Source organism: Novosphingobium sp. HR1a, assembly GCF_015594425.1.
In the GTDB taxonomy this organism is placed as follows: domain Bacteria; phylum Pseudomonadota; class Alphaproteobacteria; order Sphingomonadales; family Sphingomonadaceae; genus Novosphingobium; species Novosphingobium resinovorum_A.
This window is the reverse complement of record NZ_JABXWS010000038.1, coordinates 1-55657: the sequence shown is the minus strand read 5'-3', so window position 1 is coordinate 55657 and position 55657 is coordinate 1. Positions and strand designations below refer to the sequence as shown.

Here is a 55657-nt window from a genome sequence, read left to right as displayed (position 1 = left end):
GGTTTGCTGGAAAATGCGCTGCATTTTCCGGGCGGCTGGTGCCGCGAAATGCGCATATCGCGCATTTCCAGACGGTAACGTGAGGGCGGCTTTGCAACAAAAGTTGCAAAGTGGAACGATTGATGGGAATTTCCGGCGATGCTGGGTAATATCATCCGCTATCTGGACTCGGTTGTCGCACGCGATCCTGCGCCGCGTTCGCGTTGGGAAGTGCTGCTTTATCCGGGTGTATGGGCTCTGTTCTGGCACCGCATCGCGCATGCCCTGTTCCAGGCGGACCTGTTCTTCCTCGCCCGCGTGGTGAACCACCTTGCGCGCTTCCTGACCGCGATCGACATCCATCCCGGCGCGCAGATCGGCCGCAATTTCTTCATCGACCACGGCTTCACCGTGATCGGCGAGACAGCGGTGATCGGCGACAACGTGACGATCTACCAGTGCGTGACGCTGGGCGGTTCCAACCCTACCAACGGTGTCGGCGGCAAGCGTCACCCGACCCTGCTCGACAACGTGATCGTGGGTTCGGGCGCGCAGATCATCGGCCCTGTCACCATTGGCCGCCGCGCGCGCATCGGCGCCAGCGCGGTCGTGACCGAAGACGTGCCCGAGGGCGCGACCATGATCGGCCTCAAGGCCCGCTCCACGCTGGTCAAGGCGGAGACCTGGGCCAAGGAATTCATGCCCTACGGCACCCCCTGCAAGGAACCGTGCGAGCCCACCGGTGGCGCCCAGCGCGTCGAGGATCTGGAACAGCAGGTGGCCGTGCTGCGCGCTCAGGTGGAGGAACTTATCTCCGAGCGTCAGCACGCCGCGCGCGAAAACGAGCGCTGGTGAGCCGCTGAATGGTGGCAGGCGGAATTACCTCAGGTAGCGTCGTCCCGTTTCCCGGCGTCCAGCCGTCGCAGGTCGGGTTCGACCGGCTGGAACTCCAGCGAATTCTCGATCTCTACGGCCGGATGGTCGCGGCCGGGCTCTGGCGCGACTACGCGATGGATTTCGCGCGCGAGGCCGCCAGTTTCAGCGCTTTTCGCCGCGCCGCCGAACGCCCGCAGGCGCGGATCGAGAAGCGCCCCTCGCTGCGCGGCAAACAAGGCATGTGGACCCTGTTCGGCGAAGCGGGGCAAGTGCTCAAGCGCGGGCACGAACTCTCGAATGTGCTGAGTTCGCTGGAACGCAAATTGCTCAAGGTGGTCGAGGACTGAGCGTTCTCGGCTGAAAGCCCGTCATCCCAGCGCAGGCTGGGACCGCTTTCGTCATATCGCGAGGTCTCGGCAAGGCTGCGGCGAAACTACACTCCCCCGTCGATAGGGCGCTTCATGGCCATAGCGGTCCCAGCCTTCGCTGGGATGACGGCACATGTATCCTCCCCGTTGCGAAGCAATGGGGAGGGGGGCCGCCGACGCAGTCGGTGGTGAAGGGGAAAAGCCCCCTCCGTCAGTCGCTCCACGACTGCCACCTCCCCATCGCTTTGCGACAGGGAGGATGCTTAAGCCGAAGCGGGTAGCCGTTCGCGCCAGCTTTCCGGCGCCAGCGTCAGCAGGGCGCGGCGCAGCGGGGTCCAGAACACCGACAACGCGAGCAGCGCCGCACCGACGAACAGCGTGGAGATCGCCAGGTTCATCTCGATCGTACCGGCATTGCGCAGGAGGCCGTTCAATGCCGCCAGCACGTAGATCAGCGCCGACACCAGCAGAGCCCGCCGGTCCACCAGCAGGGCGACGAGCGCAAATGCCACATAGGTGACGAGCACCCCTGCGGCATGGCCCGGAGTCACGTCGTCGCCGTTCAGCACGCCCAGCCAGTAGAACAGCGAATGCGCGATCAGCGGCGCGGCGAGCAGGTGGAGCCAGAACGCGATGTCAGCGCGCTGGGTCCGCCGAGCCCGGTCGGACAAGTCCCAGCGCATGGCGAAGGCGAAGACCGCCAGCCCGCACAGGAAGGCGGCGGGCGCGAGGACCGGGTTGGCCGCCAATGCCTGCCCGGTGGCCCAGGCGATCGCCGAAAGCAGGAGCAGCACGACGGCGCCGGTTCCGGCCGCAATCGTGATCGCCACGTGGAAACGCAGCCAGTGGAGCAGCGCCCCGACTCCGGCCGCTATGGCGGCGCTCAGCATGATGGCTGCGTCCTGCCAGGGATAGCGCTCCATCCGGTGCCAGACGTGCCGCTCGCCGTTGAACTCGTAATAGACCGGCATGCGATGCTCGGGCAGGGCCTCAGCGATGAGGGCTCCTGCAAAAAGCCCGAGGCCGACGACGAACGAGGCGAGCACGATGATCGAGGGCAGGGCCATGCGGCGCTTGCGCGTAAAGATCTCGGCCATCAGCCAGCTGGCGATGGCGACGAGCAGGCCGGCCATCCACCAGCGCTGGTCATTGGCGCCCGCTGCGTAGACGCCGGAGAAGATCACCAGCAGGCAGGCGATGCCCACGAAGATGTCGTTGAAACTGGTGACGAGGCGAATGTTTTCCTCGTCCGCCATCGGCACCACGCGTGTCGTAGCCACATGGGCGCGCAAGGCGTCCGCCGCCTCGGCGCTGATGGCTCCGGCACTGACGGCGGATTGCAGATCGTCTTCGGAATACAAGGCGTTCCCCTTAAGCGGCTGCGAAGCTGCCCGCGTGGGCAGGCACCGTCAATCGCAATTGCCTCCGCTTGTTAAGGCGCCCGCATCAGCATCGACAGCGCGTGATGTGCCTGGTCCATGCCGGTCTCGAACGGATGGTCGCCCGACCGGTCGGCGATGCGCGGCCATGCGGCGGCGACGTCCTCGGCGCTGCGGGCGGCTTCGGGGAGCAGGACGCCATCGTTCATGGTGATCCACGTGCCCTGGAACACGCCGCCGCCCGCCGCGAGGATGGCGTCGGTCGGCGCCTCGCGGGATACGAGGAAAACGGCAGCAGGAACCACGTTTGCAGGCTCGAATGCCTTATAGGCTTCCTCGGGGAAGATGTCGGCGGTCATGCGGGTGCCTGCGGTCGGTACGATGGTATTGACGCGGATGCCGTATTTCGCGCCTTCCAGCCGCAGCGTCCGGGCGAGGCCGAGCACGCCCGCCTTGGCCGCGCCGTAATTCGCCTGTCCGAAATTGCCGCCAAGCCCGGTCGAGGACGTGGTCATCAAGACGCGGCCGTAGGTCTGCTCGCGCATCGTCTCCCATACAGCCTTCGTCGCGAAGGCGCTGCCGAGGAGGTGGACACGCACGACCAACTCGAAATCGGCGGGGTCCATCTTGGCGAACGTGCGGTCACGCAGGATGCCGGCGTTGTTGATTAGGACATGGATGCCGCCCCAGGCTTCCTTCGCGCGGGCGGCCATCGCTTCCATCTGCGTGTAGTCGGAGACGTCGCCGCCATCGGCCATGGCCTCGCCGCCGATCTCGCGGATTTCCTCGACGACCTGCAGCGCCGCGTCGGACTGGCCCGATCCGTCCCGCGCCGCGCCAAGGTCGTTGACCATGACTTTGGCCCCGCGCCGTGCCAGTTCGAGCGCATAGGCGCGGCCGAGCCCGGTGCCTGCTCCGGTAACTATGGCGACCTGATCGGTGAAGGAAATGGATGCTGCGCTGCTCATCGCCGAGTGATGGCAGGTCGTAGCGGCCCATTCAACGGCGCGTTCAACCTTGCCCCGGCGGCTGCGAAGGGTCATAGGCGCATCCAACGAATCTGCCCGCTATCCTGCGAAAGGCCCGCCAGATGAAAGTCCGCGTCCACGTCAGCCTCAAGCCCGGTGTCCTCGATCCTCAGGGTCGCGCGATTCACCACTCGCTGGAGGGCCTCGGCTTTTCCGGCGTCAACGACGTGCGCGCCGGCCGCCTGTTCGAGTTGGACGTTGCTGAAAGCGTCAGCGACGAGGCGATCGACGACATGTGCCGCAAGCTCCTCGCCAACATGGTGATCGAGAACTACCGCATCGAGAAGGTGGCCGCCTGATGGCCTTCACCTCTGCCGTCATCACCTTCCCGGGCTCAAATTGCGACCGCGACATGGCGACGGCGCTGGAGAAGGTTTCGGGCACCGCGCCCCACCGCGTCTGGCACGGCGACAGCGAATTGCCCGAGGGTCTGGACTTCATCGCCGTTCCGGGCGGCTTCTCCTACGGCGACTATCTGCGCTGCGGCGCGATCGCCTCGCGTTCGCCGATCATGCAGGCGGTGATCGCGGCGGCGGACAAGGGCGTGCCGGTGCTCGGCGTGTGCAACGGCTTCCAGGTACTGACCGAAAGCGGGCTGCTGCCGGGCGCTCTGCTGCGCAATGCCGGGCTGAACTTCGTGTGCCGTGAAGTCGGGCTCGAGGTCGTGAACGCGCAGTCGCTGTTCACCAATGCCTATGAAGCGGGGCAGGTCGTGCGCATTCCGGTGGCGCATCATGACGGCAACTACTTCGCCGACGATGAGACGCTGAACCGCCTCGAGGGCGAGGGCCGCGTTGCCTTCCGCTATGCCGAGGAGGTTAACGGATCGGCGCGTTCGATCGCGGGCGTGCTCAATGATGCGGGCAATGTGCTGGGCATGATGCCCCACCCCGAGCGCGCGATCGAGACCACGCATGGCGGTACGGACGGGCGCGGCCTGTTCGAAAGCGCGATTCGCGGGCTGGTCGGGGCCTGAACCTGCCTTAGGGTAGCGTTAGGTGCCGTTGAGTGCCGTGAGGTGCACTCATGCGGCGACCTCTCGGGTTTCGCCGCCAAGCCATTGACGCACAACGAGATACCGCCCGTGCAGGGCGCCTCGATCGTGCACGCCGAAGCCGAGGAGGGTGCCTTCGTGCCCCTCTGCGGCCGGAAGCCATTTCACCTGCTCCAGCCCGAGCCGAACGCCCTCGCGGGTAAAATCGCTCGCCCGCGCCAGCCCTTCGGCGACGAGGCGGCCGATGTCGTGGCCCTTGGCGACGGCGAGCGCCTGACGGCAAGGCGCGTCGATCCGGTCCATCACCGCCCGCAGCGTGGTGTTCGCGTCGGAGTGCATGTCGATATAGAGCCAGCCGTTGCAGGCATGGGCGAAATCGCCATGATACCCGCGCAATCCTGCGGTGTTCATGATGCGCGGCCCGTCCCATCCGGCGCGGTCGAGGGCTTTCGAGACGGGCGGCGCCGAGAGCCCCAGACCAAGGTAGACGACGCCGTCGGGCGCGGCTTCCAGTAATCTTGCCACGGCATCGTCGACATCGTCGGCTAGCGGCGAGATGCCCTCCTTCGCCGCGATTTCGATGCCGAGGACGCGCGCCTCGCCGCCGAGATGCTTGAGATGGCGCGTCCCGATCGGCGAGAGATCGTAGATCACCGCGAGGCGCGTGCGCCCGAGGCTTGCCATCTGGCGCGCGATGACGAGCGATTCGTCCTCGTGGCTGCCCACCTGGTGCTGGAACATCCACCGGCCACGTGCGCGCTCGGCCCCGGCCCAGTTGATCGTGGGGATGCGCAACTGTTCGGCAAGCGGGGTGGCGACAAGCGCATTGTCGCCGATCGCCGGGCCGACGATCAGGCTGACGCCGGCCTCGGCGAGTTGCCGGTAGGCATGCTCGAGCGCCTCGGCCGTCCCTGAGGGCAGACCGAGGGCATAAGCGTGGACGAATTCGACTTCGGCGTCGAGGCGGCCAGCCTCGCGCAGGGCGTCGATCTCGCGCTCGATCCAGCCGGTGATATCGCCGGGGACGGGCACGCCGTCTTCCGGCCCGGATGGGTCGTCCCCGGTGAAATCAGCCATGTCATTGAGAATGCCGACTTTCACGCTCGCAGCCATCGATTCCTCCGGCGGGGCGGAGCACCCCTGTCGGCCCTGAAAATGAGCCAGCCGGGAAAAGGCTGCACAGCACCTCGCGGGAATCGTGCGTCAGGTGCGAGCGCCCCGCCGGAACAGGGGCTGGAGACATTCGGCATAACTGGGGTCGCGCTCCGCAAGGCCCAGCAGGCCACCGCCGTCGAACGGCCGTCGCAGCTTGAAGTCGTAAGTGACGACGCGTTTTGAGAAGCGCCATCGCCCGTCGGCACAGCGCCGGTAGTTGTCGATGTAGCGCACGGCCATGAAATCCTCCTCGCGCCCGCCTTCGCGGGTCGGGATAAGGTGGTAGGCCAGCGCGTAGACCTCGCCGCTTGCCGCGTCGCCGTCTACCGCGATCAGGTGGTTGCATACGTGATGGCCCGAATAGGGCATGTGCGGGAAGGCACGGGCGATGAAGGCGCAGTAATCCTCTGCCGAGCCGTTGAAGCTGTCGCCGTGGGTGTCGGTGGCGTCGCCGGTGTAGAGGTCGCGCAGGAGGTCCATGTCCTGCCGGTCGATCGCGCGGCAGTAGAGCAGCACCAGGTCGCGGATCGCGTCCTTGTCGAGAAGGGTCTGCAGGGCGGTCTCATCGATCATCGTGTCTCTCCGCGTCAGAGCAGGGCGCCGCCGTCCACGGGGTAGACCTGCCCGGTAATGAAGCTGGCCCGCGCCGAGGCCAGAAAAGTCACCATCGCCGCCATTTCCTCAGGCGTCGCAAAGGGACGGCCGACGAACGTGCGGCGTTGGCGCAGCGCGCGGTCATCTTCGCTGACGCTGGCGGTGCCTTTCGAGAACAGGCCGGTTTCGGGGTTGAAGCGGCTGCCGCTGCTGAGGCTGGCCGGGTCGGTCGGGATCGTGGCGTAAGGCGCGACGGCATTGACGCGAATCCCGTGGGCGCCGACTTCCTTGGCGAGCACCACGGTGAAGCTGTGCACCGCCCCCTTGGCGGCCGAATAGACCGGCAGCATGTAGTCGCCCACCAGTGCGGCGGTTGAACCGACGTTGACGATCGCCCCGGCCTTGCGGGCGATCATGCCGGGCAGCACGGCATGGGTCATGCGCAGCACGGTGCCGAAGTTGAGGTCGATGTCCGCCATCCATTTCGCCGGATCGGAATCGACGAAGAGGCCCTGGTCGACGTTGCCGCCGACGTTGTTCACCAGCACCGCTACGGGGCCGAGCGCTTCGGCGGCCTTCAGCACTATCGCGAGAGAGACAGGGTCCAGCATGTCGGCGGCGACGAACACCGCCTCGGGTGCGCCGCGCGCCTTGCAGTCGGTGACCAGCCTTGCGCCTGCCTCGTGGTCTCTGCCGACGAGGACGGGCAGGGCGCCCTCGGCTGCGAGGTCCAGCGCAACGGCGCGGCCGATGTTCGCGGTCGCGCCGGTGACGATCGCGACCTTGCCTTGCAGTTGAAGTTCCATCGCCCGCTCCCGGAGTTTTTCCGAGAGCTAGGGCCGCCCTACCTCAAGGGCAAACCGCGCCGGCGATGATGATCCGCGATCAGCGGCGCGAACTGCGAACGCAGCGCATTTCGCCGTCGCTGCCGTTGTCCTCGACCTTGCGCAAGTACGTGTCCTTGAGCCGGTGCAGCTTGAGGCCCTTGAGCTTGCCGCCGGTCATCGTCACGTAGTCGCCTGTCAGCAGGTAGCTGCCGCGGATGCCGCCCGCCTTGTAAGCCGAGGCATTGACCACGCGGAACTCGTAGTCGGGCAAAGGCTTGCCGACGAGGCCGCCCGCGTCGCCCGCCATCTCGCAGCTGTAAGTGCCGATGGGCAGGGTGGAGATCAGCCCGCCGCTCACCGGAGGCGGGGCAGGCTCTGCGGAGGCGCAGCCGGCGACGAGGGCCAACAGCACAACGGGAAGGGAGGCACGCTTCATGGCATTCAGCTAGCATCGGCGCGAAGCAATTGCCATGCCTCGCGACCTCGTCTAAGGGCGCATCCTTTCGAGGGTCGCGCCTGCTGTGGCCCCGCGATTCAGCTCTTTCCCATCCTGAAGGCCAGAACCATGAAGATCAGTGGCGTCGATATCCGTCCCGGTAACATCCTTGAATACGAAAAGGGCATCTGGAAGGTCGCGAAGACGCAGCACACGCAGCCCGGCAAGGGCGGTGCCTTCATGCAGGTCGAGATGAAGAACCTGATCGACGGCCGCAAGACCAACGTGCGCTTCCGCAGCGCCGACACTGTCGAGCGCGTCCGCCTGGACACCAAGGACTTCCAGTTCCTCTACGCCGAGGGCGACGACTTGGTGTTCATGGATACCGAGAACTACGACCAGATCTCGCTTCCCGCCGATCTGCTGGGCGATGCTGCCGCGTTCCTTCAGGACGGCATGCAGGTGAGCCTGGAAATGTGGGAAGAGCGCCCGATTTCGGTCCAGCTCCCCGAGCAGGTCGAAGCCACCATCGTCGAAGCCGACGCCGTGGTGAAGGGCCAGACCGCCTCGTCCAGCTACAAGCCCGCCGTGCTCGACAACGGCGTGCGCGTGATGGTGCCGCCGCACATCGAAAGCGGTACGCGCATCATCGTGGACGTCTATGAAAAGACTTACGTGAAGAAGGCAGACTGAATGAACAAGCTCGTCCTGACCGTCGCGACCGCCGCCCTGGCGATCGCGGGAACTTCCTCCGTTGCTTACGCTGCTGCCCCCAAGGCTGCTGCAAAGAGCGCCGCCAAGCCTGCCGCTGCGGCACCAGCAGGCGGCGACTCGCAGGCGCAGCACGCGATGCTCTACCTCAAGGTGCTCATCAGCGGGTTGCAGTCGGACAAGATCGAGGAACCGGTCAAGGGCGCGCTAGTCGGCTGCATCTACGACAATTCGCTCGGCAAGATCACCGAATCGATGGACAAGGTGATCGCCGAGAATTCGGGCAAGATCAGCCGTGACAATCCCAGCGAGCTGCTGAGCGTCATGGCACAGATCTGCGGCTACAAGCCGACTGCGCCTGCCGCTGGCGCGGCCCCCGCCAAACCCGCGCCGCAAGGCCGCTGACAATCGGGGCCGATGTCGGCCCACAGGAGTGAAGTACAGTCATGGCCGCCATTTCCGGTCTCATCCGCGTCATCGAGAAGGCCGCCCGCAAGGCCGGCAACCGCCTGCGTCGCGACTTCGGCGAAATCGAGCACCTGCAGGTCAGCCGCAAGGGCCCTGCGGACTTCGTGTCGAAGGCCGACCAGGCTTCCGAGCGCACCATCTGGGACGAACTGCGCGCCGCGCGGCCGGACTGGGGCTATCTGTTCGAGGAAGCCGGCGAGATCGAGGGCGACCCGACCAAGCCGCGCTTCATCGTCGATCCGCTCGACGGCACGACCAACTTCCTTCACGGCATCCCGCACTTCGCGATCTCGATCGCGGTGCAGGAGCCGCGTCTGGACGGGAAGGGCTGGGGTGAGGTCACCGCCGGCCTGATCTACAACCCGGTCACCGACGAAAGCTACTGGGCCGAGAAGGCACGCGGTGCGTGGCTGCACGACCGCCGCCTGCGCGTCTCCTCGCGCCGTCATCTCGACGAGAGCCTGATCGCAACCGGCATTCCCTTCGCGGGGCACGGCGATCACGGCGTCTGGACCAAGATCTATCACGGCCTCGCGCCGCAGGTGGCGGGCATTCGCCGCTTCGGATCGGCCGCGCTCGATCTCGCCTGGGTCGCCTCGGGCCGCTACGAGGGATTCTGGGAATCGGACCTCAAGCCGTGGGATACCGCAGCGGGTTGCCTGCTCGTGCGTGAGGCCGGTGGTTTCGTGTCGGACTGGAAGGGTCGTTCGAACCCGATCTGCGACACCGAAATCCTCGCGGGCAACGACGTGCTGCACTCGCGCCTGCACAAGATCGTTGCGACCGCCCTCAAGGCATGATTTCATCACCCTCTGAGGCACGTTTCGGCGTGTCTCGGAGGGTGATTCTCTGAACTGAAACGAAATCGTCGCGGAATTTTCCGCAAACGGGTGTAAAACGCCGGGACATGGAACGCCATGTCCCTCGCCGTTGCGCCCTTGCGCTGCTTTTTGCGGCGGCGCCTTCGCCTGCATTTGCCGAGCAGCCGGTGCCTCTGGCGAAGCAGCGGCAATTCGACCTGACCGCCGTGCCGACGATAAACGCGCGCACGTCGCTGCGATCGCAGGCGGTGGGCGAGATCGAGCTGCTCAAGCCCGAGAAGACGCGGCTGAAGCTGACATATCAGACCGACGATGATGGTCCGCGCTTCGAGATCGGGACGCTCGGATCGCGCAAGGGGGCGATGAAATCGCGTCTTCTCCACGTCGCGATGGACTGGATCTTCTGAACGGGCTTGAACCCTGACGAAGTGCCGTCTAAGCGTCGCGCCTCGTTTCCGTGCCCCTGTGGCGGAATGGTAGACGCGAACGACTCAAAATCGTTTGTCGAAAGGCGTGCCCGTTCGAGTCGGGCCAGGGGCACCACTTCCTTCGATCGTCCTCAGAACAATGAGGCGATGACGAGGACCAGCAACAGCGCGACGACGATGGCCGCTAACCATTGCACCAGCGGGTAGGCTGCGATCAGCCGCGTCAGCGCCCAGGCGGCCACGGCGCCGAGCACGGTTCCTGCGATCATGCCGCCAAGGACGCCCCACTCGCCCATCATCCACAGCAGGACTAGCGCGAAGACGCCGACCGGGAAGAATCCCGCCAGCGCGCGGGCGAGTGTGGGGGGCAAGGTGCGCCAGTTCATCGAGCGCCGCGTGGGAATGCCGTCAGCCATGGCCGCAGAGTAATCCTGCTAAGCCCCCGCCGCCAGCCGGAGCGTCGCGCGAATCGGGCGGTACGGCTAGTTCAGGCCCTGCAGCCAGTCAGCGATCATCGCGCGCCCCGCCGCAACCGCGCCGGGGCCGAGTTCGTCGTGTCGCTGGCGGAGTGCCTGAGGGCAGCCTCCCGCCTCGACGACGGCTTCGGGCCACTGGTCGATCCAGGCGTCGAAGCGCGGGTCCTCGCCCATTTCGGCATGGAACTGCAACGCCAGCTGATTGCGGCCCCGGCGGAACGCCTGATGCTCGTAAAGCGAGGTCGAGGCCAGGAATTCCGCGCCCTCCGGCTTGGTGAACGTGTCGCCGTGCCAGTGCAGCACCGGCACTTCGCGCACATGGCGCAGCGGGCTGTCGGCGGCGTGCTCGTGAACCTGAACGGGGTGGAAGCCGACTTCCTTCGCCGGGCCGGGAAACACCCTGGCGCCGAGCGCGCTGGCCATCATCTGCGCGCCGAAGCACACGCCCAGCGTCGGACGGTCCGCCTCCAGTCGCATAGCAAGGCGGCGTAGCTGGCAGCCGATCCAGGGATGACGGTCCTGCTCGTAGACGCCCATCGGCCCGCCCATCATGATGAGCAGGTCCGGCTCGCGCAGATCGAGGGTTGAGAATTCCGGGTCGGTGACGTCGATCCGGCTGACTTCGTAGCCGGCGTCCTCGATGGGCTTGCGATAGCCTGCGACCCCTTCGTGGGGAACGTGGCGGATGATGAGCGCGGTCTTCACGGGCCTACTGTGTCACAAGTGATGTTAACGGGCGACATCGAACTCCGGCTGGAGAGATGCGGATTCCGATGCCGCCCGATGGGGTCATTGCAGAAGCATCACAGGCCGAGGCGGGACCAGAAGTCGCCCGCGCTGCGGATCGTGGCCGCGCCGCCTCCCGGCGGCGAATCGGCGCCGCCGCGCCACGAGGGGTGCGGTAGGCGTGCGTCGGTGCTGGGCCGGGCACGCAGGACTTGCGAGGTGATGCGGGGGATCGAGTTGAACATTTCGTATCTCCATCGGGAGGCACGAAGCCCGGCGTTGTCGCCTTGGGGTTTCGTGCGCTTTAGCGGTTGGTGACGCGGAGCAAGCTGACAGCCATCAAATGCCGCGGAAGAACAGGCGAACCCTGCGCTTCGAGGGTCAATCTATTCATTTGGTAGAGAATGTCGATACGGAGTTTCTATCGGGCCTATGAGAAAAACTTCACGCCGATTGCGGAGCTGGCGGGGCTGACGTAGCTTTCGCTCATGCGTGCCGTTCTCCTTGCATCCGCCTGCGCTCTTGCGAGCGTTTCCCTGCCTGCAATGGCAGAGCCCGTTGCCGATACAGTGGCGCTTGACCTGCCGGGGCTGATGGAGACTTATCGCGATCTACACGCCAATCCCGAACTCAGCTTTCAGGAAGTGCGCAGTGCGAAGATCATGGCCGATGCCGCGCGCAAGGCGGGTTTCACGGTCACCGAGAAGGTCGGACGCACCGGCATAGTCGCGGTCCTGAAGAACGGGCCGGGGCCGACCGTCCTCATCCGCGCGGACATGGACGGGCTGCCGGTTGTCGAGCAGACCGGGCTGCCCTTCGCGTCAACCAGGCGCGGCACGTCCACGGCGGGCGTGGAAAGCGGCATCATGCATGCTTGCGGCCACGACACGCACATGACCGCCTGGATCGAAACGGCGCGTCTCATGGCCGCGCGCAAGGGCGAATGGTCGGGCACGCTGGTCATGATCGGCCAGCCGGCCGAGGAGATGGGGCTGGGCGCGCTGGAGATGCTCAAGGACGGGCTCTACACGCGCTTTCCCAAGCCGGATTACACGCTGGCCTTCCACGATACGCCTGAGCTTGCCGCCGGTGTCGTCGGCGCGGCGAAGGGCTGGGCGCTCGCCAATGTGGACAGCGTGGACATGCTCGTGCGCGGGGTCGGCGGGCACGGCGCCTATCCGCAGACCACGCGCGACCCGATCGTGCTCGCCAGCGCGATCGTGATGAAGCTGCAGACGCTGGTGAGCCGCGAGACCAATCCGCTCGACCCGGTGGTGGTGACGGTCGGCTCTTTCCACGCCGGGACCAAGCACAACATCATTTCCGATCAGGCGAAGCTGGAACTGACGGTGCGCAGCTATTCCGACGAGACGCGCCAGCGGCTGCTCGACGGCATCGCCCGCGTCGCGCGCGGGGAGGCGATCGCATCGGGCCTGCCGGACGACCTGATGCCGCAGATCCAGATCAAGGAGCCACACACCCGCGCGACCTGGAACACGCCCGAGTTCGCCGAGGAGGCCGTCGCCGACCTCAAGGGGAAAATGGGTGCGGACAACGTGGTGATCACCCCTTCGGCGATGGGCGGTGAGGATTTCGGCGAGTTTCGCCGGGCCGATGAAGCGCGCATCAAGTCGGTGATCTTCTGGGTCGGCGGTGCCGATCCCGCCAAGCTGGCGGCAGCCAAGGCCGGTGGTCCGTCGATGCCCTCGCTGCACAGTCCGTTCTGGGCACCGCAGGCCGACAAGGTGATCGCCTCGGGCGCACAGGCCCTCACGCTGACGGCGCTGCGCCTTATGGCGAAGCAGGGGATGTAAGGCGCTCCGACAGCGCAGTGTTCCAGGTTTTCGGCAAAAATACTGATTTTATTGGCACACCTGTCAAGGTAACCGACATTTTACGCCTTTAGCTTAGGCCATCGTTCGAGTGCCGGAATTCGGCCACGAAGGATGGCGCAAGCGACGATGATTCGTCTGTTCAAACACTATATCCCGCATGCCGTGGTGCTGCTCTGGCTGGTCGACGTGCTGTTGCTGGCGGCGGCCAACGAGACATCATGGCGGCTGCGCGCCCAGCAGATCGGTATCGACCCGGCGCCGCTGGCCGACCGGCTTATCGCGCATGGCGCCTTTGCCGCGGTGATCTCGCTGTCGATGGTGGCGGTAGGCGTCTATGGAGCCGACGCGCTGCGATCAATGCGGTTCGCCGCGGCGCGGTTGCTGGTGGCGATCTCGCTCGGTGTCATTGCGCTGTCCTTCGTGGATTTTCTTGTCGGCGGGCAGAATTTCTGGCGCTCGACGCTGGCCTATTCGATGGCCTTCGCGATCGTGCTGATGATCTTCAACCGGCTGCTGCTGGGCGGTTTCCTCGGCACCAGCGCGTTTCGCCGCCGGGTGCTCGTGCTCGGTGCGGGCGAGCGTGCGCAGCGCCTGCGAGTGCTGGGAGAGCGTCCCGAGAGCGGCTTCGTCATCGTCGGCTATGTTGCAATGAGCGAAAGTGTGCCGGTGGTCGAGGAGGCCATCTCCCGCTCGGCCATCAACAACCTGACCCGCTACGTCGAGAACCTCGGCGTCAGCGAAGTGGTGCTGGCGCTGGAGGAGCGGCGCAACGCGCTGCCATTGAAGGACCTGCTGCGCATCAAGACGGCGGGCGTCCACGTCAACGAGTTCTCCAGCTTCCTGGAGCGCGAGACCGGCCGCGTCGATCTCGACACCGTCAACCCGAGCTGGCTGATCTTCTCCGATGGTTTTTCGTCCGGCCGGGCGATTTCCAGCGCGGCCAAGCGCGTGTTCGACATCGCCGTCAGCCTGCTGTTGCTGGCGGTTACAGCGCCGGTCATCCTGATCTTCGCGCTCCTGGTGAAAGTCGATAGCCGGGGACCGGCCTTCTATCGCCAGCCGCGCGTCGGCCTGTTCGGCCAGCATTTCGACGTCATCAAGCTGCGTTCCATGCGCACCGATGCCGAGGCTGCGGGCGCGCAGTGGGCATCGAAGGACGACCCGCGCGTCACCCGCATCGGCAAGTTCATCCGCAAGGTCCGCATCGACGAACTGCCGCAGGCCTGGACCGTCCTGAAGGGCGAAATGAGCTTCGTCGGCCCGCGCCCCGAGCGCCCGGAGTTCGTCGCCGATCTTGAGGATCAACTGCGCTATTACGCCGAGCGCCACATGGTGAAGCCGGGCATCACCGGCTGGGCGCAGATCAACTACCCTTACGGCGCCTCGATCGAGGATTCGCGCAACAAGCTCGAATACGATCTTTATTACGCCAAGAACTACACGCCTTTCCTCGACTTCCTGATCATTCTCCAGACCTTGCGCGTGGTGCTCTGGAGCGAGGGCGCGCGATGATGAAGGCCTCCGCCGTCTGGGCGACGATGGGCGTCGGGCTCGACCTGACGGGGGCCATCGCCCTGGCGAGCATCGCAATCTGGCTGTTCTCCCGCCGCGACCGGTTCGGCGCTGCGGGCACGGCCATGGTCGTCGCGCTGCTGTTCACGGCCTTGTGGAGCCTTGCCTGTGCCTTCGGCATCGGCACGCCGGAAGTGACGTTCCTGCCCGCGCTGTCCGAGAGTGCGCGTAATCTTGCATGGCTGGTCGTGGTCTATCGCCTCTTCGCCAGCGACGGACGTGATGCCAGTGTTGCGCCGATCCGCCCAGTGATCTTCGCGCTCGGTGCGGTCGAAATCCTTCACTTTGCCGTCAATTCCGGCCTGTCGCGGCTGGAGATAGACCGCGATGTCCTCGACTTCGCATTCCAGTTCAACGTGATGTTCCGCCTGCTGGTGACGGTTGGCGGGCTCGTCCTTGCGCACAATCTCTACGCGGGGGCGCCGCGCGAATCGCGGGCGGCTTTGCGCTGGCCGGCGATGGGGCTGGCAGTGCTCTGGGCCTTCGACCTCAATCTTTACACCATCGCCTACCTGGCCGGAAACTGGCCTTACGAGATTGCGGCCATTCGAGGCGTTGCCGCCATCGCCATGGCCGTCTGCATCGCAATCGGCGGTGCGAAGAACCGCAACGACCTGCGCCTGCGCCCGTCGCGGGCGGTCACGTTCCAGACGTTCTCGCTGCTGGTGATCGGCGTCTACCTCGTCGCCATGGTGGCTGTGGCGCAGTGGCTGTCCTACGCGGGCGGCAACTTCGCGCGGCTGGTGGAACTGGCTTTCCTGACGCTCGGCAGCGCCTTCGCCCTGGTCGTGCTGCCCTCGCGGCGGGTGCGGTCGTGGTTCAAGGTCATCCTCGCCAAGCATTTCTTCCAGCACCGCTACGACTATCGCGAGGAATGGCTGCGCTTCACCCGCACCATCGGCTCCGACCAGAGCGCGGCCCTCGGCGAGCGCGTCGTCCAATCGATGGCCGATGTCTTTGAGAGCCCGGCGGGCCTGCTCCTTACCCCCGGTGAGCACGGCGAACTGACCCTTGCCGCCCGTTGGAACTGGCGCGAGATCGAGGTGCCCGCAGTCGCGATCCCGGTGCAGGACATCGCCCATTTCGAGCGCACCGGCTATATCGCCGATCTCGACGATGTGCGCGCGGGTCGTGAGAGCGGAACCACGATCCCGAACTGGCTGATCGACCACCCGCGCGCCTGGGCGCTGATCCCGCTTGTTCACTACGACCGCCTCGTCGGCATGGTGGTGCTGGCCCGGCCGCAACTGGCGCGCAAGTTCGACTGGGAGGACTTCGACCTCCTGCGCGTCATCGGCCAGCAGGTAGCAAGCTATCTCTCGGAGAATGCCAGCCAGCTCGCGCTCGCCGAATCCGCGCGGTTCGAGGACTTCAACCGTCGCATCGCCTTCGTGATGCACGACATCAAGAACCTCGCCAGCCAGTTCAGCCTGCTGGCGCGCAATGCCGAACTTCACGCGGAAAAACCCGCCTTCCGTGCCGACATGCTGGTGACGCTGCGCAATTCCTCGGACAAGCTGAATGCCCTGCTGGCGCGGCTCTCGCGCTACGGTTCGGGCGGCGTGGACCGGGTCGAGCAGGTGGCCGCGACCGAGGTGCTCGGGCTGGTCATGGAACGCTTCAAGGACAGCCCGCAGGTCGTCCTCGCCGAATCGCGCGACATCATGGTCACCGCCAGTCGGCATTCGCTGGAGCAGGTGCTCGTCCACCTCGTCCAGAATGCCGTCGATGCCAGCGAGCCGGAGAGCCCGGTGTTCCTGTCGCTCGTGGTCGAAGGGATCAACGCCCGCTTCGAGGTGCTCGACAGCGGCACCGGCATGAGCGCCGACTTCGTGCGCAACCGCCTGTTCAAGCCCTTCGTCTCGACCAAGTCGGGCGGCTTCGGCATCGGCGCCTTCGAGGCGCGCGAGCTGGTGCGCGCGATGCGCGGCCGTCTCGACGTCGAATCGCGCGAAGGGCTGGGCTCTCGTTTCACGGTGCGCCTGCCGCTGGCGGCGGCGACCGACATCTATCCGAACTACGCCGAGAAGGTGGCCTGATGACTGAATCTCTGCCCAAGCTGCTCATCGTCGAGGACGACGCCGGGCTTCAGGCACAGCTCAAGTGGGCCTACGAGGATTTCGAGGTCTTCGTCGCCGGGGACCGCGCCAGCGCCATCGCGCTGCTGCGTTCGGAGATGCCGGACGTGGTGACGCTCGACCTCGGCCTGCCGCCGGACCCGGACGGCACCACCGAGGGTTTTGCGATCCTCGACGAGATCATGGCGCTCAAGCCCGACACCAAGGTCGTCGTCGCATCGGGCCACGGGGCGCGGGAAAGCGCGCTGCAGGCGATCGCGCGCGGGGCCTACGACTTCTACCAGAAGCCGGTCGACATCGATGCGCTCGGTCACATCGTGCGCCGCGCGCTCCACCTGCACCGGCTCGAGGAAGAGAACCGCCGCCTCGCCGGCAAGGTGGAGAAGGACGAGAAAGTCCTCGGCCGGATGATCACCGCCGCGCCGGAAATGGTGAAAGTGGCGCGCACCATAGAGCGCGTAGCGAATACCAGCGTCTCGGTGATGCTGCTGGGAGCGAGCGGCACCGGCAAGGAACTGCTGGCGCGCGGGCTCCACGAGGCCAGCGGCCGCGCCAAGCGCGAGTTCGTGGCGATCAACTGCGCGGCGATCCCGGAGAACCTGCTCGAAAGCGAGCTGTTCGGGCACGAGAAGGGCGCCTTCACCGGCGCCGTGAAGACCACGCCGGGCAAGATCGAGCAGGCGGCGGGGGGCACCCTGTTCCTCGACGAAGTCGGCGACATTCCGCTGCAACTGCAGGTCAAGCTGCTGCGCTTTCTGCAGGAGCGCGTGATCGAGCGCGTCGGCAGCCGCCAGTCGATCCCGGTCGATACCCGCGTCGTCTGCGCCACGCACCAGAACCTCGAGGGGATGATCGCCGAAGGGCGGTTCCGCGAAGACCTGTTCTATCGCCTCGCCGAGATCGTCGTGCGCATCCCCGGCCTCGCCGAGCGGCCGGGCGATCCGACACTGCTGGCGAAGGCATTCCTGACCCGCTACGCCAAGGAGATGAACCCGCGCGTGCGGGGCTTTTCCGCCGATGCGCTGGCGGCGATCGATGCCTGGGGCTGGCCCGGCAACGTGCGCGAGCTGGAGAACCGCGTGAAGCGCGCGGTGATCATGGCGGACGAGAAGCTGGTCTGTGCCGGCGACCTCGACTTGGCCGGTCCCGACGAGCAGGTGGCGACGGCGCTGAACCTCAAGACCGCGCGCGAGGCGGCGGACCGCAAGGTCATCCGCCATGCTCTCGCCCGTAGCGAGGGCAACATTTCCAGCACTGCCAAGATGCTCGGGATCAGCCGGCCGACGCTGTACGACCTGCTCAAGCAGTACGACTTGCAGCCGTCCTGATCTTCGATGCGCGGGGGGCGTTTCTGGAGATTTGTCAGGTGGGGCGCGGCGGTGATACCGCCGCTGCTGGTGCTGGCCGTGTGCTTCTCGCTGGTGCTGACGACCGCGACGCCGGTTGCCGTCGGCGAGATTTCCCGCGCCGACAAGCTCATCGGGCAAGGCCGCAAGGCCATCGCCCGGGGAGACGGCATCGACGCGGAAATGAAGCTGCGCGCGGCGCTCGAACAGGGAGCCGCACCGCCAGAGGTCAACGCCTACATGGGCGAGGCATTGCTCGCGCAAAGCCGCCGCGACCGCGCGCGGCCCTATCTTGCCCGCGGCGAGTTCACCGAGGCCAGCGCCGCCGAGGGCTGGCGCGCCCTGGGGCTGCTGGAGCGGCTCGACGGCAACCTTCCGGCTTCCGGACGTGCCTACGACCGGGCACTGGCGATCACCCCGAACGATGCCGGGCTCTGGGTCGAGGTCGGGCGCCTGCGCTATGCGGGCGGCGAGCACCTGCTGGCGATCGAGGCGGCCGACCGCGCGCTGAAACTAGACGAGGGCAACGTGCGCGCGCTGGAATTCCGGGGTCAGCTGGTGCGCGATCGCTATGGCCTGCTGGCTGCGATCCCGTGGTTTGAGAGCGCGATCACGCACGATCCCAAGGACGTCTCGGTCCTGCTCGAATATGCCGCGACGCTGGGCGAACTGGGCCACGCGAGCGAATGCCTGACGATCACCCGGCGCGTGCTCGAACTCAGTCCGAAGAACCCGCGCGCCTTCTACCTGCAGGCGGTGCTGGCGGCGAGGGCGGGCAACTACGGCCTCGCGCGCGGGCTGCTGGCGCGGACAAAGGGCAAGCTCGACGACCAGCCCGCCGTGCTCATCCTGCGCGGCATCACCGAGATCGCTGCCGACAACCCGGAAGCGGCGGCCGATGCGCTCGAAGCGGCGCTGCGGCTGCGCCCGGACAATATGCACGCCCGCGAACTGCTGCTGCGCGCGATCGTCATGGCGGGCCAGTACCGCTATGCCATCCTGCGCTTCGCCGACGACATCGCCGACGGTGACGCCTCGCCCTACATGCTCACCACCGTGGCGCGGGCGTGGGAAGTCCTCGGCGATCGCCAGCATGCAGGGGAGTTGCTTGATCGGGCGGCGAGGGGGCAGGGCGCGCAGCTTCGGGTACTGGGCGAGAGCGGCCGCATCGGCCAGTTGCTGCACCTTGGCCAGACCGGCGAGGCGCAAGTCGCAGCGGAGGCGCTGCGCCGGTCCGACCCCGGATTCTACGATGCGCAGGCCCTCGCAGGCGACGTGCAATTGGCGCTGGGCCATGCCGCCGAGGCGCAGGAGCGCTATGCGCTGGCCTCGCAGATCCGGCTGCCGGAAAGCCTCTTCGAGCGCCGGTTCGCGGCCTATGCGATGGCGCACGACCAAAAGGGCGCGCGCGAACTGGTCGCCGCTTACCTCGGCCAGAACCCGACCAGTCGTCCGGCCTTGTGCGCGGCGGCGGAACTGGCGGTCGGCGCGGGCGACCTGGGACGCGCCCGGACGATCCTCGCGTGGCTGCGCAACAACGGCGGCGAGGGCGACGTGGACCTGCGCGCAGACCTTGCGATGGCAGAGGCGGGCACCGGAGACCTCGCCGCTGCGCGCGAGAATGCGCTCGCGGCCTATCGCCTCCAGCGATCGAATCCGCTTGCGGCGCAGGCCCTGGGTTACAGCTATGCGGCAAGCGGGGACGATGCCCCACAAGCGCGGGCGCTGCTCGACAAGGCGCAGGCGCTGCTCGGCAATACTGCGCCCGTCGCCGAGGCCCGGCGCCGGCTGCAGGGCAGGGCGGCGCGGTAGGCGCCGAGCATGCTTGCGTGCCGTATTTTCGACGGCGACTGCAGCTGAGTGGGTGGGAAATGGACGTTGCCCAACCCACCTCGTTCATGCTGAGCTTGTCGAAGCATAGGGAACCTTACGCCCTGCCTCGGGGCCTTCGACAGGTTCAGGCTGAGCGGGGTGGGTGGTCTGATTGGGGTGGTGAGCGGTAGTTCATCCTCCCTGTTGCGAAGCAATGGGGAGGTGGCAGCCTGCACGGCTGACGGAGGGGGCTCTACCCCTCCACCACCCGTTGCGCGGGCGGTCCCCTCCCCATCGCTGCGCGACAGGGAGGATAAACCACCGCAACGGGTGAAACCGGAAAAGCTGGTTTCGCGTGGGTCAATCAGACCCGGTCACTTCGGCTGGTAAGTCTGTTCGATGCCGGGGAAGCTGCGATCGCGCACTTCCGCAGCGTACTGCGCGGCCGCTTCCGAAACCACCGAGCCCATTTCGGCATACTTCTTCACGAAGCGCGGCACCCGCTCGAACATGCCGAGCATGTCCTCGGTAACCAGCACCTGCCCGTCGCACTGCGCCGAGCCGCCGATCCCGATGCTGGGACAGGCGATGGCGCGGGTGGCCTCGATGGCGATCGTCTCGACGACGCCCTCGATCACGATCGAGAACGCCCCGGCTTCGTCGAGCGCCTTGGCATCGGCGACGATCTTGGCCGCCTCGGCCTCGCTGCGGCCGCGCGCATTGTAGCCGCCGAGCACGTTCACCGCCTGCGGGGTCAGGCCGATGTGACCCTGTACGGGGATGCCGCGCTCGTTCAGGAAGCGCACCGTTTCCGCCATCGCCGCTCCGCCTTCGAGCTTCACGCCCGCGCAGCCGGTTTCCTTCAGCAGCCTCGATGCATTGGCGAAGGCCTGCTGGGGCGACTGCTCGTAAGTGCCGAAGGGCATGTCGACGATGACGGCGGCATGGTAGCTGCCACGCACGACGGCGGCGCCGTGGGCGATCATCATCTCCAATGTCACCGGCACGCTGGAGGGCAATCCATAGATCACCTGACCGAGGCTGTCGCCGACGAGCAGGAGGTCGCAATGCGCGTCGAGCAACTGCGCCTGCCGGGCCGTGTAGGCCGTCAGCATGACGATCGGTTCTTCGGTCACGCCGTCCTTCTTGCGGCGGCGAATCGCCGGAATCGTCAGGCGCTTCATCGGCGCCGGAGTGGGGTTTGCGCGGCTGGTCGCGGTGTCGATCTGGAAGGTCGTGGACATGGCTGCGGCTTCTAGCGCCCGATCTGGTCCCCGGCAAATCTCAAGGATGGCCCGTGCGATTGTGACTCGCACCGGATATACCGGATTGTTGTAAGAATATTACAATGCTGGGGAATTTAGCACAGGGGGCTCTTGCCAAGCGGCTGCTTGTCGTTAGCCTCCCGTCATTCGCAATTCGGGGGTCCAAATGTTCGGACGCGTAAAGCCGCTCGACGCCATTCTGGCGACGGCGGAAAAGAAATCTCTTCACCGATCACTGGGTCCTGTCCAACTGACGCTTCTGGGCGTCGGCGCCATCATCGGCACCGGTATCTTCGTGCTCACTGCCGCAGCTGCGCAGAAGGCCGGTCCCGGCATGATGTGGAGCTTCATCATCGCCGGCGCGGTCTGCGCCGTCGCGGCGCTTTGCTATTCGGAACTGGCCTCGATGGTGCCGGTTTCGGGCTCGGCCTACACGTACTCCTATGCCGTCGTCGGCGAAGTGCTGGCCTGGATGGTCGGCTGGGCGCTGATCCTTGAATACGCCGTCGCGGCTTCGGCGGTCTCCGTCGGTTGGTCCGGCTACTTCATGGGCCTGCTCAAAAGTCTGACGGGGTTCGAGCTACCGGCGATGCTGGCGGCCGGGCCGACGTGGTCGCTCACCGGCGTCGACTTCTCCAGCGGCATCATCAATGTGCCCGCCGTGGTCGTGGCACTCGCGGTGACTTTCCTGCTGATGCTGGGCACCAAGGAAAGCGCGACCTTCAACGCGGTTCTGGTCGCGATCAAGGTGGCGGCGCTGACGATGTTCGTCATCCTTGCGCTGCCGGTGCTCAATACCGAGCATTTCGCACCCTTCGCACCCAATGGCTGGTTCGGACCGGCCGGCACCAGCGGTCTCGGCATAGTCGGGGCCGCTTCTTCCATCTTCTTCGCCTATGTCGGCTTCGACGCGGTTTCGACCGCTGCGGAAGAGACGAAGAACCCGCAGCGCAACGTGCCGATCGGCCTGATTGGAAGCCTCGCGCTGTGCACCGTGTTCTACCTGCTCGTCGCAGCCGGCGCGATCGGTGCCATCGGCGCCCAGCCGACCGCGCTGGGCACGCAGCCCGGCTCGGCAGAGTTCACCGCGCAGTGCGCGGCGCTCGCCGCCAAGGGCAGCCAGCCGCTGGTATGCTCGCAGGAAGCGCTGGCGCACGTCCTGCGCTCGATCAACTACACCCGCGCGGGGGACCTCATCGGCCTCGCAGCGAACCTGGCGCTGCCTTCGGTCATCCTTATGATGCTCTACGGTCAGACCCGCATCTTCTTCGTGATGGCGCGCGACGGTCTGTTGCCGGAGAAGCTGGCGACCATTCACCCCAAGTGGAAGACGCCGCACATCGTCACCCTGATCACCGGCGTCTTCGTGGCGATCGCCGCGGCGCTGCTGCCTGTCGGCCAGCTGGCGGACATCTCCAACTCGGGCACGCTCTTCGCGTTCCTGATGGTGTCGGTCGCGGTGCTGATCCTGCGCGTGCGTGATCCGCATCGCCATCGTCCGTTCCGCACACCGCTGGTGTGGGTCGTGGCGCCGATCGCGATCATCGGTTGCGTGACGCTGTTCTTCAACCTGCCGACCGAAGCGATGCTGGTGCTGCCGATCTGGGGCGCGATCGGCCTCGTGTTCTATTTCGCCTACGGCTACCGCAAGAGCCACGTGGGCCGGGGCCTCGTCGAGGTTCACGAGGAGGATACCGACGTGCCTCCGCAGCCGGTGCCGCCGATCTCCTGATCGGCGCGGCAAGCAATTATGAAGGAGGGGAGGGCAGCTTGGTGCTCTCCCCTTTTCTTATGCCCCGCTCATGCCGGTCTATCCCTAGGTTTTCCACAGCTTTGCCGACAGGCGGCAACGAAGTCCGCGTGCACGACTTGTTGGTTGCATGGTCCTTTCCCGCTTCGACCAGTTCGCCTTTGCCGTGCTGCTGGCCGCCTCGTTCGTACTGGTAGGCCTGGCTTGGCTGCATGATCATCCAGAACACGATCCCCGTGCGCCATTGACGCTTGCCGAGCCCGACGGATGGGCAACCGGGCGCAAGTTCGCAGCGCTGCGGTCCAGCCGGGCCGTGTGCCGGGCTTTTCTCGACAGCGCCGGGGTGAATGCGCCTGCACTGCCCGGGGCTGGCAACGGGGCATGTCTCAGAGACGATCGGCAGGTCCTGGGCGCACCAGCGCGCCTTGGGACCCTATTACGTCCTCAGGGCGGTCAGGCGACGTGTGCGGTCGACGCCGGACTTGCCCGCTGGATAAGACATGGCGTGCAGCCTGCCGCAGAGGCGGTATTCCGTCAGAAGGTGGTGCGCATCGAACATCTTGGCACCGCAAGCTGTCGCCGGATCGGCGGCGGTGAACGCGGCAACTGGAGTGAGCATGCCACCGGCAACGCCATCGATATCGCCAGCTTCGTATTGGCGGACGGAAGCCGGATAAGCGTGGCGAAGGATTGGACTGGAAAGGACGCGGCGACGTCGCGCTTCCTGCATGACGTACGGGATGCTGCCTGTCGCAGCTTCTCTACCGTGCTGTCGCCCGACTACAACGCGGCTCATGCCGATCACCTGCATCTCGACCAGGCGAAACGCGCCGGGGGATGGTCAACCTGTCGATGAGTTAGGGGACGCGAAAAGGGAAATGGTGACCCCTACGGGAATCGAACCCGTGTTTCAGCCGTGAAAGGGCCGCGTCCTAGACCGCTAGACGAAGGGGCCATCTGGCCATTTCAAACGACTTTTCCGGAAAAGTCCGGATGGTGACCCCTACGAGAATCGAACTCGTGTTTCAGCCGTGAGAGGGCCGCGTCCTAACCGCTAGACGAAGGGGCCATGAAGCCGTTTTGTTACCTCCCACCGTAACCGATGGTGACCCCTACGGGAATCGAACCCGTGTTTCAGCCGTGAAAGGGCCGCGTCCTAGACCGCTAGACGAAGGGGCCAAACCGGGTTGCGCCGGAGGCAGGACCGGCCCTCTAACGGTGGGTCCAAGGGTGGTCAACCCTTATCTGGAAACTTTTTTGAACCTTTCGTTTCAGTCGCAGAAAGCCGCGTCATCAAGGTGCAGTTCCGCCGCCGGGCGGCTGCCCCAGTCGTCGATCTTCGCACGCCCGGCCAGCCACAGCTTGCGGCCTTGTGCAGCGTGCAGAAGGGCTTGGCCCATCTCGGTTTCGGCGATGCGGAAGGCCATGGCCTTGAACCGTCCGCCGTCGGGTCCGGAAACGATCAGGCGCAAGTGGTCGGCTCCGACGACGTCCGCCTTGACGATGCGGACGGGGCCGACGGCCACGCGCGGGCCGGGCCAGCCCATGCCGTAAGGCCCGGCGCTCTCCAGCGTCTCCACGAGCGAGGGTACGAGGCCGCCGGGGGAAAGAGCCAGATCGAGCAGTACGCTGCGATTGGCGCTCGCGCGGGAGACATCGGCGGCAAGGTGTTCGTCCAGCCATTCCGACAGGGCATCCAGCTTATCCGGCGCAATGGTGAGGCCGCAGGCCATGGCGTGCCCGCCGCCGGCCTCCAGGAAGCCGGCCTCGCGCGCGGCGATGATCGCGGCGCCCAGGTCCACGCCGGGGATCGAGCGGCCGGAGCCCTTGCCGTTACCCGCATCGTCCGCCCCCAGCGCGATGACGAGAGCCGGCTTGCCGGTTTTCTCTTTGATGCGTCCCGCGACGATGCCGATGACACCCGGGTGCCAGCCGTCGCCCGCACAGACGACGACGGAGCGGTTGTGCTGCCGATCGATCTGCGCTTCGGCCATTTCCTGTACAGCCTGTTCAATAGCGCGGCGTTCGTCGTTCAGGCGGGACAACTGCGCGGCGATATCGCGTGCCTCGTCGGCATCGGTCGTGGTGAGGAGGCGAACGCCGAGGGTCGATTCGCCAACACGCCCGCCGGCATTGATGCGCGGGCCGAGCGCGAAACCGAGGTCGCTGCACGTTGGTGCCCGGCCGAGGCGGCTGGCGTCGATGAGTGCCGACATGCCGATGTTGTCGCGCTTGGCCATCACCTTGAGACCCTGTGCCACCAATGCACGGTTCAGGCCGTGAAGGGCGGCGACATCCGCTACAGTTCCGAGTGCCACGAGGTCGAGCAGGGCGAACAGGTCAGGTTCGCGGCGATTTTCGAAGAACCCGCGTTTGCGCAGCGTGCGCACGGTCGCGACGGCCAGGAGAAAAGCGACGCCGACGGCTGCGAGGTGGCCGTGGGAAGCGGCCAGGTCGTCCTCGTCGAGGCGGTTGGGGTTCACCAGCGCAGTGGCGCGGGGCAGTACGGGCGAACACTTGTGGTGGTCGACGACGATGACATCGACACCCGCTTCGTGCGCCATGTCGAGCGCTTCGTGCGCCATCGCGCCGCAGTCCACGGTGACGATCAGGCTGGAGCCTTCGCTCGCGATGCGCACCAGCGCCTCGCCGGAAGGACCATAGCCTTCGAGCAGGCGGTCCGGGATATAGTAGCGAGCGGGATGGCCGAGGGCTCGCATCAAGAGGATCAGCAGCGCCGCGCTCGTTGCGCCGTCGACGTCGTAATCACCGTATACCGTCACGGTCTCGCCCGTCAGCACCGCCTGGGCGAGCCGCTCGGCTGCCGCGTCCATGTCGCGGAATGCCGAGGGGTCGGGCAGGAAGGCGCGAAGGCTGGGATTGCGATGGCGCTCCAGATCCTCGCGAGCGACGCCGCGCGAGAGCAGGAGCTGAGTGACGATATCGTCTTCGAGACCGGCCGGGCCTCTGCCGAGGTCATCGGAGAGGTCCATATTGCCGCCGCGCCAGTGCCAGGCCTTGCCGGTCAGCGAGCGGTCGATCCCGAAGACACAGGCGGATCGTGATTCCATGAGGTCCGCGTTACCGCAGGCGTTGTTCGGCGGGAAGTGGCGGGCCTATGTCGATCCCCGCATTTCGGGCCTGGGTGGCATGCAAGGCGGGCTTCGGGCTATGATGAGGAAAGGCAACAAGGGCTGTTGATTCTCTGCTCGCTATACTCTGGCACAGTCGTACCGGCGCAGCGCGCGCCATGGCCGAGGCGCTGCATCTTGGCGCGGGCGACGATGCGCGCCTGATCACCGTTTCCGAGGTATCTGCCGAGGACTTGCTTGCGGCTTCCGGCTATGTCTTCGTTTGTCCGGAGAACCTGGGTTCGATGACGGGCTTGATGAAGGAGATGTTCGACCGCTGCTATTATCCGCTGCTGGGCCGGGTCGAGGGCAGGCCTTATGCCACGGCGATCGCGGCCGGGTCTGACGGCCGCGGAGCGCAGGCACAGATCGATCGTATCGTCACCGGCTGGCGTCTGCGGCGGGTCGCGGAGCCGCTCATCGTCAACCTCGATGCGCAGACGCCCGAGGCGATACTGGCCGAAAAACATGTGCCGCAGGCGCAACTGGATGCTTGTCGCGATCTCGGCGCTGCGATGGCTGAAGGGCTGCAACTGGGGATTTTCTGAGGAAGGGCTGCACAGTGCCGAATGGACTCGACGCTACGCTGGAAATGATGCCTATTCGCCCGATGCCGCAGCGAGCAGACAGCACCGCAGGGCTGTGCCTGCTCTTCGATCCCGGCGCGCGGCCCGGTGCGGATGCCGTGGCGCGGCTTATGGAGGCATCGGCCGTTTCCGGCTTGCCTGCCAGCATCAGCCATCGTCCAGCGCCGGAGGCGGGATGGCTGGAACTGTTGGCCAGCGGCCTGACTTTCGACCTCGTCGGGCTCGATCCGGGTGCTCCGGGGCGGATGGTCGAGGCGCAGCAGCGGTTCGGGTTCGCTGACGATGCCGTGCCGAGCAGGGGCGAGTGCATCGAACTGGTTCCATCGGGGCACATCATCTCTGGTGCAGGTCTGCAGCCCGTTCTGCGCACGATGATGGGACTGGCGGCGAACCTCGTGCTCGATCTTCCGGTCCGCGCGGTCGGCTGGGGGCCTGCGCAGACATGGATGGATCCCCGCTATTTCTGCCGCACAGTGCTCAACTGGCTTGGCGGCGGGGCTTTCCCGGCGCTTGGTCTGACGGCGCTGCATACCGCCGAGGACGGCAGCCTCATAAGCCGGGGGCTTGCACATTTCACCGGGCAGGAAATGCAGCTTGAAGGACGTCCTGACGAAACGGCGGCCGATACCGGAAAACTTGCGGTCCGGGTGATCGACCAACTTGTCCGCCGGGGCCGCATTGCCGAGCCTCTGCGGATCGATGCCGGCGGGAAGGCGCTACTCGTCGAGCCGTCGCAGGTGGGCAAACTCGTGCTGGTATGGCGTGAGGACGAGGGCTGAGCGCACTCAGGCGATACCTCTCCTTCCGCGCCGTCAATCGAAGCGACGCACCTGGCTACGATCCCGGCCTGCAGCGTCACCACCTGCTGCCGCGGCAACTGCTTGGGCAGGCGGCGTTCGCGCGGATGCTGGAGAGCATCGGCGGGCACCGCCATCGGTTCGAGGACTTTCGCGAGAACGGGTTGCTGCTGCCTTGTGACGAGCCCGCCGCGCTACGCATGGGCCTGCCGCTGCATCGCGGGCCGCACCGGCTCTACAGCGCGCTGGTGGTCGAGCGGGTGGGGCAGATCGAGAGCAGCTGGGCGACAATGCGCGACAAGGATCCACAAGGAGCGGCAGTGCAGGCCCATATGCGGCTGGATCTGCTGCAGCGGGCGTTGCGGCGCTACCTTCTGGACGGGCAGCGGCGGCGGTTGAAACTGAACCGCCGCGATCCGTCGGGCGGGGGCGTGGACTTCACCGAGCTTGACGCGATGGTTGACGCGCTATGGGGTTCCACGCGTGCCGCCGTGGCGCCGCTCGCTCAGTCCATGCCGGTGCGGGTGCGCAGTTCGTCCTTCGCCGACTGATACTGTGCGGTAAGCACCTCCACGCGATCCGCGACGGTCTCGATCGAGCGGATGGCTCCGATCCCCTGTCCGGCGCCCCAGATGTCCTTCCAGGCCTTCGCAGCGGTATTGCCGCCCGAGCCGAAATCCATCTGGTCCTTGCTCCCTTCCGGAAGATTGTCGGGGTCCATGCCGGCCGCGACGATGGACGGGCGCAGGTAGTTCCCATGAACGCCGGTGAACAGGCTGGAATTCACGATATGGGAGGCGTGGCCATCGACGATCGCCTGCTTGTAGGCCTGATCCGCATTGGCTTCCGTCGTGGCGATCCACGGTGTGCCGATATAGGCGAAGTCCGCGCCCATAGCCTGCGCGGCAAGGATCGAGCGTCCGTTCGCGATCGCCCCTGAAAGCGCCACCGGACCCTCGAACCAGCTACGTATCTCCTGCATCAGCGCGAAGGGGGACTGCGGCCCGGCATGGCCGCCCGCTCCGGCCGCGACCGCGATCAGGCCGTCCGCGCCCTTTTCCACGGCCTTGCGGGCGAACATGTCGTCGATCACGTCGTGCAGGACCATGCCGCCCCAGCCGTGCACCGCCGCGTTGACTTCCACGTTGGCGCCGAGCGAGGTGATGACCAGCGGCACCTTCCACTTCTCCAGCACCGCAAGGTCTTCCTCCAGCCGCGTGTTGGTGCGGTGGACGATGAGATTGACCGCGAAAGGCGCGGCGCAGTCCCGGGTTTCCTCGGTGATACGGTGGAGCCATTCGTCGAGCTGGCTTGTGGGCCGGGCATTGAGCGCTGGAAAGCTGCCGACGATCCCGCTGCGCACTTGTGCGATGACCAGCTCCGGATTGGAGACGATGAACATCGGCGCCGCGATCACGGGCAGGCGCAGAGATTTGGACAGCGCGGGAAGGGGCATCTCGTCTCCGTTTAATCGTTCGATTAAATCATCGCATAATCCGGTCCATCCATGGTGTCGAGTGCAGACCGCCGTACCGCCCCCGCGTTTCTGGCGGACGCAGGCGTGACGTTCGCCGGCGACTGAAATAGACACCACTGTCGATTAACAGGCGGAAGCGGAGAAGGAGCACACCATGTCGGATATCGGGGAAGCCACGTTCGATTGTTCGGACATCGACCAGTATCTCGGCACCGTCATCGACAGTTCGCCGATCCGCGAGCCGCTGGGGAACAACGACATCCGGCGCTGGGTGCAGGCCATGCACTATCCGAACCTCGCCCATTACGACCCGGCCTTCGCGGCCGCGAGCCGCTGGGGCAAGCTGGTGGCGCCGCAGAGTTTTCCGATCGTGATGGACGACAGCCACGGCACGTCGTCCTCCTGCATGGGCGGCATCGCCGAATCGCACCTGCTGTTCGGTGGCGATGAGTTCTGGCACTACGGCCCGCGCGTGTTCGGCGGCGATACCATCACCAACGAGCGCATTCCCTACGACTACAGCGTCAAGGACACCGGGTTCGGACCGACCTGCTTCCAGCGCGGTGACAACTATTACCGCAACCAGCACGGCGAACTGATCGCCAAGCAGCGTTCGACCGCCATCCGCTACCGCGCGGCGGCAGGCGGCGCGCGCGTCGATACCTCCGAGTTCGAGGAGCCGGAATGGACCGATGCCGAGATCGAGAAGCTCGAGGAGCGCAAGTTCGGCTGGATCAGGATGCTGCACGATCTGGGCCATGGCGAACGCTGGTGGGATGACGTGAATATCGGCGACCAGCTTCCCGAGCGCGTGTTCGGACCCCACACCGTCGCCAGCTTCACGACGGAATGGCGCTCGTACCTGTTCACGGTATGGGGCACCCTCGATCGCCGCACGATCGACCTGGAGGCTCTCGGCTTCACCAAGGAAATGGCGGGTCACGAGAACGACCCGGTGATGGAGCGGATCAATCCGGAACTCACTGACGGCGCGTACTACGGCCCGTCGCGCGGACACTTGTTCCCCAAATATGCGCGCAAGATCGGTATGCCGCGCGCCTACGGCTACGGCGCCTCGATGGGGGCGTGGGTGACCGACTATCTCGCCGGCTGGGCAGGCGAATGGGGCATGGTGGTGCACTCGACCGCCAATTATCGCGGTCCTGCCCTTAGCGGCGACGTCACCATCCAGACCGCCGAAGTGGTCGACAAGATGGTAGACGAGGACGGGCGCCATATGGTTCAGGTCAAGCACCTCATGCAGAATCAGAAGGGCGTCAAGATGTGCATGGGCGTGGCCGAGATCGAACTGCCCAAGAAGAAGTGACGCGAAAGGAGGCGGCCCCGGCATGGGCCGCCTCCTCCCCCCGTCGCGTCACCGCAGCAGGGTCGCAGCGTGTCCTCCCTGGGGGAGGGCAACAGAGCGGAAGGACACGCGGACCTTCATCTCAATTGCCGGTGCTTCCTCCCAGTAATCCGCCAAGCAGTCCGGTGACGGGGGCCAGTGCGCCGCCACCCGAACCTGTCGTTCCGCCCAACAATCCTCCGCTGACGTTTCCGGTCAGGGTGCCGCTCAAGCTGACGTTCAGCGTGCCGACGACACCGTTCACCAGCCCCGTGACGGGCGCCAGGACATCGCCCGATCCGCCGCCGCCGGTAGCTGTGCCAAGCAGTCCGGTGACGAGCCCGGTGACCGGCGCGAGGGCTGAACCTGCGCCGCCGCTGCCCCCACCGCCGATGCCGCCCCCGACGCTCCCCACCACCGGGCCGACAGCCCCGTTCAGGGCGTCGAGCACCGGCGAGGCGACGGAGTTCACCACGCCCGGCACAGGGGCCACGACCGGTGAAAGTCCGTTGGTCAGTTGCGTGACCCCGTTGCCGACCTGCTCGCCGAGCAAAGCACCGGCGAGGTTGCCCACCGGCGCAAGCCCCTGCGCCACGCCGTCGGCCGTGGTCGGCAAAGTCACATCGACAACCTTGCCGTCCGATAGCACATCGGCCGTGAGCAGGGTTCCGGAGACGAGCCCGGAATCCTCGGACAGTACGTTAGCACCGATGAGCGTGCCGCTCGTGCTCGGACCGGTCAGGGCATTGTTGCCCAGATCCAGACCTACGAGCGGCCCGGTGTACGTCGGCGCCGGGCCGGAGCCGCCACCTGGCAGCGCGCCGGTCAGGCCATCTACCAGACCGCCAAGCTGTCCGGAAACCGGGGCAAGCAGTCCGCCTTGGCCCAATACCGGCGCCAGCACTCCATCGACCGTGCCCAGCAATGGATTGGTCACTTGGCTGACCGTTGAGGTGACCACAGCCACGGTCGGCGAAAGTCCATCCGTGACGCTGTTGACGGTGGAGCCGACCTGAGGCCCCAGCAGCGCCCCGGCAATGGCGCCCACCGGAGCCAGCGCTTCCTGTGTCGCCTGCGGTGTGGTGGGCAGCGTAACCGCTATGGCCTTGCCGTCACCGCTGAGGACATCGACGGCGAGGCCGCTGGTGGACTGCCCTGCGGCGGGCGGCGCCACGTTGACGTCGACCAATGTGCCCGAGCCGCTCGGCCCGAGGATCGAAGTGCCGCCAATTGCTACTCCTACGGCCGAACCGGTGTAGCTGGTGGTCGTGGGGGTCGGCGTCGGGGAAGGCGTCGGTGTTGGTGCCGGGGTGGGTGTGGGGCTCGGTGAGGGCGTAGGTCCCGGTGTGGGTGAGGGGCTGGGGCTGGGGCTGGGGCTGGGGCTGGGGGTGGGCGTCACACCGGAGCCGGGGTTGAAACCTGTCCCATCGGCGCAAGCGCCCAGCAGAAGAAGGGGGATCGCCGCCGCACCCATGAGGGTTTGCCGGAAAGATCGCGGTGAATTGATCGACATGGTGTTGCCTCCGTAAAATACTCCGTAGGCAAGGCGTTAAGCCTGTTGGGCGCGGAGGCCGCGGATAGACGGAGCCGTGTCGATCGTTTGTGCCGATGCTCATGGAACTGGTTAGATGCCGCCGTTATGAAATCCGGGCTACAGCTTCGGAAATCCGGAATGCGGACCGCGTATCCCTACGCAACGCTGGTTTCCTGCTATTTTGCGATCACGCAATGCTGCACACAGGACACGCAAAAGGGGGCAAAGCGATTTGCCGCCATACCGGCTGCAACTTCCCTCCCGGTCGCTAGAGATGCTTTTTCCGGATTCATGAAAAAGCCCGACCGTTGCCGGCCGGGCCTTTCCTGAAAGCGATGCCGAAAAGGGATCAGGCCGCGTTGGCGGCGCTCAGAACGGCGCGCACGCTGGCGGTGGCGACGTCCTCGTCGATGCCCACGCCCCATACGGTGCGACCGTCGGGCAGGGCGCATTCGACGTAGGCCGCGGCGCGGGCGTCCGTGCTCTTGCCCATCGAGTGCTCGGCATAGTCCTTGACGTCCAGCTGCACGCCGAAGCTCTCGGCCAGCGTCGCGGTGACGGACGAGATCAGGCCGTTGCCCTTGCCGGACACTGACTGCTCCTTGCCCTCGACGCCGATCTTGCCCGCGAAGACGCGGGTGTTGTCCGGCCCCTTGGCCTCATCCCAGTCGATCAGCTGGAAGCGCTGCTCGCCGCTCAGGCGGTAGGCCTTCTGGAACACGTCCCAGATGTCGCCCGCCTGCAGTTCGCGGCCGAGTTCGTCAGCCAGTTCCTGTACGTGCTTGGAGAAGTGGGCCTGCATCCGCTTGGGCAGCTTGAGGCCCTGGTCCTGCTCGATCACCCAGGCGAAGCCGCCCTTGCCGGACTGCGAGTTGACGCGGATCACCGCCTCGTAGCTGCGACCCAGATCGGCGGGGTCGATCGGCAGATAAGGCACCGACCAGATCTGGTCGTTGCGCTTCTCCTGCGCGGCGAAACCCTTCTTGATCGCGTCCTGGTGCGAGCCCGAGAACGCCGTGAACACCAGTTCGCCGCCGTAGGGGTGACGTTCCGCGACCTTCAACTGGTTGCAGTACTCGACCGTCTGGATCACCTCGTCGATGTCCGAGAAGTCCAGTTCGGGGTTTACGCCCTGCGTGTACATGTTCATCGCCACGGTCACGAGGCAGCAGTTGCCGGTGCGCTCGCCGTTGCCGAACAGGCAGCCCTCGACGCGGTCGGCGCCGGCCATCAGGCCCAGTTCCGCCGCCGCGACGCCGGTGCCGCGATCGTTGTGCGTGTGCAGCGAGATCACCGCCGCATCGCGGTTCGGCAGGTTGCGGCAGAAGTACTCGATCTGGTCCGCGTAGATGTTCGGCGTCGCAGCCTCCACCGTTGCGGGCAGGTTGAGGATGATCGGGTTCTCGGGCGTGGGCTTCAGGATTTCCATCACCGCCTCGCAGCACTCGATCGAGAAATCGAGTTCGGCGGTCGAGAAGGTCTCCGGGCTGTACTCGAAGTGCCACTTGGTCTGCGGGTACTTCGCCGCCTGATCGCGCATGATCTTCGCGCCGGTCTCTGCAATGCCGCGAATCTCGTGGCGCTCCATGCCGAACACGACGTTGCGCCACAGGGGCGAGACGGCGTTGTAGAGGTGGACGATGCCCGCATGCACGCCGGCCAAGCTCTCGAACGTACGTTCGATCAGGTCCTGCCGCGACTGGGTCAGCACCTGCACCAGCACGTCCTCGGGGATGCGATCCTGATCGACGAGGCCGCGGATGAAGTCGAACTCGGTCGCGCCGGCGCTCGGGAAGCCGACCTCGATTTCCTTGAGGCCGACTTTCACCAGCAGGTCGAAGAAGCGGTTCTTCTTCTCCGCGCCCATCGGGTCGATCAGCGCTTGGTTGCCGTCACGCAGGTCGGTGGAGAGCCAGCGGGGCGCCTTGGTGATGACCTGCGAGGGCCACTGGCGGTTCGGCAGGTCGATCTGCGGGAAGGGGCGATACTTGACCGAAGGGTCTTTCAGCATGGTCATGGGGTATTCTCGCTCGGTAATTCGTCTGCAGGCAATGTCGGTTCAGGTCCCCTTGAGCGCCGAGCGCGCCGCAGGCCGACGCACTACTTCACGCCCAAGGGCGGATAAGTCGCAGGGTAAGGCCGAGCAGAAGGGTCATGCCCTCGCCTATGGGCACGCGCGCGCGCCGTGTAAAGAGGCAATGCGGGGACGGCGGCGCAATTTCGCGCGCCGTCGCCGATATGGGCTTGCCGAATGTTGCGCCGGGATCAGGAGCAGTAGAAGCGTTTGATCGCGCCGCTCTCGTCCACGTCGACGTTGAGGCGTTCGGCGCGGTAGTCCATCGTTACCGCCATGCCGGGTTTGATCACGCGGATCGGCTTGTCGCCGCGCTTCGACTGGATGGCGGCGATCGTGGCATCGGTGGCGGGCTGGCCGACATAGCTGGCGAACTGATCGGCGCCGCAGGTCGGTTCGACTTCCGCAGCAGGGGGCGGGGCGGCTTCAGGCGGGGTCTGCGTGGCGCAGGCGGCCAGCGTCATGGCCATGGCTACGGGGGCGATGAAGGCTTTGGGGGACATGGGTGCTCTCCTTTCCCGGCGCGCTAACCTAGCGAAGCTGAACGAGGACGCAACGCGCTATCCGGCGCAGGCGAAGAACACCGTATGCACCTGTTCGCCGTTATGATCGTAGATCGTGAAACGGCGCTGCTTGCGGCAGGTGCGGGTATAGGCATCGACCATCGCCACCGTTGCCTCGTTGAGCGGCGAGGAGGGCAGGGGCGTCTGCGCAACCACGGTCTCCGGACGGGCGGCGAGGATACGGCGCACTTCGCGCCGTTCGTCGAGGCCGGTCCACTCGCGCCCCTCGTAGAGATGCGGCGAAAAGGCGAGCGGGCTGACCGGATCGGCGCCGATCTTGGCATAGAGATAGTTCGGCGCGCCCCATACGAGGAGGCGCTTCTGCGGCGTCTCCCTATCGACGTAGCCGACCAGCGCTGCGGCAGCGGGCCGGGCACGCCAGCGGTCGTGCAAGTGGAAGGTGCCGGACAAGGCAAGGCTCAGCCCGACCACCGCGATGAGGCCCGGCCAGACCGGGCGGCGATGCGCGAAGTACCCGGCGCACAGGATCGCCAGCGGTGCGAGCGCCGACTGTGCGTAATGCACGTAGATGTTGGGGAACGAGAATATCAGCGCCAGCGCGACGAATGCCCAGAGCGCGACCAATCGCGCGATGGGACGTTGCTCTCGCTGCCGGTGCAGCGCGTGGAGCCCGATCCCGGAGAAGACCATTGGAATGCCCAGCATCCCCGCCATCGTGAAAATCCGCTGCACCCGGATAGCCGGGTCGGCATAGCCGCGCGCGAAGTTGGAGGTGGCTATCGCGTTCCACAAGTCGGCAAAGTGCCCGTCCATCCAGTAGAACAGCCCGGTCGCCAGCATCGGCAGGCTACCTGCGAGCGCCAGCAGCCCGGCCCTCCAGGCGACGCCGATGACGGATCGGCCGCTCCGGGCGAGCAACAGGATCGCCGTCAGTCCGAACAGCGCGCCTTCCAGCGCCACCGTCTGCTTGATCGCGATTCCCATCCCGGCGCAGAAGAATCCTGTTAGCAACCCTGCGTCGATGCGCCCTTCGCGCAAGCGATCGAAGCGCGAGAGGAGCAGCCATGCCGCAGCGATGATCAGCGTGTTGAAGAAGACTCCCGCTTCCAGATTGTCGCCCTCGAAGCGGCTGAGCAGCGCGAGATAGGAGAGGGCCGCGAGCATCGCGCTGCCCGGCGTTGCGATCATCCGGGCGATGCGGTTGACGCCGTAGGCCCCCAGCGCCGCCGAGAGCGTGGCCACCAGTTGGTAGGCCAGCATCGTTGGCGAGACGAGAGCGATCGCCGTGAAGATCAGGTAGAGTAGCGGCCCCTTGCGATCCCAGATATCGACGTAAAGCAGGTCGCCCTTGGCCAGCCGCTCGCCGACGAGGGCATAGAACTGGTCGTCGATGCCGAAATTCCACTCGCCCCATGCCGGGCAGCGGATGAGGGCAGCAAAGGCGAGCAGGCAAGTGAACTGGGCAAGGCGGCTGTCGGCGACGATGCGTGCAAGGCGTCCCACGCGTCCGGCATCCGGTGCCTCCATCCTCATGCCCGCCATCGAAATCCCCGCAAATTCACGGGGCTTCATAGTCAAGAAAGTCTTACCATTTGGCGAATGCCGACAACGAGCCGGTGCAGTGGACGTTTCGCAAGGTGGGGCGATAAAACCCAGCTTCCAACCCCGCGCAGGCTGAGCTTGTCGAAGCCCCCTGAGACATGGCGCTGTGCCTCCCATCCTTCGACAAGCTCAGGATGAGCGGGGTGCGTGGAGCAAAAGCAAAGGGCGCCGCCGGTTTCCCGGCGACGCCCTTTGCTTTTGCCTATCCGCGAAGATCAGCCTTCGACGTGCTCGGCAAGCACGGTCAGGCCCGCGTCACCCATTTCGGCGAAGCCGCCGGTGATGCGGATTTCCTCGGGCGCGCCGTTCTCGGTCTTGTAGACCTTCAGGGCGCCATCGGCGATCGTCGACATGAAGGGCGCGTGGCCCGCCAGCACGCCGAACTCGCCTTCGGTGCCGGGGACGACCACCATGTGGACGTCCTCGGAACGGACCAGCTTCGCAGGCGTGACGAGTTCGAAGTGCAGGGGCATATCAGGCGTCCGCCGCCAGCTTCTTGGCCTTCTCGACCGCTTCGTCGATGCCGCCGACCATGTAGAACGCGGCTTCCGGCAGGTGGTCGTACTCACCGTCGACGACGGCCTTGAACGACTTCACGGTGTCTTCCAGCTGGACGAACTTGCCCGAGATGCCGGTGAAAACTTCCGCGACGTGGAACGGCTGCGAGAGGAACTTCTGGATCTTGCGGGCGCGGGCGACCGTGACCTTGTCCTCTTCCGACAGCTCGTCCATGCCGAGAATGGCGATGATGTCCTGCAGCGACTTGTACTTCTGCAGGGTTTCCTGGACGCGGCGGGCAGTCTGGTAGTGCTCGGCACCGACGATGCGCGGCTCGAGAACGCGCGAGGTCGAGTCGAGCGGGTCGACGGCCGGGTAGATGCCCAGCTCCGAGATGGCGCGGTTCAGCGTGGTCGTCGCGTCAAGGTGCGCGAACGAGGCGGCCGGCGCCGGGTCGGTAAGGTCGTCCGCGGGAACGTAGATCGCCTGGACCGAGGTGATCGAACCCTTGGTGGTCGAGGTGATGCGCTCCTGCAGCGCGCCCATGTCGGTCGACAGGGTCGGCTGGTAGCCCACGGCCGAAGGAATACGGCCCAGCAGTGCCGACACTTCTGCACCTGCCTGCGTGAAGCGGAAGATGTTGTCGACGAAGAACAGGACGTCCTGGCCTTCCTGGTCGCGGAAGTATTCGGCCATGGTCAGACCCGACAGGGCGACGCGGGCGCGGGCGCCCGGGGGCTCGTTCATCTGGCCGAAAACGAGGGCGACCTTGGAACCTTCCGAGGTGGCGTTACCTTCGGCGTCCTTGGCGATGACGCCGGCGTCGAGGAACTCGTGGTAGAGGTCGTTGCCCTCACGGGTACGCTCACCGACGCCCGCGAAGACCGAGACGCCGCCGTGGCCCTTGGCGATGTTGTTGATCAGTTCCTGGATGAGAACCGTCTTGCCCACGCCCGCGCCGCCGAACAGGCCGATCTTGCCGCCCTTGGCGTAAGGGGCGAGAAGGTCGATGACCTTGATGCCGGTGACCAGGATCGACGCTTCGGTCGACTGGTCGATGAAGGCGGGAGCCTCGGCGTGGATCGGCGAGAACATGTCCGAGCCGATCGGGCCGCGCTCGTCGATCGGGTCGCCGACGACGTTCATGATGCGGCCGAGGGTCTTGGGGCCGACCGGCACCGAGATCTGCTTGCCGGTGTTGGCGACGGCCTGACCGCGGGTCAGGCCGTCGGTGCCGTCCATCGCGATGGTGCGCACGGTGTTCTCGCCGAGGTGCTGGGCGACTTCGAGAACCAGCTTCTGGCCGTTGTTCTCGGTCTCCAGCGCGGAGAGGATGGCGGGCAGTTCGCCTTCGAAGGTCACGTCGACGACAGCGCCGATGACCTGGCTGATCTTGCCGGTAGTGGTGAGGTTGAGCACGGGTGCAGTGGCCATTTCGGTTTCCTTAGCCTGCGGTTCTTAGAGCGCTTCCGCGCCCGCGATGATTTCGACGAGTTCGGTGGTGATCGCAGCCTGGCGGGTGCGGTTGTAGACGATCGTCAGCTTCTTGATGAGGTCGCCGGCATTGCGCGTGGCGTTGTCCATCGCCGTCATCGACGCACCCTGTTCGGACGCGGCGTTCTCCAGCAGCGCGCCGAAGAGCTGGGTCTTCAGATAGCGCGGGAGCAGGGCGGCGAGGATTTCCTCCTCATCGGGCTCGTATTCGGTGACCGCGTCGGCAGTCTGGGCAACGGCCTTGGGGGCCGGGACCGGGATGATCTGCTGGTCGGTCGGTTCCTGCAGCAGCGCCGAACGGAACTTCGAGTAGAACAGGTGCGCCACGTCGAACTTGCCCGCCTCGTACATCGCGACGAGTTCGTCGGCGACGCGCTCGGCTTCGTCGTAACCGGGGTTACGCACGTCCGAGGTGTCGAACATGTGGGCGATCTGGTTCGGGTGCTCGCGGCGGATCACCGCGCGGCCCTTGCGGCCCACGAGGTAGAACAGCACGGCCTTGCCCTGCGCCTGCAGATCACGCGCCTTGGCGAGGGCCGCCTTGACGATGTTCGAGTTGAACGCGCCGCACAGGCCCTTGTCCGAGTTCGCGACGACGAGCAGGTGCACCTTGTCGCTGCCGGTTCCGGCGAGCAGCTTGGGGCTGTTATCGGAGACGGTGATCTTCGACGCCAGCGATCCCATCACTTCGGCGAGACGCGCCGCGTAAGGGCGAGCGTCTTCCGCGGCGGCCTGCGCCTTGCGCAGCTTGGCCGCGGCGACCATCTGCTTGGCCTTGGTGATCTTCTGGGTCGACTTGACCGAGTTGATGCGGCCTTTGAGTTCCTTGAGCGAAGCCACTCGTTGTTCCTCGTTGCGTCGTCCCGGATCTGGTCCGGGACCGGTGGCAGTCTTTACGCTTGGCCGTTGAGGGCTGCTTCAAGACCGCCTGCGATCCCGGCTTTCGCCGGGATGACGGTTTAACTTAAGCGAACTGCTTGGCGAAGGCGTCGAGCGCGGCCTTGGTCTTGCTCTTGGCTTCGTCGCCGAAGTCCTTGGTCGAGCGGATCAGCGCCAGCACATCGGCATGTTCCGAGTGCATGTAGCTGAGCATCTCGGCCTCGTACTCGGTGACCTTCGAGACCGGCAGGGCGTCGAGGTAGCCGTTGGTGCCGGCGAAGATCGACACGGTCTGCTCTTCGAAGGCGAGCGGCGAGAACTGCTTCTGCTTGAGCAGTTCGGTCAGGCGCGCACCGCGGTTGAGCAGCTTCTGGGTCGAGGCGTCGAGGTCCGAACCGAACTGGGCGAATGCCGCCATTTCGCGGTACTGCGCCAGCTCCAGCTTGATCGAACCGGCGACCTTCTTCATCGCCTTGGTCTGGGCTGCACCACCGACGCGCGACACCGACAGACCCACGTTGATGGCCGGACGGATGCCCTGGTAGAACAGGCCGGTTTCAAGGAAGATCTGGCCGTCGGTGATCGAGATCACATTGGTCGGGATGTAGGCCGAAACGTCGCCAGCCTGCGTCTCGATGACGGGAAGGGCGGTCAGCGAACCGGCACCGTTCTCGTCGTTGAGCTTGGCTGCGCGCTCCAGCAGGCGGCTATGGAGGTAGAACACGTCGCCGGGGTAGGCTTCGCGGCCCGGCGGGCGACGCAGAAGGAGCGACATCTGGCGGTAGGCGACGGCCTGCTTGGAAAGGTCGTCGTACACGATGACGGCGTGCATGCCGTTGTCGCGGAAGAATTCGCCCATCGCGGCGCCGGTGTAGGGCGCGAGGTACTGCAGCGGAGCCGGCTCCGAAGCGGTCGCGGCGACGACGATGGAGTATTCCATCGCGCCGTTCTCTTCGAGCTGACGCACGATCTGCGCGACGGTCGAGCGCTTCTGGCCGACGGCGACGTAGATGCAGTAGAGCTTCTTGCCCTCGTCGTCGCCCTGGTTCGCTTCCTTCTGGTTGATGAAGGTGTCGATGGCGACGGCGGTCTTGCCGGTCTGGCGGTCACCGATGATCAGCTCGCGCTGGCCACGGCCGACGGGAACGAGAGCGTCGATCGCCTTCAGGCCGGTCTGCACGGGCTCGTGCACCGACTTGCGCGGGATGATGCCCGGAGCCTTCGATTCGACGCGGGCGCGCTTGTCGGCAATGATCGGGCCCTTGCCGTCGATCGGGTTGCCGAGCGCGTCGACCACGCGGCCGAGCAGGCCCTTGCCGACGGGAACGTCGACGATGGTGCCGGTACGCTTGACGCTGTCGCCTTCCTTGATCTCGGCGTCCGAGCCGAAGATCACGACGCCGACGTTGTCGGCTTCGAGGTTGAGGGCCATGCCCTGCACGCCGTTCGAGAATTCGACCATCTCGCCGGCCTGGCAGTTGTCGAGGCCGTGGATGCGGGCGATGCCGTCACCGACCGACAGAACCGAACCGACTTCCGAAACCTGGGCTTCGGTGCCGAAGCTGGCGATCTGGTCCTTGATGACCTTCGAGATTTCTGCTGCGCGGATATCCATTGTTCTGCCTTTCTTAGCCCTTCATGGCCTGGGCGAGCGAATTGAGACGGGTGCGGATCGAGCTGTCGATGCGCTTGGAACCGATGGTGACGACGAGGCCGCCGAGCAGTTCCGGATCGACGCTGGTCTTGATCTTGACCTTGCGACCCTCACGCACTTCCAGCTTCTGGCGAAGCTGTTCGACCTGTTCGTCGGAAAGCGCGTGGGCGGATGCGACTTCGGCCGTCGCTTCGCCGCGCTGGGCGGCGGCGATGCTGGCGAAGGCGCGGATGATCTCGGGCAGGGCCGACAGGCGGCGATTGCCTGCCAGAACGCCGAGGAAGTTCTTCGTGAGCGGCGATGTGCCGAGCACGCCCGCGACCGCTTCGATCGCCTTGGCGGCGGCATCGCGGCTGATCTGCGGATTGCGAATCAGCGCGGCAAGCTCGTCGCTCTCGCGCAGGGCCTGGCCGAGGTTGTCGAGGTCGTTCTCAACGGCCGAAACCGAGCCGTTCTCGCTCGCGAGATCGAACAACGCCGAAGCGTAGCGTCCCTGCAAGCTGGCCTTGATGCCTCCGGAATTCTCCACGCCTGTCCTATCCTTACATCGCAGGTGGGTTCGGGTCGGGGACGCAACAACAGCGCGTGCTCCCCCAGCCCGCTGACGGGGCGCGCATAGCGACGATACCGTTACAACGCAAGGTGCCCCTTTGACCCTGGGGACAAAGGACAGGTAAGCCGTTTAAAAGCAAGTGGCGGGAAGCCTCCTTGCGATGCAGTGTGCAATGTCGGGCACGAATTCGCTGCGGAGTATTCCGACGACCCATCGAATCGAGGGTCTGGCCCGGCCCGTGCCGCCAGTTGTATTACGGCCGACAGCCGGAGAACTTGGGCGAAAGGATGCCTCGGTGCATGGCCGTTGATGCCGATCGGTGCTTCTTTGCAGCGTTACTCTGGACGATGCAGACGGCGCAGCGATGCTGGCCATTATGCGATGGCTCGAGCTGAGGCGCCGTCCTTTCGCGGCGAACCGCCGATGCGATATGTCGTTCGACCGCATCGCGCAGTGCGGACCCGTTGGCGGAATGTCGCGCGTCGCCGCAGGGTGGACACTTTGCCATGTTATCCGGTTCACCAGCTGCGCGGATGAAATGGAAAGTTCCAATTGCCGGGCAGCGAAAGGGCACCGACTTCCGGCTTCCGCTCGACAGTCATCGAAACTTCCGCTTCAAGCCTCGGTGCAGGAGCGGGGCCCCGTATGACAAACGCTATCGATGAAGCAGGGCAGGAACGCGGCAAACGGCGGCCGTTTCGCCGCTTTCTTGCGCATCCACTGATGCTTCTGCCGATCGGCGTGGTTCTGGTCGCTCTTGGCGCGATCCTGCCGGGCATCGCCATCAATGCGCTTCATATCGATCGTTCCTCGCCGCTGCGGGCGCTCTCGGGCTTGCTGGTCGGGATTTGCGGACTGCTGGCTTATCATGCCTTCCAGCGCTGGATCGTGCGGGAGCCGCGCGACGGCGTCCGGCCCGGGCGCGCCGGAGGAGAACTGGCAGCGGGCGTGCTGGGCGGTGTGATCCTGTTCAGCCTTGTCGTGGGAGCGGTCGCACTGCTTGGAGGGCTTTCGATCGTCGGGTTGCGAGGCACGGGCGACTTGTGGGTCTGGTTCGGGATCGCATTCTATAGCGGTATGGTGGAGGAGGCCGTGTTCCGCGGCGTCATCCAGCGCCAGCTCGAGGCAGTTTTCGGAACATGGGCGGCGTTGGCGGTGACGTCCGCGTTCTTCGGATTCGCCCACCTCATGAATCCCGGTGCCAGCTTGTTTGCCGCCTTCGCCATCGCCTGCGAGGCGGGGATTCTGCTGGGTGCGGCCTATCTTGTAACACGGCGGCTGTGGGCGCCGATCGGGCTGCACATGGGCTGGAACTTCACGCAGGGGTGGATCTGGTCGATCCCCGTTTCCGGGGGAGGGACGCCGCGCGGGCTGGTGGAGACGCGCCTCAGCGGGCCTGAACTGCTGACCGGCGGGGCGTTCGGGCTCGAAGCCTCGGGCGTGGCGCTGGTGGTGGCGACGATCGCAGGCGTCGCCCTGCTGAGATACGCCTACCGCAAGGGGGAGTTCATGCCGCCGCGCTGGAAGCAGGGTCAGACGAACGAATAGGGATCGATGTCGATGTTCACGCGCACCCCGCGCGGGAACTCGAGCGGATCGAGCCATTCGCGCAAGGTTTTCTGCAGTTCCGCCGAGCGGCGCGCGTTGATCAGCAGGCGGAAGCGATGGCGGCCACGCAGCAGGGAGAGCGGCGCGGGGGCAGGGCCGAGCACCAGCATGTCCGGCAGGTTCGGCGCTGTCCCGCCGATCGCGCGGGCGGCGGATAGCGCCTCGGCCTGATCCTCCGAACTGACGATGATCGCGGCCCAACGCCCGAAGGGCGGCGCCCCGGCGTCGCGGCGGGCTTCGGTCTCGGCGGCATAGAAGGCGTCGCGGTCGCCGTTGGCCAGGGCGGCGATGACGGCGGCTTCGGGGTGGCGGGTCTGGATGAGAACTTCGCCAGGCTTTTCGCCGCGACCGGCGCGGCCGGCTACCTGGGCGATCTGCTGGTAAGTCCTTTCACCGGCTCGCAAATCTCCGCCTTCGAGGCCGAGGTCGGCGTCGACCACGCCCACCAGCGTCAGGTCGGGGAAGTGGTAGCCCTTGGTCACCAGCTGGGTGCCGATGATGACGTCGATCGCCTTGTTTTCCGCCATCGCCACGAATTCGCCGATCGCGGTAGGCGTGTTCATGGTGTCCGATGTAACCAGCGCGGTGCGCGCTTCGGGCAGGATTTCCGCCACTTCGTCGGCGATGCGCTCCACCCCGGGGCCGCAGGCGACGAGGCAGTCGCCGGTGCCGCAGTCGGGGCAGGCTTCCGGCACGGGTGTCTCATGGCCGCAATGGTGGCAGGTTAACCTCTTGGAAAACCTGTGTTCTACCAGCCATGCCGTGCAGTTGGGGCACTGGAAGCGGTAGCCGCAGTTGCGGCACAGGGTCAGCGGCGCATAGCCCCGTCGGTTGAGGAACAGCAGAGACTGCTCGCCCTTGGCCAGCCGGTCCTTCATCGCCTCCACCAGCCTCGGTGCGATCCAGCGGCCGCGTTCGGGGGCCTCTTCGCGCAGGTCGAGGATGTTGATCGCGGGCAATGTCGCGCCGCCGAAGCGCGAGGGCAGGTCAATCTTGCGATAGACCCCGGCTTCGGCCAGTTGCATCGATTCCAGCGCCGGGGTGGCGCTGGCGAGAACTATCGGAATTCCTTCGAATTTCGCGCGCATCACGGCCACGTCACGGGCGTTGTAGCGCACCCCGTCGTCCTGCTTGAACGAGATTTCGTGCGCCTCGTCGACCACGATCAGGCCCAGATTCGCGTAAGGCAGGAATAGCGCAGAGCGGGCACCCACGACGACCTTCGCGGCACCTAACGATACCGCACGCCACGCCCGGCGCCTTTCGCTGGACTTCAAGGACGAATGCCACAGCACCGGCGGCACCCCAAAACGATGCTCGAAGCGGCGCAGGAAATTTTCCGTCAGCGCGATCTCGGGGAGCAGCACCAGCACTTGCCGCTCCATGCGTATCGCTTCGGCGACAGCCTCGAAGTAGCACTCGGTCTTGCCCGAGCCGGTGACGCCGTCGAGCAGGAAGGGGGCGAACTTCTTTGCCTTCACCGCCTCGACGAAAATGTCGGCGGCGTGCTGCTGGATGTCGTTGAGCTTCGGCTCGGCGAATTCCGGGCGGGCAGGGGGATAGGGCCGGTCGAGATCGACCGTCACCGCCTCCAGCAGTCCCGCGCCGACCATGCCGCGCAGCACGCCTTCCGATACGCTGGCGAGTTCCGCCAGCTCGCGGATCGAGCCTTGCTCCCCCTGCAGCGCATCGAGTGCGGCGGCGCGCTGGGGCGTAAGGCGGGCGGGCTCCTCGCCGGTCAGGCGGTATTCGGTGGTCGTGCCGCCGCCGCGCAGCGCCGACATGCTGCCCAGCGCCATGCGCGCCACTGACGACAGCGGGGCGCAGTAGTAATCGGCGGTCCATTCGATCAGCCGCCGCAACCGCTCCGACAGCGGCGGCGCGGGCATCACGCCGAGCAAAGGTCTCAGTTTGCTTTCAGGCACTTCCTGCGCATTTAGGCGTTCTGGTTCCCAGACGATGCCCAACACCTGTCGCGGACCAAGGGGGGCGACGACGATCGATCCGAATTCGATCGTCATTCCCTCCGGCACGCGATAGTCGAGGACGCCCAGCGCGGCGTTGAAGACGAGGAGTCGGACACGTTGCATCTGCGTTCATATAGGCGCGGGCAAACGGGGTCGTGAAGGAGTACGCGCAGATGAATGGGGGATCGAGCATGCAGGCAGTGGGACGACGGGCAGTTTTGGCCGGATTTCTGGCTACGGGCGTCATGGCACTACCGGGCTGCACCACGATCGGGCGGCCCAGCTATACCGATATCATCGAGAACCTGCTGATGCTTTCCAGCCAGCGCGCCTTCGCGCGGCTGACGCAGCCCGACGGTTTCTGGGACAGCCAGGTCGCCCGCATCAACATGCCGGTGCTGTTCGGCCGTCCGGGGTCGGTGGCGCAGAAAATATTCCGCTCGCCGCTGTTCAAGGAAAAGCTCCAGCGCGAACTGAACCGCATCGCCGAGGACGGCGCGCGCGTCGCGGCGCCGATCGTCTACGACGCGGTGCGCTCGCTGACGGTGACCGACGCGCTGGCGCTGCTGCGGGGCGGGGATACTTCGGCGACGACGTTCCTGCGCCAGTCGATGGGCTCCGGCCTCGTCAATGCGATGATCCCCGAACTCGACCGGGTGATGCGCATGGCCGAGGATCCGATCCTCAATACCGCGGTCAATGCGCTGACCGGCGTGAACATGGCGGACGCGGCGCATGCCCTGGCGCTCGAGGCGGACAATGCAATCTGGTACGAGATCGGCGCGCAGGAAGCGGATATCCGCGCGCATCCCGAAAGCACCAATGACGGCGCGCTGATCGCGGCGTTGAAGCTGGCCAAGGGCATTTAATCGATAAACCCCCGTCATCCCAGCGAAAGCTGGGACCGCTGGCCGAGCCAAGCCCAACCCTCGGCGGGGCTGGGTTCGAACGCGCGTTGGCCGTAACAGGCCAGCGGTCCCAGCTTTCGCTGGGATGACGCCGGTTGTGCGCGCATGCCAACACGGGTGGCACCCCGGCGCGGCATTCCCTATAGGGGCGCGCAGAATCGCCGCCCCCATCGCGGCGCCGCAGGGATACGCACGCCATGAAGTTCTTCGCCGACACCGCCGAAATCGCCGACATCAAGGAACTGGCCGACACCGGCCTGCTCGACGGCGTGACCACCAACCCCTCGCTGATCGCCAAGTCGGGCCGTGATTTCATGGAAGTCACCGCCGAGATCTGCAAGCTGACCACCGGCCCCGTCAGCGCCGAAGTCGTCGCGCTCGACCACGCGGGCATGATGCGCGAGGCCGAAATCCTCCGCAAGATCGCCGACAATGTCTGCATCAAGGTGCCGCTTACCATCGACGGCCTCAAGACCTGCAAGGCGCTGACAGGCGAAGGCACCATGGTCAACGTGACGCTGTGCTTCTCGGCCAACCAGGCGCTGCTCGCCGCCAAGGCCGGCGCGACCTTCGTGTCGCCTTTCGTCGGCCGTCACGACGACAACGGCTTCGACGGCATGGCGCTCATCAGCGACATCCGCCTGATCTACGACAACTACAACTTCGCGACCGAGATCCTCGTCGCCTCGGTGCGCCACGGCGTTCACGTTCTGGAAGCCGCGCGCATCGGCGCCGACGTGATGACCGCGCCGCCGTCGGTCATCAAGGGCCTGTTCAAGCACGTCCTGACCGAAAAGGGCATCGAAGGCTTCATGGCCGACTGGGCCAAGACCGGCCAGTCGATCTGACCTGACGGGGCGGGGTCTGCCCACCCCGTCCGGCTAGGCCCTGCGGGCCAAGCCTCCCGGCCCTCCCGCATGCGGGACGGCAAGACGCAGTGCTCTCATTCCCCTCCCGCTTGCGGGAGGGGGCAGGGGTGGGCTTCGGCCTCACGCCCCAAACCACCCCCTCTCACATCGCCCATTTGAGCCAGCCGCGCCAATGCGCTAGGCACCTCGGGCAATGTCCGACGAATCCCCAACCGATCGCTTCAAGTCCGTCCTCACCGGAGCCTCGCGCGCCATCGCGCAGGAGGCGGAGGTCGAAGTGAACTGGACCGCCGATGCGCCCAGTTCCACCGGCAACACCTTCCGCGTGCCGATGCCCGGCCGCAGCCTGCCGCGCGCCGCCGCGATGCAGGCGCGCGGCTTCGCCGACAGCTTCGCGCTCAAGCTGCGGCATCACGACGACAGGCTGCACATGCGCAATGCCCCCGCCGAGCCGACCGCGCGCGCCGCGTTCGATGCGGTGGAGACGGTGCGCTACGAGGCGCTGGGCGCCAATGCCTATGACGGCATGCGCGACAATCTCGATGCCGCGCTGCTGACGCGCATCACGTCCGATCCCATCAGCCGCGCCGACACGCCGGACGCGGTGCCGGTCCCCGCAGCCCTTGCGCTGCTGCTGCGCGAGCGCCTGACCGGTCAGGAAATCCCCGAGATCGCGCGCCCCGGCGTCGAAATGGTCCGCAAGTGGATCGAGCGCAAGGCCGGCACCGACTTCGATGCCCTGGCGAATTCGCTGCACGACCAGAAGGCGTTCCAGAGCCTGTCGCTCGACATGCTGCAGCACCTTGAACTCACCCGCGCGGAGGAAGTGCCGCAGGAACCCACCGACATGGAAGACATGGACGGCGAGGAAGAGACCGAGGAGCAGGAGGAAGGCGGCGAAGAGGGGCAGGACCAGAATCCCGCCGAAATGGCCGCCGAACCCTCGCAGGGCGACGACGAGGGCGAGAGCGAGGCCGAAGGCGAAACCTCCGACGACATGGAGGAGGGCGAAGACGGCCAGGAAGGCGAGGAGGGCATGCTCCCCGTTCGCCCGAACCGTCCATGGACGGACATCCCGGATAGCTTCGACTACAAGGTCTTCACCGAAGCCTTCGACGAAGTCGTCGGCGCCTCCGATCTCTGCGACGAGGAGGAACTGACCCGCCTGCGCGCCTATCTCGATGCGCAGCTCAAGGGCCTGCAGGGCGTGGTGACGCGCCTTGCCAACCGCCTGCAGCGCCGCCTGATGGCGCAGCAGAACCGCTCGTGGGACTTCGACCAGGAAGAGGGCCTGCTCGATGCCGCGCGTCTGGCGCGCGTGGTCGTCTCGCCGGGGCAGTCGCTGTCTTACAAGATCGAGCGCGACGTGGAGTTCAAGGACACCGTCGTCACCCTGCTGCTCGACAATTCCGGCTCGATGCGCGGGCGCCCGATCTCGATCGCGGCGATCAGCGCCGACGTGCTGGCACGCACGCTGGAGCGCTGCGGCGTGAAGGTGGAGGTCCTCGGCTTCACCACCCGCGCGTGGAAGGGCGGGCAGAGCCGCGAGAGCTGGCTGGCGAACGGCAAGCCCGCGCACCCCGGCCGCCTCAACGACCTGCGCCACATCGTCTACAAGAAGGCCGACGAACCCTGGCGCCGCGCCAAGAAGAACCTCGGCCTGATGATGCGCGAGGGGCTTCTCAAGGAGAACATCGACGGCGAGGCGCTGCTCTGGGCGCACAACCGCATGCTGGCGCGTCAGGAGGACCGCCGCATCCTGATGGTCATCTCCGACGGCGCGCCGGTGGACGATTCGACCCTCTCGGTGAACTCGGCGGGCTATCTGGAAGCGCACCTGCGCCGCGTGATCGAATGGATCGAGAGCAAGTCCCCGGTCCAGCTGGTGGCGATCGGCATCGGTCACGACGTGACCCGCTACTACCGCCGCGCCGTGACGATCATGGATGCCGAGCAACTCGGCGGCACGATGATCGAGCAGCTCGCGGGGCTGTTCGAGGAGGAGTGATGCCTGCCGTCCTGACCGTTCAGGGCCAATCTAGCTGGGAGATTTACGAGCCTCCTACCTAAAAAGTCTTACAGGTCGGGCATTGCTTCGAAAATTTCTGTTGCTCCCTCGTAAAGATCGCGCAATTTCAGCGTGAAACGGGGGAATCATAATGATGTATGTGCGACATTTCGTGCGTGCGCTCTTGGCGGGCGTACTAGTTCTGTGTTCTGCGCAAGTCGTTGCTCAGGAAAAGACTGGGAATAAGCCCGGTTTCTCGCTCAAGCCGGGGACCGTGCGGATTGTTCTGATGCGACCCACAATCCGCGTCGGAGAACAGTCCACGGGCGGCATGAACGAACCGAACGCCGACTGGACGGCGCAAGCGCGGGAAAATCTGGGCACGGCGCTCAAGGATGCGCAGGGTCAACTCGGTAATGTCGTCGTCGATTACGACGAGGGCACAAGCAGCGACGGCAGCGTGGTCGGGCAGTACGAGAACCTGTTCGGCACCGTGGCGGATTCGGTGATCGAGTTCCAGTTCTTCCCCGGCAACAGGCTTCCAACCAAGAAGCGCAAGGACACCTTCGAATGGGGCGTCGGCCCCGGCATCGCCGAGATCAGCTCGCTCAAGAATGCCGACTATGCCTTGTTCATCAATACGTACGATTCGTATGGATCAGCGGGCCGCAAGGCACTGCAGATATTCAGCGCGATGGCTGGTGTCAGCGTGACGTCCGGCGTCCATTGGGGCCATGCCGGCCTGGTGGACCTTAAGACCGGTGAATTGGTCTGGCTGAATGCCGACCGCCAGATGGGCGGTGATGTGCGCACGCCCGAAGGCGCGATCAAGCGCGTTACCCAGTTGTTGGAGGGCTTTCCCGGGCGGATGGCCGGCGTGCCGGTAGCGGTGAAGTGAGATGGGCCGCCTGACGGTTGCGTTCGGCGCGGCCGTGGCGGGAGTTCTGCTTGCAGGAACTGCCCCGCCGCCGCCAGCAACGACCCCTTTCTCGACCACGCTTCCGCCTTACGTCCAGGCCTATGAACCCACGACCGTCGATGAACGCGGACTGTGGATGGAGGCTGATGAGCAGGAACGCACGCTGCGCGATTCCGCACTCGTCATGCACGAGGACGACCTCAACCGCTACGTGAAGGGTGTGCTGTGCAAGGCCGTGGGCCAGGAACGCTGCCGCAGCGTCCGGGTCTATGTCCTCGAAGTTCCGCAGTTCAACGCCTCGATGTCGCCAAACGGCACGATGCGGGTGTGGAGCGGCTTGCTGCTCAGGGTGCAGAATGAAGCGGAACTGGCGGCCATTCTCGGCCACGAATTCGCGCATTTCGAGCTGCGCCATGGGCTGCGCGCGTTCAAGCAGGCACGCAGTTCCACCGATGTCGCGGCATGGGTGGGGCTTCTCGGCGCGGCGGCGGGGGTAAGCCCGGCGGCGCTGCAGATGAGCGTGATCGGCGGTATCTACCGCTTCAGCCGAGATCAGGAAGCCGCCGCCGACATGCTCAGCCTCGGCTACATGGCGAATTCGCCTTATCCCAATGCCGCCGCTGCCGACGTGTGGCGTTACGTGATGGGAGAGGACGACGCCCGCTCGATTTCGCGCGGCTTGAAGCCGAAGCAGGCGTATTCGTCGGGGTTCTTCGATACCCATCCGGCTTCGCTGGCCCGCGCGACTTACCTGCAAGAGGAAGCCATGCGCCAACCGCATCCGGGTGACTATGGCGCCAAGGCCTACCGGGATGCGATGCGCCCGTACCTCGCTCGTTTTCTGGCCGCGCAGGTCAAGGCGAACGACTTCGGCGGCAGTGAATACCTGCTCCAGAAGATGTCGGGGGTCGAAGGCTGGACGGGTGATCTGCTGTTTGCACGCGGCCAGCTGTACAGATCGCGGGGCAACCCGCGCGACCTTGCCACCGCCTCGCAATTCTTCCGCGAGGCGATCACCCAGGGCTACACCGAACCGGTCGTCTATCGCGAACTGGGTCTCTCGCTCATGCGCAACGGAGAACAGGCCGACGGCCGCACCGCCCTTCAGGAATACCTCACACGCAGTCCGGATGCCTCCGACCGCGGCATGATCAATGCTTTGGTCGCCACCAAATAGGATTTTGCAAAGATGAAGAAGGTACTTTTGGTTCTGCTTGCCGCGCTGGCGATGCAAGCTCCTGCGGTCCACGCCAATTCGCTGATCGCGGCAGGCCCGACCGCCAAGATCGCCAAGTCGTCGATCGCGTCCTCTCCGGACGGCGAGTGGAACAAGCTGAGCTTCAGCGGCGGACCGAATGTCGAAGTCTGGACGCGCGACGGCGACAACCTCAACAAGGTCTCGTTCTTCGGCGGCGTGGCTGCCGGCATGCCCATCTATCGGGAAGCCAACAAGAAGAAAGCGCCGCTCCCGAAGGTTGATGGTGCCATGCTTTTGCCCGACATTCCTCTGCTGCTCGAATCCACCTATCGCGCGCGGTTCCAGGTCAACCGCATGGCGATCGACAGTCAGGACGTGACGACGGCAGGTGGAAGGCAGGCAATTCGCTTCACGTATTCGTACGTTCGCGACGAGGATGGCGTGGAGCGCAAGGGCGAGGCCATCGGTACGATGGTCGACAAGAAGCTCTACCTTGTCACCTACGAGGCGCCTTCGATCTATTACTTCGGCAAGGATCTGGAGGCGTACCACAAGATCGTGGACTCGCTGAAGTTCTGACCCTGCGGTATGGGGGCGGCGCCTTGCGCTGCTCCTATACCTGCCATCGGCTTGACTGCCGCGCCGGGCTGCCTATTCGGCAAGGCATGACCGACGCATCCCAGCTGACGCTGTTCAACAGCCTGACCCGCAAGCTCGAAATGTTCGAGCCCGTCCACCCGGGCGAGGCGCGCGTCTATACTTGCGGGCCGACGGTCTACAACTACCCACACATCGGCAACATGCGCGCCTATGTCTTCGCGGACATTCTGGGTCGGACGTTGAGCCACAAGGGTTACAAGCTCACCCACGTCATCAACATCACCGACGTCGGCCACCTGACCGACGATGCCGATGCGGGCGAGGACAAGATGGAGAAGATGGCGCGCACGCAGTCCCAGTCCATCTGGGACATCGCGGAGCATTACACGCAGGCCTATTGGGCCGACATCAAGGCGCTGGGCATCCGCCAGCCGGCGAAGTGGTCGATCGCCACGGACTACGTGCCGCAGATGATCGCATTCGCCGAGAAGATCGCGCCAATCCATTGTTATGAATTGGAAAGCGGCCTCTATTTCGACGTCTCCACCGTCGCCGATTACGGCCGCCTCGCCCGCGCCGTCACCGAGGAGGGCGAGGGCCGCATCGAGGCCGTCGAGGGCAAGCGCAACGCCGCCGACTTCGCGATCTGGCGCAAGACGCCCAAGGGCGAGAAGCGGCAAATGGAATGGGATTCGCCCTGGGGCAAAGGCGCGCCGGGCTGGCATCTCGAATGCTCGGTGATGAGCGGCGACCTGCTCGGGTTTCCGTTCGACATTCACACCGGTGGCATCGACCACCGCGAGATCCACCACCCCAACGAGATCGCCCAGAACCAGGCGTTCTGCTGCAACCCCGGAGACTCCTGCGGTCTCGACGTGCCCGCAAATTCCGGCGCCAAGGTGTGGATGCACAACAATTTTCTTGTCGAGCGCTCAGGCAAGATGAGCAAGTCGTCAGGCGAATTCCTGCGGCTGCAATTGCTGATCGACAAGGGCTACCACCCGCTCGGCTACCGCATGATGTGCCTGCAGGCGCATTACCGCAGCGAGCTGGAATTCAGCTGGGAAGGTCTCGCGGCCGCACTGGTGCGTCTCAAGCGCATGATCATCGTCGCCGAGCGTCTTGCCGACGTGGAAGCGGGCGAACCATCGCATCCCAAGCTCGCGCCGATGCTCGAAACTTTCGAGAAGGCGATCGGCGAAGACCTCAATACCGCGATCGCGCTGACCGCGCTGGAAGAGGTGTTGGCCGCGAAGAAGGTCGATCCCGCCGCCAAGCGCGCCGTGGTCGAGGCAATGGACGCGGTGCTCGGGCTCGACCTGTTCGGCACCGCGCGCGCCGATCTGCGCCTGCGTCCCAAGACGGCGGCAATTACCGAGGCGGAGATCGAGGACGTGCTCGCCGCCCGCAAGCAGGCGCGTGCCGACAAGGACTTCGCGACGTCCGACGCCCTGCGTGACGAACTTGCCGCCAAGGGTGTCGAGGCGATGGACGGCGATCCGCTCGGCTGGGAATGGAAGCTGGCCTGATTGTTGCCATGAACGCAAGGGCGGATGCCGAACCCGCCCTTGTCTTCCCGCGCGGATGCTCCGAGGCTGGCAAGCTATTGTAGTTGCCCGGATTAGGAGTGCCCCATGACCGCCGCGCTGATCAATGCCAACTCGCGCCCATGGCTGGAGGGCAAGCTGCCCGAAGGCGTCGAGCCGCTGTGGTTCGAGGATGCCGACCAACTCATGGCGCTGGCACCTCGCGCCGAAGTGGCATGGCTGGATATGATCGCACCGCCCAAGGCCCGCGAGGCATTGCCCCTGATGACCGGGCTCAAGTGGTATTGCGCCATGTCCTCGGGCGTGGACTGGCTGCCGCTCGACCTTTTCCGGGAGCGCGGCGTCGCGCTGACCAATGGCGCGGGAATCCATGCGCAGAGCGTATCCGAATATGCGCTCATGGGCATGCTGACGATGGCCAAGGGCTGGCGCGAGGTCGTGCGGGCGCAGGATCGCCACGAATGGCTGCCCGATTCGCCGGGCAAGCGCGAGTTGCTGGACAGCGAAGTGCTGGTGATCGGCGCGGGCGAGATCGGCGCGAAGATCGCCGGGATGCTGTGTGTATTCGGCGCCAAAGTCACCGCCGCGCGCCGCACGCCGGGTGAAGGCGAACTCGGGCAGGACGAATGGCAGGGCGCGCTCGGGCGGTTCGACTGGGTGATCCTGATCGTCCCCTCGACGCCGCAGACGACCGGCATGTTCGGCGCGGAGCAGTTCGCGGCGATGAAGCCGGGCGCGGTCCTGCTCAATTTCGCGCGCGGTACGGTGATTGACCAGCACGCGCTGCTCGCCGCGATCGATTCGGGGCATCTGGGTGGGGCGTTCCTCGACGTGACTACGCCCGAGCCGCTGCCCTCGGACCATCCGCTGTGGTCGCGCGAGAACGTGCATATCTCCATGCACTTGTCCGGCCGCGCGCAGGATGCATTGTTCGCGCGCGGCTCGGCGCGGTTTCTCGGTAACCTCGGGCGCTATTTACGCGGAGAGCCGCTGGCGCATCAGGTCGATCTCGCGCAGGGTTACTAGCTCTGCTTGCCCCCGCCTGATATTTTCTACGGCGAGGCTGATTAATTCATCAGGGACGGTCCTGAACAGAATCGCGTATCAGCCTCGATCAAGACGGCCGGGCATCAGGGACCGGCGGCAGGAAGAGGGAAAGCTGGATCATGGCCGAGAGCGACAAGCGCAAGGCGTCGGACCTGTTCATCGAATGTCTCGAGCAGGAAGGTGTCGAGTATATCTTCGGCGTGCCGGGCGAGGAAAACCTCGATTTTCTGGATTCGCTGTCGCGTTCGAAGCAGATCAAGCTGATCCTGACGCGTCACGAACAGGGCGCGGGGTTCATGGCCGCCACTTACGGGCGCCACACGGGCAAGGCTGGTGTCTGCCTCTCGACGCTGGGGCCGGGGGCGACGAATTTCGTCACCGCTGCCGCTTATGCGACGCTCGGCGGCATGCCGATGCTGATGATCACCGGCCAGAAGCCGATCAAGAAGTCGAAGCAGGGCCGCTTCCAGATCCTCGACGTCGTCTCGATGATGCAGCCCATCACCAAGTATGCGCACCAGATGGCGTCCTCGGACAATATTCCGAGCCGCGTGCGCGAGGCGTTCCGCATCGCCGAGGAAGAAAAGCCCGGCGCGGCGCATATCGAACTGCCTGAGGACATCGCCGACGAGCACACCGATTCGCGCCCCGTTCCGCGCTCGATCGTGCGGCGCCCGACGGCGGACGTGAAATCGATCGTCCAGGCCGTCGATGCCCTGCAGACGGCGAAGCGTCCCGTTCTCGTGATCGGCGCAGGCGCGAACCGCAAGATGACCAGCAAGATGTTGAGCGAGTTCGTCGAGAAGACCGGCATTCCGTTCCTCACCACCCAACTCGGCAAGGGCGTGATCGACGAGCGCCATCCCAAGTTCCTGGGCTGCGCTGCGCTGTCCTCGGGCGATTTCGTGCACCGCGCGATCGAGGACGCCGACTGCATCGTCAACATCGGCCACGACGTGATCGAGAAGCCGCCGTTCTTCATGCACAACGACGGCACCCGCGATGACCGCACGGTGATCCACATCTCGACCAAAACGGCCGAGGTGGATCCGGTCTACTTCCCGCACATCGAGGTGATCGGCGACATCGCCAACGCCATGTGGCAGATCAAGGAGGCGATCACGCCTTCGCCCAAGTGGAACTTCGATTCAATGCTGCGCTTCCGCGCCGCCGAGGTCGAGCACACCGCGAAGCTGGCGGCGGACGAGCGATTCCCGATCTTCCCGCCCCATGCCGTGCAGCAGGTGCGCGACGCGCTGCCCGACGATGCGATCGTCTGCCTCGACAATGGCGTCTACAAGCTGTGGTTCGCGCGCGGCTATTGCGCGATGAAGCCCAACACGGTGCTGCTCGACAACGCGCTGGCGACGATGGGGGCAGGGCTGCCCTCGGCGATGGCGAGCGCGATGGTCTATCCCGAGCGCAAGGTCTTCGCGGTCTGCGGCGACGGCGGGTTCATGATGAACAGCCAGGAGATGGAGACGGCGGTGCGCCTCGGTCTCAACCTGACGGTGCTGATCCTGAACGACAATGCCTATGGCATGATCCGCTGGAAGCAGGCCAACATGGGCTTTGCGGACTTCGGGCTGAACTATGGCAACCCGGACTTCGTGCAGTATGCGCAGAGCTACGGCGCCAACGGCTACCGGGTTGAGAGCGCCGCGCACCTCAAGGAACTGCTCGCGCACTGCCGCGATACGCCGGGCGTGCATCTGATCGACTGCCCGGTCGATTATTCCGAGAACGATCGCATCCTGAATACCGAGATCAAGGAACTCTCGCGCGCGCTCTGAAGGCGCTCATCCTCCCTGTCGCGTAGCGATGGGGAGGTGGCAGTCGCGCAGCGACTGACGGAGGGGGCTTTGAGCGCGCTTNCCNCCCNCNCNCNCGCGCNCGCGCGCGCGCGCGCGCGC

Annotated in this window: 51 protein-coding genes and 4 tRNA genes; 30 read left to right on the top strand and 25 right to left on the bottom strand. The window is 65.6% G+C overall.

The window, feature by feature from the left end; all coding sequences use genetic code 11:
- Nucleotides 1-138 precede the first annotated feature (138 nt).
- Both epsC and HWN72_RS09000 read left to right on the top strand, forming a co-directional pair.
- Nucleotides 139-834 (top strand): serine O-acetyltransferase EpsC, encoded by a 696-nt coding sequence (gene epsC / locus HWN72_RS09005; protein WP_211150063.1) that lies wholly within the window; start codon nt 139-141, stop codon nt 832-834.
- An 8-nt stretch (nt 835-842) separates the two neighbouring features.
- The gene (locus tag HWN72_RS09000) at nt 843-1202 is read left to right on the top strand and encodes a DUF2794 domain-containing protein (protein WP_008828411.1); all 360 of its coding nucleotides are present in this window, start codon (nt 843-845) and stop codon (nt 1200-1202) included.
- Nucleotides 1203-1486: 284 nt separating this feature from the next.
- On the opposite strand, the gene HWN72_RS08995 is transcribed toward HWN72_RS09000, so the two are convergent.
- Complete coding sequence (locus HWN72_RS08995; protein ID WP_211150062.1) at nt 1487-2584, bottom strand: hypothetical protein; 1098 nt, start codon at nt 2582-2584, stop codon at nt 1487-1489.
- Nucleotides 2585-2655: 71 nt separating this feature from the next.
- The gene (locus HWN72_RS08990) at nt 2656-3570 is read right to left on the bottom strand and encodes an SDR family NAD(P)-dependent oxidoreductase (protein WP_211150087.1); all 915 of its coding nucleotides are present in this window, start codon (nt 3568-3570) and stop codon (nt 2656-2658) included.
- A gap of 122 nt (nt 3571-3692) precedes the next feature.
- On the opposite strand from HWN72_RS08990, the gene purS reads away from it, so the two are divergent.
- Together purS and purQ are read left to right on the top strand one after the other, a co-directional pair.
- A complete protein-coding gene (purS, locus tag HWN72_RS08985) occupies nt 3693-3929 on the top strand; it encodes a phosphoribosylformylglycinamidine synthase subunit PurS (RefSeq protein WP_211150061.1) in 237 nt (78 codons plus the stop codon).
- Nucleotides 3929-4606: a phosphoribosylformylglycinamidine synthase subunit PurQ gene (purQ, locus tag HWN72_RS08980; protein ID WP_008828407.1), complete on the top strand. Its 678-nt coding sequence runs from the start codon at nt 3929-3931 to the stop codon at nt 4604-4606. The genes purS and purQ overlap by 1 nt, the downstream gene beginning before the upstream one ends.
- Before the next feature lie 48 nt (nt 4607-4654).
- Here the strand turns inward: purQ and HWN72_RS08975 are convergent, their stop codons facing one another.
- The 4 genes from HWN72_RS08975 to HWN72_RS08960 form a co-directional block, all read right to left on the bottom strand.
- Complete coding sequence (locus HWN72_RS08975) at nt 4655-5701, bottom strand: ABC transporter substrate-binding protein (protein ID WP_248005894.1); 1047 nt, start codon at nt 5699-5701, stop codon at nt 4655-4657.
- Nucleotides 5702-5827: 126 nt separating this feature from the next.
- Nucleotides 5828-6352 carry a nuclear transport factor 2 family protein gene (locus HWN72_RS08970; RefSeq protein ID WP_211150059.1) on the bottom strand — a complete coding sequence of 175 codons (525 nt, stop codon included), beginning with the start codon at nt 6350-6352 and terminating at the stop codon, nt 5828-5830.
- A gap of 14 nt (nt 6353-6366) precedes the next feature.
- Complete coding sequence (locus HWN72_RS08965; protein WP_211150058.1) at nt 6367-7179, bottom strand: SDR family NAD(P)-dependent oxidoreductase; 813 nt, start codon at nt 7177-7179, stop codon at nt 6367-6369.
- A gap of 79 nt (nt 7180-7258) precedes the next feature.
- Nucleotides 7259-7636 carry a hypothetical protein gene (locus HWN72_RS08960; RefSeq protein ID WP_008828402.1) on the bottom strand — a complete coding sequence of 126 codons (378 nt, stop codon included), beginning with the start codon at nt 7634-7636 and terminating at the stop codon, nt 7259-7261.
- A 129-nt stretch (nt 7637-7765) separates the two neighbouring features.
- On the opposite strand from HWN72_RS08960, the gene efp reads away from it, so the two are divergent.
- From efp to HWN72_RS08935, 5 genes are all read left to right on the top strand, one after another.
- Complete coding sequence (efp, locus tag HWN72_RS08955) at nt 7766-8329, top strand: elongation factor P (protein ID WP_008828401.1); 564 nt, start codon at nt 7766-7768, stop codon at nt 8327-8329.
- Nucleotides 8330-8752 (top strand): hypothetical protein, encoded by a 423-nt coding sequence (locus HWN72_RS08950; RefSeq protein ID WP_036524335.1) that lies wholly within the window; start codon nt 8330-8332, stop codon nt 8750-8752.
- Nucleotides 8753-8793: 41 nt separating this feature from the next.
- Nucleotides 8794-9615 (top strand): inositol monophosphatase family protein, encoded by an 822-nt coding sequence (locus HWN72_RS08945; RefSeq protein WP_008828399.1) that lies wholly within the window; start codon nt 8794-8796, stop codon nt 9613-9615.
- 107 nt (nt 9616-9722) lie between these two features.
- Nucleotides 9723-10043: a hypothetical protein gene (locus tag HWN72_RS08940; RefSeq protein ID WP_008828398.1), complete on the top strand. Its 321-nt coding sequence runs from the start codon at nt 9723-9725 to the stop codon at nt 10041-10043.
- Between the two features lie 52 nt (nt 10044-10095).
- A tRNA-Leu gene (locus tag HWN72_RS08935) sits at nt 10096-10179 on the top strand.
- 16 nt (nt 10180-10195) lie between these two features.
- Here HWN72_RS08935 and HWN72_RS08930 read toward each other — a convergent pair.
- From HWN72_RS08930 to HWN72_RS08920, 3 genes are all read right to left on the bottom strand, one after another.
- Nucleotides 10196-10480: a hypothetical protein gene (locus HWN72_RS08930; protein ID WP_008828397.1), complete on the bottom strand. Its 285-nt coding sequence runs from the start codon at nt 10478-10480 to the stop codon at nt 10196-10198.
- Between the two features lie 66 nt (nt 10481-10546).
- Nucleotides 10547-11245 (bottom strand): glutamine amidotransferase, encoded by a 699-nt coding sequence (locus HWN72_RS08925; RefSeq protein WP_008828396.1) that lies wholly within the window; start codon nt 11243-11245, stop codon nt 10547-10549.
- A 98-nt stretch (nt 11246-11343) separates the two neighbouring features.
- Nucleotides 11344-11511, bottom strand: a complete 168-nt coding sequence (locus tag HWN72_RS08920; RefSeq protein WP_211150057.1) for a hypothetical protein — start codon at nt 11509-11511, stop codon at nt 11344-11346.
- A 243-nt stretch (nt 11512-11754) separates the two neighbouring features.
- Between HWN72_RS08920 and HWN72_RS08915 the strand changes: the two genes are divergently transcribed.
- The 5 genes from HWN72_RS08915 to HWN72_RS08895 all read left to right on the top strand — a co-directional run bounded on the left by HWN72_RS08915 (nt 11755) and on the right by HWN72_RS08895 (nt 19909).
- Entirely contained in the window at nt 11755-13080 is a 1326-nt protein-coding gene (locus tag HWN72_RS08915) for an amidohydrolase (RefSeq protein WP_211150056.1), read from the top strand.
- Nucleotides 13081-13227: 147 nt separating this feature from the next.
- The gene (locus HWN72_RS08910; RefSeq protein WP_008828394.1) at nt 13228-14613 is read left to right on the top strand and encodes a TIGR03013 family XrtA/PEP-CTERM system glycosyltransferase; all 1386 of its coding nucleotides are present in this window, start codon (nt 13228-13230) and stop codon (nt 14611-14613) included.
- The gene (prsK, locus tag HWN72_RS08905; protein WP_248005893.1) at nt 14613-16712 is read left to right on the top strand and encodes an XrtA/PEP-CTERM system histidine kinase PrsK; all 2100 of its coding nucleotides are present in this window, start codon (nt 14613-14615) and stop codon (nt 16710-16712) included. Before HWN72_RS08910 ends, prsK begins: the two co-directional genes overlap by 1 nt.
- Nucleotides 16712-18079 carry a PEP-CTERM-box response regulator transcription factor gene (gene prsR / locus HWN72_RS08900; protein WP_008828392.1) on the top strand — a complete coding sequence of 456 codons (1368 nt, stop codon included), beginning with the start codon at nt 16712-16714 and terminating at the stop codon, nt 18077-18079. The genes prsK and prsR overlap by 1 nt, the downstream gene beginning before the upstream one ends.
- A 51-nt stretch (nt 18080-18130) precedes the next feature.
- Nucleotides 18131-19909 (top strand): tetratricopeptide repeat protein, encoded by a 1779-nt coding sequence (locus HWN72_RS08895; RefSeq protein ID WP_211150054.1) that lies wholly within the window; start codon nt 18131-18133, stop codon nt 19907-19909.
- Nucleotides 19910-20283: 374 nt separating this feature from the next.
- On the opposite strand, the gene panB is transcribed toward HWN72_RS08895, so the two are convergent.
- On the bottom strand, nt 20284-21153 hold the full coding sequence (gene panB, locus HWN72_RS08890) for a 3-methyl-2-oxobutanoate hydroxymethyltransferase (RefSeq protein ID WP_211150053.1): 870 nt from the start codon (nt 21151-21153) through the stop codon (nt 20284-20286).
- 187 nt (nt 21154-21340) lie between these two features.
- Between panB and HWN72_RS08885 the strand changes: the two genes are divergently transcribed.
- Both HWN72_RS08885 and HWN72_RS08880 read left to right on the top strand, forming a co-directional pair.
- Nucleotides 21341-22906 (top strand): amino acid permease, encoded by a 1566-nt coding sequence (locus HWN72_RS08885; RefSeq protein WP_036524351.1) that lies wholly within the window; start codon nt 21341-21343, stop codon nt 22904-22906.
- 148 nt (nt 22907-23054) lie between these two features.
- A complete protein-coding gene (locus HWN72_RS08880) occupies nt 23055-23780 on the top strand; it encodes an extensin family protein (RefSeq protein ID WP_211150052.1) in 726 nt (241 codons plus the stop codon).
- Between the two features lie 23 nt (nt 23781-23803).
- On the opposite strand, the gene HWN72_RS08875 is transcribed toward HWN72_RS08880, so the two are convergent.
- From HWN72_RS08875 to recJ, 4 genes are all read right to left on the bottom strand, one after another.
- A tRNA-Glu gene (locus HWN72_RS08875) sits at nt 23804-23879 on the bottom strand.
- A 39-nt stretch (nt 23880-23918) separates the two neighbouring features.
- Nucleotides 23919-23993 (bottom strand) — tRNA-Glu (locus HWN72_RS08870).
- Between the two features lie 34 nt (nt 23994-24027).
- Nucleotides 24028-24103 (bottom strand) — tRNA-Glu (locus HWN72_RS08865).
- 92 nt (nt 24104-24195) lie between these two features.
- A complete protein-coding gene (gene recJ / locus HWN72_RS08860) occupies nt 24196-25995 on the bottom strand; it encodes a single-stranded-DNA-specific exonuclease RecJ (RefSeq protein WP_211150051.1) in 1800 nt (599 codons plus the stop codon).
- A gap of 179 nt (nt 25996-26174) precedes the next feature.
- On the opposite strand from recJ, the gene HWN72_RS08855 reads away from it, so the two are divergent.
- The 3 genes from HWN72_RS08855 (at nt 26175) to HWN72_RS08845 (ending at nt 27990) form a co-directional block, all read left to right on the top strand.
- Nucleotides 26175-26603 carry a flavodoxin family protein gene (locus HWN72_RS08855; protein WP_211150050.1) on the top strand — a complete coding sequence of 143 codons (429 nt, stop codon included), beginning with the start codon at nt 26175-26177 and terminating at the stop codon, nt 26601-26603.
- Nucleotides 26604-26665: 62 nt separating this feature from the next.
- Nucleotides 26666-27421: a hypothetical protein gene (locus HWN72_RS08850; protein WP_248005891.1), complete on the top strand. Its 756-nt coding sequence runs from the start codon at nt 26666-26668 to the stop codon at nt 27419-27421.
- Nucleotides 27418-27990 carry an AHH domain-containing protein gene (locus HWN72_RS08845; RefSeq protein WP_211150086.1) on the top strand — a complete coding sequence of 191 codons (573 nt, stop codon included), beginning with the start codon at nt 27418-27420 and terminating at the stop codon, nt 27988-27990. Before HWN72_RS08850 ends, HWN72_RS08845 begins: the two co-directional genes overlap by 4 nt.
- Here HWN72_RS08845 and HWN72_RS08840 read toward each other — a convergent pair.
- Nucleotides 27945-28895: a nitronate monooxygenase family protein gene (locus tag HWN72_RS08840; protein ID WP_211150048.1), complete on the bottom strand. Its 951-nt coding sequence runs from the start codon at nt 28893-28895 to the stop codon at nt 27945-27947. The two genes, HWN72_RS08845 and HWN72_RS08840, sit on opposite strands and share 46 nt — an antisense overlap.
- A gap of 175 nt (nt 28896-29070) precedes the next feature.
- Between HWN72_RS08840 and HWN72_RS08835 the strand changes: the two genes are divergently transcribed.
- Nucleotides 29071-30243: a MaoC family dehydratase N-terminal domain-containing protein gene (locus HWN72_RS08835; RefSeq protein WP_211150047.1), complete on the top strand. Its 1173-nt coding sequence runs from the start codon at nt 29071-29073 to the stop codon at nt 30241-30243.
- 121 nt (nt 30244-30364) lie between these two features.
- Here the strand turns inward: HWN72_RS08835 and HWN72_RS08830 are convergent, their stop codons facing one another.
- From HWN72_RS08830 to HWN72_RS08790, 9 genes are all read right to left on the bottom strand, one after another.
- A complete protein-coding gene (locus HWN72_RS08830) occupies nt 30365-31774 on the bottom strand; it encodes a hypothetical protein (protein ID WP_211150046.1) in 1410 nt (469 codons plus the stop codon).
- A 370-nt stretch (nt 31775-32144) separates the two neighbouring features.
- Nucleotides 32145-33812: a 2-isopropylmalate synthase gene (gene leuA, locus HWN72_RS08825; protein ID WP_211150045.1), complete on the bottom strand. Its 1668-nt coding sequence runs from the start codon at nt 33810-33812 to the stop codon at nt 32145-32147.
- A 248-nt stretch (nt 33813-34060) separates the two neighbouring features.
- A complete protein-coding gene (locus HWN72_RS08820) occupies nt 34061-34372 on the bottom strand; it encodes an I78 family peptidase inhibitor (protein ID WP_008830027.1) in 312 nt (103 codons plus the stop codon).
- A gap of 57 nt (nt 34373-34429) precedes the next feature.
- On the bottom strand, nt 34430-35935 hold the full coding sequence (locus tag HWN72_RS08815) for a hypothetical protein (protein WP_008830028.1): 1506 nt from the start codon (nt 35933-35935) through the stop codon (nt 34430-34432).
- A 275-nt stretch (nt 35936-36210) separates the two neighbouring features.
- A complete protein-coding gene (locus HWN72_RS08810; protein WP_211150044.1) occupies nt 36211-36468 on the bottom strand; it encodes an ATP synthase F1 subunit epsilon in 258 nt (85 codons plus the stop codon).
- A 1-nt stretch (nt 36469) separates the two neighbouring features.
- Nucleotides 36470-37927, bottom strand: a complete 1458-nt coding sequence (gene atpD / locus HWN72_RS08805; RefSeq protein ID WP_211150043.1) for a F0F1 ATP synthase subunit beta — start codon at nt 37925-37927, stop codon at nt 36470-36472.
- Between the two features lie 24 nt (nt 37928-37951).
- Entirely contained in the window at nt 37952-38827 is an 876-nt protein-coding gene (locus HWN72_RS08800) for a F0F1 ATP synthase subunit gamma (protein WP_036524369.1), read from the bottom strand.
- Nucleotides 38828-38951: 124 nt separating this feature from the next.
- The gene (gene atpA / locus HWN72_RS08795; protein ID WP_008830031.1) at nt 38952-40481 is read right to left on the bottom strand and encodes a F0F1 ATP synthase subunit alpha; all 1530 of its coding nucleotides are present in this window, start codon (nt 40479-40481) and stop codon (nt 38952-38954) included.
- 13 nt (nt 40482-40494) lie between these two features.
- Nucleotides 40495-41049, bottom strand: coding sequence for a F0F1 ATP synthase subunit delta (locus HWN72_RS08790; RefSeq protein ID WP_008830032.1), 555 nt, complete (start codon nt 41047-41049; stop codon nt 40495-40497).
- A 669-nt stretch (nt 41050-41718) separates the two neighbouring features.
- Between HWN72_RS08790 and HWN72_RS08785 the strand changes: the two genes are divergently transcribed.
- A complete protein-coding gene (locus HWN72_RS08785) occupies nt 41719-42621 on the top strand; it encodes a CPBP family intramembrane glutamic endopeptidase (RefSeq protein WP_211150042.1) in 903 nt (300 codons plus the stop codon).
- Here HWN72_RS08785 and HWN72_RS08780 read toward each other — a convergent pair.
- Nucleotides 42606-44771 carry a primosomal protein N' gene (locus HWN72_RS08780; RefSeq protein WP_211150041.1) on the bottom strand — a complete coding sequence of 722 codons (2166 nt, stop codon included), beginning with the start codon at nt 44769-44771 and terminating at the stop codon, nt 42606-42608. The genes HWN72_RS08785 and HWN72_RS08780 overlap by 16 nt on opposite strands.
- Nucleotides 44772-44821: 50 nt before the next feature.
- Here HWN72_RS08780 and HWN72_RS08775 point away from each other — a divergent pair, with 50 nt between their 5' ends.
- The 9 genes from HWN72_RS08775 (at nt 44822) to HWN72_RS08735 (ending at nt 55537) form a co-directional block, all read left to right on the top strand.
- Nucleotides 44822-45517, top strand: coding sequence for a DUF4197 domain-containing protein (locus tag HWN72_RS08775; protein ID WP_248005890.1), 696 nt, complete (start codon nt 44822-44824; stop codon nt 45515-45517).
- Between the two features lie 236 nt (nt 45518-45753).
- Entirely contained in the window at nt 45754-46404 is a 651-nt protein-coding gene (fsa, locus tag HWN72_RS08770) for a fructose-6-phosphate aldolase (protein ID WP_211150040.1), read from the top strand.
- A gap of 214 nt (nt 46405-46618) precedes the next feature.
- Nucleotides 46619-48433 carry a cobaltochelatase subunit CobT gene (gene cobT / locus HWN72_RS08765; protein WP_211150039.1) on the top strand — a complete coding sequence of 605 codons (1815 nt, stop codon included), beginning with the start codon at nt 46619-46621 and terminating at the stop codon, nt 48431-48433.
- Nucleotides 48434-48722: 289 nt separating this feature from the next.
- A complete protein-coding gene (locus tag HWN72_RS08760) occupies nt 48723-49331 on the top strand; it encodes a hypothetical protein (RefSeq protein WP_008830038.1) in 609 nt (202 codons plus the stop codon).
- A 1-nt stretch (nt 49332) separates the two neighbouring features.
- Entirely contained in the window at nt 49333-50529 is a 1197-nt protein-coding gene (locus HWN72_RS08755; protein WP_211150038.1) for a M48 family metallopeptidase, read from the top strand.
- Between the two features lie 12 nt (nt 50530-50541).
- Nucleotides 50542-51129 (top strand): hypothetical protein, encoded by a 588-nt coding sequence (locus HWN72_RS08750; RefSeq protein WP_008830040.1) that lies wholly within the window; start codon nt 50542-50544, stop codon nt 51127-51129.
- An 86-nt stretch (nt 51130-51215) separates the two neighbouring features.
- Nucleotides 51216-52679: a cysteine--tRNA ligase gene (gene cysS / locus HWN72_RS08745; RefSeq protein WP_008830041.1), complete on the top strand. Its 1464-nt coding sequence runs from the start codon at nt 51216-51218 to the stop codon at nt 52677-52679.
- A gap of 105 nt (nt 52680-52784) precedes the next feature.
- The gene (locus HWN72_RS08740; protein ID WP_008830042.1) at nt 52785-53723 is read left to right on the top strand and encodes a D-2-hydroxyacid dehydrogenase; all 939 of its coding nucleotides are present in this window, start codon (nt 52785-52787) and stop codon (nt 53721-53723) included.
- A 140-nt stretch (nt 53724-53863) separates the two neighbouring features.
- A complete protein-coding gene (locus HWN72_RS08735) occupies nt 53864-55537 on the top strand; it encodes an acetolactate synthase large subunit (RefSeq protein WP_008830043.1) in 1674 nt (557 codons plus the stop codon).
- Nucleotides 55538-55657 lie beyond the last annotated feature (120 nt).

What these genes read in the sequence shown, in the direction of transcription:
- fsa (WP_211150040.1), top strand. Translation starts at nt 45,754, where the DNA reads ATGAAGTTCTTCGCCGACACCGCCGAAATCGCCGACATCAAGGAACTG.
- HWN72_RS08785 (WP_211150042.1), top strand. Translation starts at nt 41,719, where the DNA reads ATGACAAACGCTATCGATGAAGCAGGGCAGGAACGCGGCAAACGGCGG.
- HWN72_RS08945 (WP_008828399.1), top strand. Translation starts at nt 8,794, where the DNA reads ATGGCCGCCATTTCCGGTCTCATCCGCGTCATCGAGAAGGCCGCCCGC.
- HWN72_RS08840 (WP_211150048.1), bottom strand. Translation starts at nt 28,895, where the DNA reads ATGCCCCTTCCCGCGCTGTCCAAATCTCTGCGCCTGCCCGTGATCGCG.
- HWN72_RS08780 (WP_211150041.1), bottom strand. Translation starts at nt 44,771, where the DNA reads ATGCAACGTGTCCGACTCCTCGTCTTCAACGCCGCGCTGGGCGTCCTC.
- HWN72_RS08965 (WP_211150058.1), bottom strand. Translation starts at nt 7,179, where the DNA reads ATGGAACTTCAACTGCAAGGCAAGGTCGCGATCGTCACCGGCGCGACC.
- HWN72_RS08920 (WP_211150057.1), bottom strand. Translation starts at nt 11,511, where the DNA reads ATGTTCAACTCGATCCCCCGCATCACCTCGCAAGTCCTGCGTGCCCGG.
- purQ (WP_008828407.1), top strand. Translation starts at nt 3,929, where the DNA reads ATGGCCTTCACCTCTGCCGTCATCACCTTCCCGGGCTCAAATTGCGAC.
- atpA (WP_008830031.1), bottom strand. Translation starts at nt 40,481, where the DNA reads ATGGATATCCGCGCAGCAGAAATCTCGAAGGTCATCAAGGACCAGATC.
- HWN72_RS08755 (WP_211150038.1), top strand. Translation starts at nt 49,333, where the DNA reads ATGGGCCGCCTGACGGTTGCGTTCGGCGCGGCCGTGGCGGGAGTTCTG.
- HWN72_RS08975 (WP_248005894.1), bottom strand. Translation starts at nt 5,701, where the DNA reads ATGGCTGATTTCACCGGGGACGACCCATCCGGGCCGGAAGACGGCGTG.
- HWN72_RS08880 (WP_211150052.1), top strand. Translation starts at nt 23,055, where the DNA reads ATGGTCCTTTCCCGCTTCGACCAGTTCGCCTTTGCCGTGCTGCTGGCC.
- prsK (WP_248005893.1), top strand. Translation starts at nt 14,613, where the DNA reads ATGAAGGCCTCCGCCGTCTGGGCGACGATGGGCGTCGGGCTCGACCTG.
- HWN72_RS08940 (WP_008828398.1), top strand. Translation starts at nt 9,723, where the DNA reads ATGGAACGCCATGTCCCTCGCCGTTGCGCCCTTGCGCTGCTTTTTGCG.
- HWN72_RS08960 (WP_008828402.1), bottom strand. Translation starts at nt 7,636, where the DNA reads ATGAAGCGTGCCTCCCTTCCCGTTGTGCTGTTGGCCCTCGTCGCCGGC.
- HWN72_RS08835 (WP_211150047.1), top strand. Translation starts at nt 29,071, where the DNA reads ATGTCGGATATCGGGGAAGCCACGTTCGATTGTTCGGACATCGACCAG.
- cysS (WP_008830041.1), top strand. Translation starts at nt 51,216, where the DNA reads ATGACCGACGCATCCCAGCTGACGCTGTTCAACAGCCTGACCCGCAAG.
- HWN72_RS08990 (WP_211150087.1), bottom strand. Translation starts at nt 3,570, where the DNA reads ATGAGCAGCGCAGCATCCATTTCCTTCACCGATCAGGTCGCCATAGTT.
- panB (WP_211150053.1), bottom strand. Translation starts at nt 21,153, where the DNA reads ATGTCCACGACCTTCCAGATCGACACCGCGACCAGCCGCGCAAACCCC.
- HWN72_RS08910 (WP_008828394.1), top strand. Translation starts at nt 13,228, where the DNA reads ATGATTCGTCTGTTCAAACACTATATCCCGCATGCCGTGGTGCTGCTC.
- HWN72_RS08775 (WP_248005890.1), top strand. Translation starts at nt 44,822, where the DNA reads ATGAATGGGGGATCGAGCATGCAGGCAGTGGGACGACGGGCAGTTTTG.
- HWN72_RS08815 (WP_008830028.1), bottom strand. Translation starts at nt 35,935, where the DNA reads ATGGCGGGCATGAGGATGGAGGCACCGGATGCCGGACGCGTGGGACGC.
- HWN72_RS08830 (WP_211150046.1), bottom strand. Translation starts at nt 31,774, where the DNA reads ATGTCGATCAATTCACCGCGATCTTTCCGGCAAACCCTCATGGGTGCG.
- HWN72_RS08760 (WP_008830038.1), top strand. Translation starts at nt 48,723, where the DNA reads ATGCGACCCACAATCCGCGTCGGAGAACAGTCCACGGGCGGCATGAAC.
- HWN72_RS08850 (WP_248005891.1), top strand. Translation starts at nt 26,666, where the DNA reads ATGCCGCAGCGAGCAGACAGCACCGCAGGGCTGTGCCTGCTCTTCGAT.
- HWN72_RS08735 (WP_008830043.1), top strand. Translation starts at nt 53,864, where the DNA reads ATGGCCGAGAGCGACAAGCGCAAGGCGTCGGACCTGTTCATCGAATGT.
- recJ (WP_211150051.1), bottom strand. Translation starts at nt 25,995, where the DNA reads ATGGAATCACGATCCGCCTGTGTCTTCGGGATCGACCGCTCGCTGACC.
- HWN72_RS08855 (WP_211150050.1), top strand. Translation starts at nt 26,175, where the DNA reads ATGGCCGAGGCGCTGCATCTTGGCGCGGGCGACGATGCGCGCCTGATC.
- efp (WP_008828401.1), top strand. Translation starts at nt 7,766, where the DNA reads ATGAAGATCAGTGGCGTCGATATCCGTCCCGGTAACATCCTTGAATAC.
- HWN72_RS08810 (WP_211150044.1), bottom strand. Translation starts at nt 36,468, where the DNA reads ATGCCCCTGCACTTCGAACTCGTCACGCCTGCGAAGCTGGTCCGTTCC.
- leuA (WP_211150045.1), bottom strand. Translation starts at nt 33,812, where the DNA reads ATGACCATGCTGAAAGACCCTTCGGTCAAGTATCGCCCCTTCCCGCAG.
- prsR (WP_008828392.1), top strand. Translation starts at nt 16,712, where the DNA reads ATGACTGAATCTCTGCCCAAGCTGCTCATCGTCGAGGACGACGCCGGG.
- purS (WP_211150061.1), top strand. Translation starts at nt 3,693, where the DNA reads ATGAAAGTCCGCGTCCACGTCAGCCTCAAGCCCGGTGTCCTCGATCCT.
- HWN72_RS08740 (WP_008830042.1), top strand. Translation starts at nt 52,785, where the DNA reads ATGACCGCCGCGCTGATCAATGCCAACTCGCGCCCATGGCTGGAGGGC.
- HWN72_RS08930 (WP_008828397.1), bottom strand. Translation starts at nt 10,480, where the DNA reads ATGGCTGACGGCATTCCCACGCGGCGCTCGATGAACTGGCGCACCTTG.
- HWN72_RS09000 (WP_008828411.1), top strand. Translation starts at nt 843, where the DNA reads ATGGTGGCAGGCGGAATTACCTCAGGTAGCGTCGTCCCGTTTCCCGGC.
- HWN72_RS08915 (WP_211150056.1), top strand. Translation starts at nt 11,755, where the DNA reads ATGCGTGCCGTTCTCCTTGCATCCGCCTGCGCTCTTGCGAGCGTTTCC.
- HWN72_RS08950 (WP_036524335.1), top strand. Translation starts at nt 8,330, where the DNA reads ATGAACAAGCTCGTCCTGACCGTCGCGACCGCCGCCCTGGCGATCGCG.
- HWN72_RS08970 (WP_211150059.1), bottom strand. Translation starts at nt 6,352, where the DNA reads ATGATCGATGAGACCGCCCTGCAGACCCTTCTCGACAAGGACGCGATC.
- cobT (WP_211150039.1), top strand. Translation starts at nt 46,619, where the DNA reads ATGTCCGACGAATCCCCAACCGATCGCTTCAAGTCCGTCCTCACCGGA.
- HWN72_RS08820 (WP_008830027.1), bottom strand. Translation starts at nt 34,372, where the DNA reads ATGTCCCCCAAAGCCTTCATCGCCCCCGTAGCCATGGCCATGACGCTG.
- atpD (WP_211150043.1), bottom strand. Translation starts at nt 37,927, where the DNA reads ATGGCCACTGCACCCGTGCTCAACCTCACCACTACCGGCAAGATCAGC.
- HWN72_RS08885 (WP_036524351.1), top strand. Translation starts at nt 21,341, where the DNA reads ATGTTCGGACGCGTAAAGCCGCTCGACGCCATTCTGGCGACGGCGGAA.
- HWN72_RS08750 (WP_008830040.1), top strand. Translation starts at nt 50,542, where the DNA reads ATGAAGAAGGTACTTTTGGTTCTGCTTGCCGCGCTGGCGATGCAAGCT.
- epsC (WP_211150063.1), top strand. Translation starts at nt 139, where the DNA reads ATGCTGGGTAATATCATCCGCTATCTGGACTCGGTTGTCGCACGCGAT.